44 protein-coding genes (2 of these 44 cut by a window edge) are annotated in these 57,671 nt (G+C 40.9%); 23 read left to right on the forward strand and 21 right to left on the reverse strand.

What is annotated here, in order from left to right:
* Positions 1-63, reverse strand: partial view of a carbonic anhydrase family protein gene (locus M2273_RS12635; protein ID WP_429397280.1) — the 5' end (the start) only. 675 nt of this gene lie to the left of the window's left edge; the window shows 63 of its 738 coding nt (coding positions 1-63); its start codon is at positions 61-63; its stop codon lies off the left edge, out of view.
* Between the two features lie 366 nt (positions 64-429).
* Between M2273_RS12635 and M2273_RS12640 the strand changes: the two genes are divergently transcribed.
* Both M2273_RS12640 and M2273_RS12645 read left to right on the forward strand, forming a co-directional pair.
* Positions 430-903 (forward strand): Dps family protein, encoded by a 474-nt coding sequence (locus tag M2273_RS12640; protein ID WP_429397282.1) that lies wholly within the window; start codon positions 430-432, stop codon positions 901-903.
* 152 nt (positions 904-1,055) lie between these two features.
* Positions 1,056-2,663, forward strand: a complete 1,608-nt coding sequence (locus tag M2273_RS12645; RefSeq protein WP_429397284.1) for a Na+/H+ antiporter — start codon at positions 1,056-1,058, stop codon at positions 2,661-2,663.
* 21 nt (positions 2,664-2,684) lie between these two features.
* On the opposite strand, the gene M2273_RS12650 is transcribed toward M2273_RS12645, so the two are convergent.
* A complete protein-coding gene (locus tag M2273_RS12650) occupies positions 2,685-3,536 on the reverse strand; it encodes a 3-keto-disaccharide hydrolase (RefSeq protein WP_429397286.1) in 852 nt (283 codons plus the stop codon).
* Between the two features lie 165 nt (positions 3,537-3,701).
* Between M2273_RS12650 and M2273_RS12655 the strand changes: the two genes are divergently transcribed.
* The 8 genes from M2273_RS12655 to M2273_RS12690 all read left to right on the forward strand — a co-directional run bounded on the left by M2273_RS12655 (position 3,702) and on the right by M2273_RS12690 (position 15,068).
* Positions 3,702-4,937 carry an acyltransferase family protein gene (locus M2273_RS12655; protein WP_429397288.1) on the forward strand — a complete coding sequence of 412 codons (1,236 nt, stop codon included), beginning with the start codon at positions 3,702-3,704 and terminating at the stop codon, positions 4,935-4,937.
* Positions 4,938-5,280: 343 nt separating this feature from the next.
* Positions 5,281-5,868 (forward strand): RNA polymerase sigma-70 factor, encoded by a 588-nt coding sequence (locus M2273_RS12660; protein WP_429397290.1) that lies wholly within the window; start codon positions 5,281-5,283, stop codon positions 5,866-5,868.
* 60 nt (positions 5,869-5,928) lie between these two features.
* Positions 5,929-7,002 carry a FecR family protein gene (locus M2273_RS12665; RefSeq protein WP_429397292.1) on the forward strand — a complete coding sequence of 358 codons (1,074 nt, stop codon included), beginning with the start codon at positions 5,929-5,931 and terminating at the stop codon, positions 7,000-7,002.
* Positions 7,003-7,223: 221 nt separating this feature from the next.
* Positions 7,224-10,562 (forward strand): SusC/RagA family TonB-linked outer membrane protein, encoded by a 3,339-nt coding sequence (locus tag M2273_RS12670; protein WP_429397294.1) that lies wholly within the window; start codon positions 7,224-7,226, stop codon positions 10,560-10,562.
* Between the two features lie 11 nt (positions 10,563-10,573).
* On the forward strand, positions 10,574-12,022 hold the full coding sequence (locus tag M2273_RS12675; protein ID WP_429397296.1) for a RagB/SusD family nutrient uptake outer membrane protein: 1,449 nt from the start codon (positions 10,574-10,576) through the stop codon (positions 12,020-12,022).
* Between the two features lie 27 nt (positions 12,023-12,049).
* Entirely contained in the window at positions 12,050-12,742 is a 693-nt protein-coding gene (locus M2273_RS12680; protein WP_429397298.1) for a fasciclin domain-containing protein, read from the forward strand.
* Between the two features lie 79 nt (positions 12,743-12,821).
* Positions 12,822-14,513, forward strand: a complete 1,692-nt coding sequence (locus M2273_RS12685; RefSeq protein ID WP_429397300.1) for a glycoside hydrolase family 28 protein — start codon at positions 12,822-12,824, stop codon at positions 14,511-14,513.
* A gap of 24 nt (positions 14,514-14,537) precedes the next feature.
* Complete coding sequence (locus M2273_RS12690) at positions 14,538-15,068, forward strand: hypothetical protein (RefSeq protein ID WP_429397302.1); 531 nt, start codon at positions 14,538-14,540, stop codon at positions 15,066-15,068.
* Between the two features lie 283 nt (positions 15,069-15,351).
* On the opposite strand, the gene M2273_RS12695 is transcribed toward M2273_RS12690, so the two are convergent.
* The 5 genes from M2273_RS12695 to M2273_RS12715 all read right to left on the reverse strand — a co-directional run bounded on the left by M2273_RS12695 (position 15,352) and on the right by M2273_RS12715 (position 20,566).
* The gene (locus M2273_RS12695; RefSeq protein WP_429397304.1) at positions 15,352-15,996 is read right to left on the reverse strand and encodes a bifunctional 4-hydroxy-2-oxoglutarate aldolase/2-dehydro-3-deoxy-phosphogluconate aldolase; all 645 of its coding nucleotides are present in this window, start codon (positions 15,994-15,996) and stop codon (positions 15,352-15,354) included.
* 1 nt (position 15,997) lies between these two features.
* On the reverse strand, positions 15,998-16,984 hold the full coding sequence (locus M2273_RS12700) for a 2-dehydro-3-deoxygalactonokinase (protein WP_429397306.1): 987 nt from the start codon (positions 16,982-16,984) through the stop codon (positions 15,998-16,000).
* The gene (locus M2273_RS12705; RefSeq protein WP_429397308.1) at positions 16,981-18,279 is read right to left on the reverse strand and encodes an MFS transporter; all 1,299 of its coding nucleotides are present in this window, start codon (positions 18,277-18,279) and stop codon (positions 16,981-16,983) included. Before M2273_RS12705 ends, M2273_RS12700 begins: the two co-directional genes overlap by 4 nt.
* 36 nt (positions 18,280-18,315) lie before the next feature.
* Positions 18,316-19,464 carry a galactonate dehydratase gene (dgoD, locus tag M2273_RS12710; RefSeq protein ID WP_429397310.1) on the reverse strand — a complete coding sequence of 383 codons (1,149 nt, stop codon included), beginning with the start codon at positions 19,462-19,464 and terminating at the stop codon, positions 18,316-18,318.
* Positions 19,465-19,555: 91 nt separating this feature from the next.
* Positions 19,556-20,566, reverse strand: a complete 1,011-nt coding sequence (locus M2273_RS12715) for an SMP-30/gluconolactonase/LRE family protein (RefSeq protein ID WP_429397312.1) — start codon at positions 20,564-20,566, stop codon at positions 19,556-19,558.
* 1,093 nt (positions 20,567-21,659) lie between these two features.
* On the opposite strand from M2273_RS12715, the gene M2273_RS12720 reads away from it, so the two are divergent.
* From M2273_RS12720 to M2273_RS12740, 5 genes are all read left to right on the forward strand, one after another.
* Positions 21,660-24,755: a carboxypeptidase regulatory-like domain-containing protein gene (locus tag M2273_RS12720; RefSeq protein ID WP_429397314.1), complete on the forward strand. Its 3,096-nt coding sequence runs from the start codon at positions 21,660-21,662 to the stop codon at positions 24,753-24,755.
* A 440-nt stretch (positions 24,756-25,195) separates the two neighbouring features.
* Positions 25,196-25,744 (forward strand): hypothetical protein, encoded by a 549-nt coding sequence (locus M2273_RS12725; protein ID WP_429397316.1) that lies wholly within the window; start codon positions 25,196-25,198, stop codon positions 25,742-25,744.
* A 7-nt stretch (positions 25,745-25,751) separates the two neighbouring features.
* Positions 25,752-26,420, forward strand: coding sequence for a hypothetical protein (locus M2273_RS12730; RefSeq protein WP_429397318.1), 669 nt, complete (start codon positions 25,752-25,754; stop codon positions 26,418-26,420).
* Positions 26,378-27,160 (forward strand): sensor histidine kinase, encoded by a 783-nt coding sequence (locus tag M2273_RS12735; RefSeq protein WP_429397320.1) that lies wholly within the window; start codon positions 26,378-26,380, stop codon positions 27,158-27,160. The genes M2273_RS12730 and M2273_RS12735 overlap by 43 nt, the downstream gene beginning before the upstream one ends.
* Before the next feature lie 3 nt (positions 27,161-27,163).
* A complete protein-coding gene (locus M2273_RS12740) occupies positions 27,164-27,817 on the forward strand; it encodes a response regulator transcription factor (protein WP_429397322.1) in 654 nt (217 codons plus the stop codon).
* A 111-nt stretch (positions 27,818-27,928) separates the two neighbouring features.
* Here M2273_RS12740 and M2273_RS12745 read toward each other — a convergent pair whose 3' ends face one another.
* Entirely contained in the window at positions 27,929-28,465 is a 537-nt protein-coding gene (locus M2273_RS12745; protein WP_429397324.1) for a hypothetical protein, read from the reverse strand.
* A 341-nt stretch (positions 28,466-28,806) separates the two neighbouring features.
* Between M2273_RS12745 and M2273_RS12750 the strand changes: the two genes are divergently transcribed.
* Positions 28,807-29,556 (forward strand): SDR family NAD(P)-dependent oxidoreductase, encoded by a 750-nt coding sequence (locus tag M2273_RS12750; RefSeq protein ID WP_429397326.1) that lies wholly within the window; start codon positions 28,807-28,809, stop codon positions 29,554-29,556.
* A 70-nt stretch (positions 29,557-29,626) separates the two neighbouring features.
* The gene (locus M2273_RS12755) at positions 29,627-30,211 is read left to right on the forward strand and encodes a TetR/AcrR family transcriptional regulator (protein WP_429397328.1); all 585 of its coding nucleotides are present in this window, start codon (positions 29,627-29,629) and stop codon (positions 30,209-30,211) included.
* A 71-nt stretch (positions 30,212-30,282) separates the two neighbouring features.
* Here the strand turns inward: M2273_RS12755 and M2273_RS12760 are convergent, their stop codons facing one another.
* Both M2273_RS12760 and M2273_RS12765 read right to left on the reverse strand, forming a co-directional pair.
* Positions 30,283-33,198, reverse strand: a complete 2,916-nt coding sequence (locus M2273_RS12760) for a leucine-rich repeat domain-containing protein (RefSeq protein WP_429397330.1) — start codon at positions 33,196-33,198, stop codon at positions 30,283-30,285.
* Positions 33,199-33,232: 34 nt separating this feature from the next.
* Positions 33,233-34,960: a hypothetical protein gene (locus M2273_RS12765; protein WP_429397332.1), complete on the reverse strand. Its 1,728-nt coding sequence runs from the start codon at positions 34,958-34,960 to the stop codon at positions 33,233-33,235.
* A 149-nt stretch (positions 34,961-35,109) separates the two neighbouring features.
* Between M2273_RS12765 and M2273_RS12770 the strand changes: the two genes are divergently transcribed.
* The 3 genes from M2273_RS12770 to M2273_RS12780 all read left to right on the forward strand — a co-directional run bounded on the left by M2273_RS12770 (position 35,110) and on the right by M2273_RS12780 (position 37,111).
* Complete coding sequence (locus M2273_RS12770; RefSeq protein WP_429397334.1) at positions 35,110-35,610, forward strand: DUF4231 domain-containing protein; 501 nt, start codon at positions 35,110-35,112, stop codon at positions 35,608-35,610.
* 223 nt (positions 35,611-35,833) lie between these two features.
* Positions 35,834-36,193: a response regulator gene (locus M2273_RS12775; RefSeq protein ID WP_429397336.1), complete on the forward strand. Its 360-nt coding sequence runs from the start codon at positions 35,834-35,836 to the stop codon at positions 36,191-36,193.
* 171 nt (positions 36,194-36,364) lie between these two features.
* Positions 36,365-37,111, forward strand: coding sequence for an EcsC family protein (locus M2273_RS12780; protein ID WP_429397338.1), 747 nt, complete (start codon positions 36,365-36,367; stop codon positions 37,109-37,111).
* A gap of 57 nt (positions 37,112-37,168) precedes the next feature.
* Here the strand turns inward: M2273_RS12780 and M2273_RS12785 are convergent, their stop codons facing one another.
* Positions 37,169-38,056, reverse strand: coding sequence for a dienelactone hydrolase family protein (locus tag M2273_RS12785; protein ID WP_429397340.1), 888 nt, complete (start codon positions 38,054-38,056; stop codon positions 37,169-37,171).
* A gap of 127 nt (positions 38,057-38,183) precedes the next feature.
* Entirely contained in the window at positions 38,184-39,785 is a 1,602-nt protein-coding gene (locus tag M2273_RS12790) for a serine hydrolase domain-containing protein (protein WP_429397342.1), read from the reverse strand.
* Between the two features lie 329 nt (positions 39,786-40,114).
* Between M2273_RS12790 and M2273_RS12795 the strand changes: the two genes are divergently transcribed.
* Positions 40,115-40,498 carry a TraR/DksA family transcriptional regulator gene (locus tag M2273_RS12795; RefSeq protein ID WP_429397344.1) on the forward strand — a complete coding sequence of 128 codons (384 nt, stop codon included), beginning with the start codon at positions 40,115-40,117 and terminating at the stop codon, positions 40,496-40,498.
* Positions 40,499-40,958: 460 nt separating this feature from the next.
* Positions 40,959-41,306, forward strand: a complete 348-nt coding sequence (locus M2273_RS12800; RefSeq protein WP_429397346.1) for a helix-turn-helix domain-containing protein — start codon at positions 40,959-40,961, stop codon at positions 41,304-41,306.
* Between the two features lie 36 nt (positions 41,307-41,342).
* Here M2273_RS12800 and M2273_RS12805 read toward each other — a convergent pair whose 3' ends face one another.
* The 9 genes from M2273_RS12805 to M2273_RS12845 all read right to left on the reverse strand — a co-directional run bounded on the left by M2273_RS12805 (position 41,343) and on the right by M2273_RS12845 (position 56,696).
* Positions 41,343-44,210, reverse strand: a complete 2,868-nt coding sequence (locus M2273_RS12805; protein WP_429397348.1) for a TonB-dependent receptor domain-containing protein — start codon at positions 44,208-44,210, stop codon at positions 41,343-41,345.
* Complete coding sequence (locus M2273_RS12810; protein ID WP_429397349.1) at positions 44,188-45,609, reverse strand: hypothetical protein; 1,422 nt, start codon at positions 45,607-45,609, stop codon at positions 44,188-44,190. The genes M2273_RS12805 and M2273_RS12810 overlap by 23 nt, the downstream gene beginning before the upstream one ends.
* Before the next feature lie 116 nt (positions 45,610-45,725).
* Positions 45,726-48,182 (reverse strand): alkaline phosphatase family protein, encoded by a 2,457-nt coding sequence (locus M2273_RS12815; RefSeq protein WP_429397351.1) that lies wholly within the window; start codon positions 48,180-48,182, stop codon positions 45,726-45,728.
* A 317-nt stretch (positions 48,183-48,499) separates the two neighbouring features.
* Positions 48,500-52,843: a two-component regulator propeller domain-containing protein gene (locus tag M2273_RS12820; RefSeq protein WP_429397353.1), complete on the reverse strand. Its 4,344-nt coding sequence runs from the start codon at positions 52,841-52,843 to the stop codon at positions 48,500-48,502.
* Positions 52,844-53,036: 193 nt separating this feature from the next.
* On the reverse strand, positions 53,037-54,323 hold the full coding sequence (locus tag M2273_RS12825; RefSeq protein WP_429397355.1) for an esterase-like activity of phytase family protein: 1,287 nt from the start codon (positions 54,321-54,323) through the stop codon (positions 53,037-53,039).
* A 303-nt stretch (positions 54,324-54,626) separates the two neighbouring features.
* Positions 54,627-54,881 (reverse strand): hypothetical protein, encoded by a 255-nt coding sequence (locus tag M2273_RS12830; protein WP_429397357.1) that lies wholly within the window; start codon positions 54,879-54,881, stop codon positions 54,627-54,629.
* Between the two features lies 1 nt (position 54,882).
* Entirely contained in the window at positions 54,883-55,443 is a 561-nt protein-coding gene (efp, locus tag M2273_RS12835; protein WP_429397358.1) for an elongation factor P, read from the reverse strand.
* Positions 55,444-55,627: 184 nt separating this feature from the next.
* Positions 55,628-55,966: a hypothetical protein gene (locus tag M2273_RS12840; protein WP_429397360.1), complete on the reverse strand. Its 339-nt coding sequence runs from the start codon at positions 55,964-55,966 to the stop codon at positions 55,628-55,630.
* A gap of 235 nt (positions 55,967-56,201) precedes the next feature.
* Complete coding sequence (locus tag M2273_RS12845; protein WP_429397362.1) at positions 56,202-56,696, reverse strand: DinB family protein; 495 nt, start codon at positions 56,694-56,696, stop codon at positions 56,202-56,204.
* A gap of 263 nt (positions 56,697-56,959) precedes the next feature.
* Between M2273_RS12845 and M2273_RS12850 the strand changes: the two genes are divergently transcribed.
* Positions 56,960-57,671 carry the 5' portion of a hypothetical protein gene (locus M2273_RS12850; protein WP_429397364.1) on the forward strand. Its footprint extends 35 nt past the window's final position, so the window shows 712 of its 747 coding nt (coding positions 1-712); the start codon lies at positions 56,960-56,962; its stop codon lies off the right edge, out of view.

The following is a 57,671-nucleotide window of genomic DNA, read 5'->3' on the forward strand; positions in this document are numbered from 1 at the left end:
ATTGCATGAAAACAAAACAAAAAATGAAATTGTATAAAAGGAAAGGTGGTTAATTTTTGACATAAACAAGGTGTTAATAATGCTTACCCAAAGAAAATGCATTGGATAATAATATTATCTCACCAAAAGCGGTGAAAAATTATACAGTTTAGGGGAGAACAGCGATTGATATTTATTGTATCAGCAGAATGAAATGATAGGTAAATTAAGCTTTAATTTAGTACGTTTAAGGCAATTTATGACGGGGAGGGTGCTTACAGTCTCGCAACTACTTTTCATTTAACAGCTCTTATAAAGAGTTAAAGGGATTTAGTGGCCGGTTAAAAGGTTTTATTAGACGACTTTACAATCGAATTAGTAGAAAAATTACCAATGAAGTAATAACACTTTTAATCAACTATAAATTTAAAACTTATTAATTTTAATACAATGGAACCAAGAATTGGAATTACACCAGAAAATCTTTCAAAAGTTGCACATGCTTTAAACGTAGTTTTAGCAGATGAGTTTTTACTTTATACCAAAACCAGGAATGCGCATTGGAATGTAGAAGGGGCAGATTTTCACAGTAAACATTTATTTTTTGAATCACAGTATGAACAACTGGATGAGATTATGGATAGTGTGGCCGAACGCATCCGTTCGTTGGGGCACTATTCTCCGGCTACGCTTAAAGCTTTTCTGGAGTTAACCCATATCTCGGAGCGCTTGCATGAGCATAATGATGGAACAGGTTTTATAGCTGAGCTATTAAGTGATCATGAGAGCCTGATCATTCATTTGAGAGAGAACATCAGCTATTTTGCAGACGAATTGAAAGATCTTGGTACCAGCGATTATGTTACAGGATTAATGGAAACGCACGAAAAAATGGCATGGATGCTCAGGTCACATTTAAAATAACCAGGCTTCTTAAAACAACAAAAAAGGCCACGAATTTCGCGGCCTTTTTTGTTGTTTTAAGATCAGCGGCTACCTTAATTTTTTCTTTCGCAAACGAAAAGGCGGTTAAATGTTTAAAAATCTTATCTTGGATACTATAAATAATGGCGTTTATGCAAGAAAACCTGCTGCTTTGTTTAGGCCTTATCATGAGTGCATCGTTTCTGGTACTTATTGCCAGGAAGCTGTCGATCGCTTATCCTATATTCCTTGTAATAGCCGGGCTGGCCTTGGGTTTTATCCCGGGGATTCCTGGTATTCACATTGATCCGAACCTGGTGTTCCTTATCATTCTTCCGCCTGTTTTATTTGATGCAGCACAAAACACATCATGGAAAGCTTTATGGAAATGGCGGCGTATGGTAAGCGTAATGGCTTTGGGTTATGTGCTGCTTACTTCAACCGTTGTTGCCTTTGCTTCCAGCTGGCTTATACCTGGCTTTACACTATCACAAGGTTTTTTGTTGGGCGCTATTATCTCTCCTCCTGATGCTGCAGCGGCTACGGCAGTACTGCAATACGTCCGGTTACCCAAAGCGCTCGTATCTATTCTTGAAGGCGAAAGCCTCCTTAATGATGCAACAAGCTTAACAGTTTTCCGTTTTGCACTTGCCGCAATCATTACCAATAATTTTGTGTGGTATAACGCTGTAGGTAATTTTGTTCTCGTTTCCCTTTCCGGAATCGCGATTGGGCTATTTTTTGGCCTGGTGTTTTATGCCTTATATAAGTGGCTGCCAACCACGTCCAATCTTGATATAGCCCTTTCGTTTGTATTGCCCTATCTGATCTACCTAACTGCAGAACGTGTCCACTCCTCTGGTGTGCTGGCAGTAGTTAGTGGTGGCTTATTTATTTCTTATCAAAATCATTTTATTTTCTCCCATCGCAGCCGGCTTAAATTCAATGCCGTATGGTCGCCCATTATTTTTATACTTAACGCGGTCATATTTTTTCTGATTGGATTACAGCTTCCGGATATTATGGGAGGTATAAAAAACATGCCGCTTTCCCGTGCTTTGGAAATCGCTTTAATTGTCTCTTTTCTCATCATCGCGACCAGATTGCTGGCCGGATATTTTTCTTCCATTTTTACTACCTTCATCAGCCGTTATATTACGGTGGCTGTAAGTCGTCCTGGCTGGAGAAACCCAATGATCGTTAGTTGGGCAGGTATGCGTGGGGTAGTATCCCTGGCATCTGCGCTTGCGATTCCGCTTATGCTTCCCGGCGGACAGCCTTTTCCCTTCCGCGACCTTATCTTATTTATTACTTTTATAGTTATCATTGTAACCCTTGTAGGACAAGGCCTTGCCCTGCCGTGGATAATCAGAATTTTAAAACCTGAACGCCTTCCCGGTGGGAAGCAGGATGATCAGCAGTTATTAGAGATAGAACAGCACTTATCCGCTGCTGCACTTACCGAACTTAATTCAAAGTATTCAAAGGAGCTGAAGGAAAACGACATGCTCAAAAATAGAATGGAACTGCTGGCCTATAAGGTTGACATTTACAAGAGCCTTGGTGATGATCAGGAAAAAAAGACTAAAGCTTTGTCCATGATCAAACATTTCAAAAAGATCATGATGCAGGTAACTGAACATGAAAGGAAACAACTTCGTGTTTTCCGTCACAGGGAGGAATTCGATGATGACATTATCCGTCTTGTTGAAAAACGGCTGGATCTGGAGGAGGAAAGGCTGGAGGACGATATTGAATAACCTTTATATACGATTCGCAGGCTATCGGCTTACCAGGTCCGCAGGTAAACGTTCAATTGGCTGAATCTGAATATGCTTAAAATATACCTCTGAGCCTTCAGATTGTATTTGAATTTTTCCCCTTGTTAACGGGATGATCTTACCATTTTCCAGTTGCCTGTTATGGTACAGTATCATTACTACTTTGCCATTAACAACATGTATACTGGTATCACCATGCGTATATAGGTCTAAGGTGTTCCATTGGCCGGTTTGATTTTCGCCATCGCCCTGTTTAATGCAATGCCTGCCTTGTTTACTTTGCTGACTAAATTCAGTAAGTGTTCCCTGTGCACTGTAAACATAGGCTGTTGTATCAGATTTTTTAATTGCAGGAATATCTGCCATTCCTCCCGCGCAACCCCAATAGTCACCACAGTTACCTTCTTCAATCTGAAACTCCTGCGAACGCATCCATGCACCATAATCAGCACCATACTTGCCTACAGAATTGTACAAAAGGCCGCTATCTTTATGTTTGCCCTTTTTTTGTCCCCACGAAAGAGCACCCCACTTAAACTGTAATTGGAGATGATAGTTCTCGTATTCATTTTTGGTAATTATGGCACCCCAGTTTTCGCCCGAAATACGAATAACATGCTCCCCATCTTCTTTCGATACCGTAAAAACGTGTCTTGGATCGTTGTTTAAGCCTATAGGTTTATCGGTAATGGGTTTGCCACTGTTATCAAGATCGGGCCCGATATAGGTATCCCAGCCTGTTAGGTCCCTGCCGTTAAACAGCTGTTTCCATTGACCCTTTTTTGTGCTTGTAGTAAAGCCCAAAATTACCGCGCAAAGAAGGAGTGGCAGAATAAATTTAGCAGATTTCATATCGGGAAGGTTGATTAATGATAAATAGGTTATAACAAGGACAATGTAAATAATTATTTTTAATGATTAAATACCATTACCCACTATCTAATTAGATAGTACAATTTATATAACAAAATTCATTACCGGAAACGCGGGAACGCATATATGATTTGATCTTTAAATATGGAAAACTCATCAGTATCTACTAAACATGCGGTTTCAGGCGAAATTATAAATCCAGCGATGCCTGTTCGCAGAATAGCTTCGGTTGATGTATATCGTGGTTTTGTAATGTTACTAATGATGGCCGAAGTACTTGCCTTCCCAAGAGTAGCAAGAGCGTTTCCTGAGAGTACTTTTTGGCAAATTTTATCATTTAATCAAAGCCATGTGCCATGGACATGGTTTGGGTTGCATGACTTAATTCAGCCGTCTTTTACATTTTTAGTTGGAGTTGTATTACCATTTTCTATTGAAAGTAGAAAAAACAAAGGGGCAACACATGTAAGTTTATTACAACATACAATTAAGCGGGCGCTCATTTTAATCTTTCTTGGTATATTTTTACGCTCTATACACGCTAAGCAAACATATTTTACTTTTGAAGATACCCTTACCCAAATCGGTTTAGGTTATACCTTTCTGGTAATTTTAGGATTTTATTCGCAAAGAGTTCAGATTATTGCCTTAATTGTGATTTCGGTAGGTTATTGGTTAGCTTTTGCACTTTATCCACTTCCCGGGGCAACATTTGATTATGCGTCGGCAGGAGTTACGGCTAACTGGGAGCATAATCTTCAAGGCTTTGCTGCGCATTGGAATAAAAATAAAAATCTTGCCTGGGCTTTTGACCGTTGGTTTTTGAATCTATTTCCCCGCGAAAGTACTTTTCTTAACAATGAGGGCGGATATTGTACGCTAAGCTTTATTCCAACCTTAGGTACAATGATTTTGGGTCTGTTTGCTGGTAACAAATTAAATTCTTCGTCGGTTCCTGCCGAAAAAATCAAATTTTTCATAATTACGGGAGTTGGTTTAATTCTGTTTGGGGTTTTATTGCATATAACTGGCATAAACCCTATAATAAAACGTATCTGGACACCTGCATGGATGGTTTTTAGCGGAGGAACTTGCTTTTTGCTGCTTACTTTCTTTTATTGGGTTGTTGATGTGGCAGGCAAAAAAAGTTGGTCGTTTTTTTTAATGATTATAGGTGCAAATTCAATTGTAGCTTATTGTATGTCTGATGGAGGAGTTAGGGAATTTATTAGCGAATCACTTTTAATTCATTTAGGGCATAATTATGGTCAAATATTCGGACTTGAATATACTACGCTGGTTACCGGCGGGTTGGTATTGTTTTTTGAATGGCTGATTTTATATTGGATGTACAAGAAAAAGATATTTATAAAAATCTAAAATCAATGTTAACAATAGTGACCAAATAAAATTATTTCTTTCGCGAATTTGCAACAAGCCTACAGTCCCATATCTCTCAGATAGCGGCGACAACCCACAGAAAAAGCATTAAAACAGTACAGAGATATCGCGGTCTCTTGATTCGCAGATCCAAAACATAAGCAATGTGGATTGGCCCAAAATGATTATTTTTTCCGACAAGGGCAATTGCACAAATTGTAAAAACAAGTTAGTAATAAGACATTATAGGTTAATTCTGCCTTGTTTTTCTCACCTAAATTTATGGTAACTAATTATAAGCATTTCTCCACTATAAATGCGCGTACCATAACCTAATTACAAGATGTTAAATATTGACATTAAAGACCTGTTGCTAAAAATTGCACATGATAATGATCTGGTATCCTTTAAAAAGATTTATTTTTTATACTATGAAAGGTTGTTAAAATTAGCCTGCTCTTTTGTGAAATCAACAGAGGTGAGCGAAGAGATAGTGGACGATGTATTTGTGAAAATATGGTCGAACCGGGCCAAATTAACGGGGGTGAACAATTTAACGGTTTATTTATATGTAGCTGTTAAAAATAAAGCCGTCAATTATAATTTGGCCAGTCGTATAACTTGTGTTGATATAGAATCAGTTAGTTTTGAACTTAAGGATGTTAATGGTTCTGTTGAGGACATATTGATCACAGATGAGCTTGCAAAAATTATTAATTACACTATACAACGATTGCCTGAAGAATGCAAAATAGTGTTTAAGCTTGTTAAAGAAGATGGCCTGAAATACAGAAAGGTAGCAGAAATATTAAATATCTCTGTTAAAACCGTTGAATACCATATGAACAACGCGCTCAAAACAATTGCTGCGGCAATTTCTGCCTCACCAGACCGCCATAAAAAAACAATAAAAAAAGCGTCCTCAAATTAATTTCATTTTTTCACTGGGGTGTTTTCATTTTTTCCTGTCCTTGTTACTGAAGCAAACAAAATGGATCAGGACACTATTTGGACACTTGTTGGAAAAAAACTTAATAATGAGGCTACTCCCGAAGAGCTTCGTCAGTTACATCAGTTGCTCAAGCAGCCCTGGGCCGATGTTTATTCCATACAAATATTAGAAGCCATGTGGCGGCAAAACCCCAATCAGCCACCCCGTTTTATTCCATATAAACTTCAGCAAAAATGGGACAAACTCGAAAGCAAGCTCGAAACTGATGACACCCGGACCGATACTTTTCAAGACCCGGCGAACGAGGCGGACCCACCTGTTAAAAGTATGAGGCAAAGATTCATCCCCGCACTCACAGCAGCGGCGTGTTTGGTCTTGGGCTTGTTGTCTATTATCTATTGGAAAAATCACGCTGGTAATTATAATGTTAAAACCTACCAAATTACAGCCGCACGAGGAAATATCAGCAAGATCATATTGCCTGATGGTACTAAGGTTTGGCTTAATGCCGGCAGCGAAATTTTTTATAAAACAAATTATGGCAATAAATGCAGGGAGATACGCTTAACCGGCGAAGCATTTTTTGATGTTGTGAAAGATGCTGAACATCCATTTATTGTAAATACCGCTACCATGCGTATAAAAGTGTTGGGTACGGCTTTTAATGTCCGCTCTTATGCAAACGATAACGTTTCTGAAACATCGTTGATCAGGGGAAGGATAGAATTAACTACAGCTTCGAACCCCCATCACCGGATCATATTAAAGCCGTCTGAAAAATTAACCATCCCCAACAAAAAAGGATCACATCACAATAAAAATGAGGCGTTCATGACCTTAAGTGCCCTGCATACAACAAAAAACGACTCTTTGCCATCAGAAGCGCAATGGCTTGAAAATAAACTGGTATTTGATAATGAATATTTTGATGAAGTCGCAAAAAAAATGGAAAGGTGGTATGCTGTTTCCATATCATTTAAAAATGCACAGTTAAAAGAGAAAAGATTTAGCGGAAAATTTGAAAAAGAGTCATTAAACACTGCCCTTGAAGCACTTAAGGCAACCAGCAGTTTTAACTTTTTTATGGATAACGGAAAGGTAATTATTTACTAACCAATAATGTTTAACCTAAAAATATGCGTATGATAAAATTTGACCCATAAAGCCCTTAAACCAAAAAGCGGAGAATGTTGTCGCATTCCCCGCAGTAATTGGTACCACAACTACGAGTCTTCTTAAACCAATAATTAAAGTAACCTAAATACTAAATTATGAAAAAAAATGCTTGCCGCATAAGTAATATGCGGTTGCGATCCCTATTAAAAATATTACTCATGACAAAGTGTACCTTAATCCTGATAATTATATCTTCATTTCAGGTATTTTCAAAAGGCTATGCACAGGATAAAATTAATATTAATCTCCATGGTGTTTCTATAAAAAAGGCGCTTACAGAAATTGAAAAAACAAGCAATTTCAGGTTTGTTTATAACGATGATGCTTTAAATGAAAAGCATGTTGGTAATGTGGCTCTGAATAATGTCTCGATAAACGAGGCTATGGGCATATTGCTGACCAAAACAGGCCTTACCTATAAGCTGAATGGCAACAACCTTGTTCTGATCACTACCGCGATGCCTGTTGTACCCATTACCGGGCGGGTAACGGATGATAAAGGCTTGCCGTTACCCGGCGTAAGTATAAGAGTAAAGGGGGCACAAACAGGCGTTATTACTGATCCAGACGGAAAATTCACCATCAATGTGCCGGATAACTATGCTGTGTTGACATTCTCGTTTATCGGGTATGTTTCAACCGAAGTAACAGTTGGCGACCGCAAAATCATCAACGTAACGCTCAAAGAATCAGCCACCGACCTAAACGAGGTAGTGGTAACCGGCTATGGTCAATCTGTAGTAAAGCGCGATTTAACCGGGGCTATATCAACCGTTACCGCCAAACAGATCGAAGAACGCCATCCCATCAACCTGATTGATGCTTTACAATCGCAGGCATCAGGTGTGCTGGTAGTAAATGATTCTGGCGAACCAGGCGCAACAGGCTCTATCCAAATACGCGGAGGATCTACCTTTTCAAGCGCGGGTAACTCGCCTTTGTTTGTAATTGATGGTATTTTAAGCCAAAGCGCGGATAATGTGAACCCTAATGATATCCAATCTATTGAGGTATTAAAAGATGCCGCGTCGGCAGCTATATATGGCTCACAGGCTGCTAATGGTGTTATATTAATTACCACTAAACGGGGTCAAGCTGGTAAACCACTTGTTAATGCGCAGTATGCCCGCATTTTTGGTGTAATGGCTCATAAATTGGAGCAGCCAAATTCAAAAGATCTGCGTGTTGAAAGAAATTTATACAATGGTAACAGCCCTGATAAGCCAACCACCACAAACGACTCATTAAATGTGGTTTTTAACTCAGATAATGATAACCAGAGTGTAATTACACAATTGGCCAAGAAGGATATTCTTGATTTTGGTGTTAGCGGCGGCGAAAAAAGTGTACAATACTACTCAAGCATAAGGTATATTAATGATGAGGGATTGATAATTAACAGCTATTCAAAAACACTGCAGGCTCGTTTTAACCTGGATTATCAGGTGTCGCCACGGTTTAAATACAGTAACCGTTTATCCTTTGGGTATAATACCAACAATAATATTAACGAGGGTAACACCATTAACCAGGCATTTCAACGGCCGTCAAATTTGGCTTTATATTATCCCGATGGCAGCTTAACGGGCTACATTAGTGGCCGCCGTAACCAGTTATCGGTAGCTTTGCTGGAGGTTAACGTTACCAATACGTATACCGGTGATTTGTTTAACCAGATTGAGTATACCATTAATAAAGACCTGCGTTTAACCAATAACTTTGATTTTGGTTTATCAACACCGCACAATGTTTTCTTTGACCCCAAGTTACTGAGCAGCGCCAACCCTACGGTTAATGCAGGGAGAGAAAGTTTTGCTGTTAACACCAACTGGGCCTACCAGGGATTTTTAAATTATAATAAAACATTAGGCCAAAATCATTCCATATCTGCTGTAGCAGGGGTAAGTGCCGAGAAAACGCAGAACAACAGTTTTAAAATAGCCGGCTCAAACTCTGCCAACGAAACTATATACACTTCAAATGTGTATGGAATTATTGATCAAACCAATACTGGTACCGATGCCGGATCAACCAGCCGCGAATCATTTTATGCCCGTGCAGGTTACAATTATAAAAGCCGGTATATATTCAGCCTGGTTTATCGCAGGGACGGATCATCAAAGTTTGGTTCATCCAACCAGTTCGGTAATTTTTATGGCTCATCCGCCGCATGGCGTTTCTCAGACGAATCATTCATGGGCTGGTCAAAAAGTTTCCTGGGCGATGCCAAGCTGAGGGTAAATTATGGACAGGTGGGTAACGACCGGATCCCGGCCAACTCCAATTTGTTGATCTATACCTTTGGATCGTCCTTTTACAATGCGGTAAATGGGGTAGTTTTAAGCAACCAGTTCGGAAACTCGCAATTAAAGTGGGAAAGCAATATTCAGAAAGGCCTGGGGTTAGATCTGCAATTCTTTAATTCGCGCCTGAATATAACCGCCGATTATTATCAAAAAGTAACTAAAAACCTGCTTTATCAGCGCAATATTCCTGTTGAGTCTGGCTTTACCACGGTATATGTAAATGTGGGCGATGTTACCAATAAGGGATTGGAGTTTTCTGTGAACGCGACACCAGTTGTCAGTAAAAAATTCACCTGGAATATTAATGCCACCTTATCTGTTGAGCGCAACAAAATCAAGAGCCTTTACAATCATCAACCATTTTTGGCCACCTCAGGAGGCGCTACTTATCTGGTTCAAGAAGGCGGAAAGATCGGCGATTTTTATGGATACAAAGGATTGGGTGTTTACCAGTATGATGCCTCAAACGCCTATGATGGTAATTGGAACAGGTTAACACCGGTGGGCGTTTCTGCCGATGGTAAAACCGCATCAGGCTATGTACTTAACGGGAGCACCTATACCGGCACTGTGCACCATATGTATGCAGGTGGCGCTTTACTGTTAGGCGGCGATATGATATTTGACAATGTTAAAAAAGACAGTGTAATAGATGCTAATGACAGGCAGATATTAGGTAATGCCCAGCCATCATTTTATGGCGCTATCATAAACACGTTTACTTATAAACAATTTAGTTTATCGTTTACACTTAATACCCTTTGGGGCGGCGAGGCCTATGATAGTCCAAGGCAAACACTGAATAACCTGGCAACATCGGGCATTGTTGCCGATAATAACACCACTTATAATTCATGGAAAAAACAAGGGGATATTACCAATATACCCTATATGGGCCGCAAAAACTCAACCGCGAATTTTCCGGGCACACAAACCAGGTTCCTGGAAAACACCTCGTTCATCAGGCTTAGTTATGCCAAGTTTACCTATAACCTGCCGCCAAATATAGCCTCGCGCATTAAACTGAAAAATATTGGGGCGTATGTGTATGGAGCAAACCTGCTCACCTGGACAAACTATTCCTGGTATGACCCTGAATTTTCTTCAAGCTCGGCCTTAACGCCGGGTAATGATAATGGCCGTTATCCGCGCAGGCGCGAATGTGGTTTTGGAATAAATGTTAATTTCTAATGAATTTAGTCATGAAAAAAATATTAAACATTGCTTTTTTGATGCTCTCCATTTCATTGTTTAGCTGTAAAAAGCTGCTGAACCAGCCTCCTAAAAGTCAGTTAGCGAGCAGTGAGTTTTGGAAAACATCTGATGATGCCAAGGCAGGTATTGCCGGGATATATGATGGTATTCAGGATATGTTTAGCAGTCAGTATATTTATTGGGGCGATGGCCGGAGCGATAATCTTACGTTTCACCCTACCTATAATGATGCACTGCCCCTGGCACTAAACGTATTAACGCCTACCACTAATGGTGCCGATTGGACGCTGATATATGCTACGATAAGCAGGGCTAATTTTGCCATAAAATATATTCCTACCATTGATGGTATTGATCCTGTTTTGTCAAAGGACCTGCAGGCCCAGGCTTTGGGAATACGGGCATATTGTTATTTCTGGCTGATAAGGCTTTGGGGAAATGTACCTGTATGGACAGAACCTTATGAAAATTTGAGTACTGATCCTTATAAGGGTGTAACACCAGCCACCGATATTGTGAAAAATGTTATTCTGCCTGATCTGCTTAAGGCTTATGACTTGTCTGACCATACGGCGGCGGTTGTATGGAATTTGAACTCAGGCGGCATTGCAGCTATGTTAATGGATGTTTATATGTATAACCATGATTATACCAACGCCCTGGTATGGTGCGATAATCTGTTCAAATTAAACCGTTATAGTTTGGAATCTACCACCAACTGGAAGAACAATTTTATCGCCCCTACAGGTACCAAAGAGAACATCTGGAGTTTAAACTGGGATTTTACGGTTGATGGCGGCAATAAAACCTCACAGGAGATCGGCGCAGGCGATACCAACAGCGATTTTGCCGTTGACCCGCCCTTGTGGACATACTATACCACAACAACCGCCGATATCCGGGGCCCGCAAAGCATTGATTTTAAAGTAAATAATCACGATAAAATATTAAAGTATTACGCGCCTAACCTGGATAAGAACGGAAACCAGGTTTATCCTACCTCGCCGCAGGCAAATCTGTATTTTCCACTCTATCGCCTGGCTGATATTTACCTGTTACGAGCCGAGGCTTTAAACCGAACCGGCGACCTGACCAACGCGTTGCTCTACTTAAATATGGTACATACCCGGGCAGGCTTGCCAGCCTACCAGGCAAGCGATTTTGCCAATGCGGATGCTATGCTTTATGGCAGCCCTGTTAATACCAACGGGATTTTACGCGAAAGGCAACTGGAGTTGTTCTGCGAAGCTAAACGCTGGTTTGATTTGCAGAGAAATAATATCATCATCAGTACAATGGACCCAGCGATTAAGACTAGACAAACGTTAAAAGGGTTTCCGCCTACGGGTTTTGGTGATCCAAGAAAAATATTTTGGCCCATCGATCAGGACGTGTTAAACGCCAACACCAAACTCACTCAAAATCCACCTTATTAATCCAATATCATTTTAAAACAATATCAAATGAAAAAGATAAAACAAGCAGGTTTATGGTTTGCTTTTGCAGGCTTTTTAATAAGCATGGCCGGTTGTAATGTGGCTGGATTAAAATTACAGGAAAACGCTGACTATCATCCCTATGTGCTTGATCCGCATATTAATAAAACCACCTGGCAATATATTAAGGACCGTAGTTACAACTATGCAGGTAAGGATACCATTTTTAAACTGATGCGGCAGGCTATTGAATACTCAGGGATAGATACCAATCTGTATATTAAAACCAATTGCACATTTATACTATTACATAACGATGCCATTTTCAGAACAACCGTGGTGAATAAAGTGCCTACTATTACTGCTGATTGTTACTGGGGGAAATACCTGGTAAATGGGGTGCCGGGTACAAAGTGGAGTGATTACCCTAAAGAGCAGGTAAAAAACTACCTGTTGTATTTAATTGTACAGGGCGCATACTCATTTAATAATTTAACACCCAGCAATGCGGTTGCCACTACGCTTGAGCCATTAAATTATGATCCGTTAAATCCCACCTCGGTGATGACGCTGCGTGTTAATGACGATCAGAATTTTACCATGCGGCTAAATGATTTCTCAAATTCTGTAGGCTACATAAGTGTACGGACAAGTAATATTTTGGCCATAAACGGGGCAATACAGGTAATTGACAGGGTGCTTTTTTATCAAACTAAATAATACTGATCTTAATTAACCCCGGTCGCGATGGGTTTCCCATCGCGGCTGGTTATGTAAACAAATTGAAATTAAAGAACTGATGATAAATCCAGACAATAAAGCAGTATCCCGCCGTAATTGGCTGGGGGCAATGGGTAAAGTTTCCTTGGGTACAGGCTTAATGGCCTTTACATCAAATACATTTGGTTCTGAGCGTTCAACTTTTGCCAAGACAACAGGTAACGATATAGGCGCGCGTATTTATAATATCCGTGATTTTGGAGCAAAAGGCGACGGCAAAACACTGGATACTGTTGCGGTACAATCAGCAATTGATGCCTGTAATAAAGAGCAGGGTGGTACAGTACTGGTACCGGCAGGTGTATTTGTTATTGGAACCGTTGAACTAAAAAGTAATGTTACGTTGCACATAGCCACACAAGGGAAATTGTTAGGCAGCGCAGATGGTAAACAATATCATGCCAGTGATGCCATTCCCCTTGACAGTGGATGGACAATGGGGGATGGGAATGTGGGGTTGATATTTGCTGCCAATGCCGATAATATTACCATTGAAGGTAATGGTATCATTGACGGGCAGGGCGCGCAATTCCGTAGTGAAACTAAGGGTGTATTACCACCGGCTGGTATCACAGGCAATCACCGTCCGTACCATTTACTTTTTTATCAATGTAAAAATATAATAGTACGTGATATTTCGCTCATTAACAGTGCTTATCATTCTGTACGGGTTTGTATGTGCTCTTACGTAAAACTGGAAGGGCTGTATATCCGCGGTAAAGTAATACACAATAACGATGGCTTTCATTTTATTGGCAGTACTTATATGCACGTTAGTAACTGCGATGTACAATGTCAGGATGACGCCTGCGCCTTATTTGGCAGCTGCAAATTTGTTACCGTATCTGATTGTTCATTTAGCACGCGATGGTCAGTGTTCCGTTTTGGAGGGGGCGAGGCCGAAAATATTGCCGTTTCCAATTGTCTTATATATGAAACCTATGGCTGCCCAATAAAAATGCGCTGCTCGCCAGGATCAAGGTTTGAAAATATTTCATTTTCAAACCTGGTGATGAGGGATGTGACTGGCCCCATTTCCATAGGGCTGGGTAATGTACAGTCATCAAGCGAGAACGGAAAAATAGCTACTCCGGGAATTATCCGAAATATTTCCTTTAATAATATTCATGCCACAGTGGTAAAACCGGTTCCGCTTCGCGATTCGGAGTTTTCCAGCAAGTATAACCCGGGCGAGATATTTTCATGTGTTGTACTGAATGGTGTGGATAAGGGTTTTTTAGAGAACATTTCTTTTAATGATGTACATATTACTTTTCCGGGTGGTGGTACAGCAGAGCAGGCGGCGGTGAGAGATGTTCCTAAAATTGCGGGAGAATATTACCAGATCGGTATTCCGCCCGCTTATGGAATATATGCCCGGAATGTGCGTGGATTAACGCTTCACAATGTTCGGTTAACCATGGCCAGTCCGGATATGCGCCCTGCGCTGATCCTTGATAATGTAGAAGACGCTACCGTGAATGGTTTAAGCGCACAGGGACAAAAAAGCGCCGAATCTTTATTACGTTTCATCAACACGCGCGATGTTTTAATAAGCGCCCTGCGTGTACTAACACCAGTGGCAAACGTGCTCCAGGTAGAAGGTAAGGAAAGCCTTAATATTAAAATAGATGGCGGCGATCTTTCAAAAGCCGATAAGCCTTCCGTGTTTGCTGCCGGGGCTGATGCACAGGCAGTACGGTTAAATTAGGTGCACGTTAAATTAAAATCTGTCATGAGCTTTAAAAGATTAACATATTTAATTACAGTATTGCTATTTACGGGTAGCAGGTTACCGGCCCAGATTGTTTTAAAGGCCGAAGGTAAAAGTGATGTGTACAAACATATATCAAGTGTATTAGGTGGTGACGCTTGTGAAGTACCCGACTGTGCGCACCCGGTTAAACACATTACAGAAGCGTTTGATAAGCAATTGAACGAATATGTATTTGTTTTTCATAGTCATGCTAAGGAAGACAACGACCGGTGCAGAAACTATGACAGGGAACGGGTGGAGATCAAAACCTATGGACCGTCAAACGCTAAATTGAAAGGGGAGCAGGGCGAAACTGTTGTATACCAATGGAAGTTTAAAATAGATAGTGGTTTTAAGGCGCAACCAACTTTTACCCACATTCATCAAATAAAAGCGGGTGACGGGGATGCAGGCGCGCCCATTATACTTTTACACCCCGGTTTGGTGAACCTGATAAATTTGAAGTTATCCATACCGGGTCAGCAAAGGAAACTTCGCAGGGAGTTTTAACAAGTGTTGATCTGGCCGGTTTTAAAGGTACATGGGTAGCAGTAACCGAAAAACTACATTATGACAGCAAGGGGACTTATAGCGTTGAAATTAAACGTATAACAGATGGCAAAATATTGCTCACTTATACCAGTAACAACATTGATCTGTGGCGAAAGGGTACCTCATTTTGCAGACCAAAGTGGGGAGTTTACCGGAGTTTAAAAAGCCCGGCATATATCAGGGACGAAGATGTATGCTTTGCTGATATCTCCATTCAGGAGCAATAATGTTATTATGGTAGTTATTTTAAATGATTGACATAAGTTTCTTTAAAAAGCGTAAATACTTTTTTGAGGGCTGTCCAATCATTATTATGAATAATATCTGCCGGAAAAAGATGAATACCCAAGCCAACCCCTTTAGCCCCTGCTGATAAATAAGAGGTGAAATTGTGTAACCCTATTCCGCCGGTTGGCAAAAGTTTAACATAATTTAAGGGAGCCAATACTTCTTTGATATATCCGGGGCCTAATGTAGTAGCGGGAAATACTTTTACCATAGTTGCTCCCAAATGCCAGGCCTTGTATATTTCTGATGGGGTATAGGCCCCGGGGAAAATGGGGATCTTTTCGTTGACACATGTTTTTATTACCTCTTCATTTATGATGGGGGTAACGATAAACCGGGCATTGGCTTTCAGTGCCATTTCCAGATCATGCATGCTGCAAACCGTACCGGCACCAATATTTAGGCGCCCGGCATAGGCTTTTGTAAGCATAGCTATGTTTTCTGTCGCACCTGCGGAGTTCATGGTGATTTCCATGCAGGTTAATCCCGATTGAAAATAGTTTTCTGCAATTATCGCGGTATGCTCAGCGGGTAAACCCCTCATGATGCCTATTATAGGGGCTTCCTCAAAAAGCTCCATGGAAAATGTATTATTCATCTTAGCTGCTAATTTGACTGTAAATTTTATAATGTGCCCTAACTACCGCTTCATCAACCCATTGCGGCGAATAAGTTTTGATCTTTTTTGAAAGCCCTAATTGTTCCAAAGCAATGCGATAGTATTTTTCTAATCCAGAGCCGCACAATAAATGAATTGTTTCCGAATCCAATGCTATCAGGTCTTTCAATTCGCTTCCTATTAATAACCCGCTTAGGTAGGTGAAATTTTGTTTTTTAGTATAAACGTTAAACAGGTTATTTGTTCGCACTTTAAATACAGCATGAAGCGGGTTTGAATTAACCGCATCAGAAACGCCCTGTTTAAAGCTTTCCAAATATTCCGGATCCTGTATATCATCCTCCTTTTCTACAGAATTAGTAAGGATGCTTTTTTGCGATAAAAGCTCAAAAAAATCGCCGGTCATATAGGTTTTAAAACTGGTGACCTTATTGCCGTTAACATGGATATGCTTGGAATGCGTACCGGGGAATATAAATACCTCGTCATTAATTATACCTCCGGTAACATCAATACAGCCTATTAACTGAGTTTCTTCCCCGCGCATAACATCATCAGTGCTTTTTACACCCGAAATTATACTTATATCATGATCAAAACCCTCCTGAGTTGGTAAATGCTTTATGTTAAGATCCGGGCCTGTTAAGGCGAAAGGTAATTCGCTGTAGGGTAACTCCATAAAACCTATGGATGAGGAAGCCATGCCCGAAATGAATAACCTTACGCCACTTAGCGATATGTTTAACCTTGCCTCGATGTTATTAATATGCAGCTGCAAAATATTAAGATAAAACGCCATGCGTAAGTTGTTTTCATCCGCCGAACTTGTTGTATTCCATAGCGTAAAAGTTTTTGCTATTCCCTGAGCTGAGCTTTCTCCAGCTATTACATGGCCATTTTTGCCATCAACAAGATTTAATCTTAAAGCGCTTGTTCCCCAGTCGCAGCTTAAAAACATGTCCGTCATGATGAAATTACTAAAGTGTTAACCTGCTTAACGCTACCTACTAAAAATATATAAGACAGTGCCCCTAAAAATGCCAGTGAACCAATAAATAACAATGCCGATTGAAAATTGCCGTCGCCAGCCAGCAAACCGATAAGCAACGGAATAACAATGGATGATAAACCACCTATGAAATTAAAAACCCCGCCGGTAACACCAATTAAATTTGGTGGCGCCAATGCCGAAACGAACACCCAGGTAATGGAAGCCAGTCCGTTACCAAAAAAAGCAACCGACATACAAAGTATGATCAATGGGGTACTATGAACATAATTTGCACCGATGATAACTGTAGATAAGAGCAGACCAGCAATAATCGGCGTTTTGCGGGATATACCAAATGAATATCCTTTTTTTATAAGGTGATCAGAAAAAAAACCAGCCAGCAACACACCCGCAAATGCAGCCAGAAAGGGTATGGATGTTAAGAACCCTGTTTTTAAAAAATTCAGCCCCCGGTATTTAATGAGATAAGTAGGGAACCAGGTTAAAAAGAACCACAGGGTGGAGGTTACCGCAAACTGACCTAAATAAATCCCCCATAATTTACGGTACATAAATACCTGTTTAAATGAAGCCCAATTTAAATCAGGCTTAATTACCGATGCTTTTATGTCGGCAATACCATCGCTTATATAATCAAGCTCGGCCTGGTTAACCTTAGGATGTTCTGTAGGTTCACGATAAAAATAATACCAGATTATACCCCAAATGACTCCAACGGAACCGGTAATGATAAAAAGCCCGCGCCAGCCAAAATACTGCTGAACAATGGCCAGTAATGGTGTTAAAAAAGCAAGACCAATAAACTGTCCGCTGGTATAAAAAGCGATGGCAGATGCTTTTTCATGATTGGGGAACCAGCTGGTAACAATACGGTTATTGATAGGATAGGAGGGCGCTTCAAATACCCCAATCGCCAACCGCAGACCAAGCAAGGCTGTAAATCCTTTTATAAAGCCCTGGCAGAGCGTAACTACCGACCATGATATCAATGCAATGGTGTATAATAGGCGCGGGCCAAACTTATCTATCAGTATGCCACCAGGAATTTGTGAGGCAACATACGTCCAACCGAAAGCGGAAAAAACAAGACCCAACTGAAATGTGCTTAGGCTTAATTCCTTACTTATCGCTGCCGCCGCCACCGCAATATTGGTCCTATCCATATAGTTGATCACCACATTGATGAACAGGAAAGCTAAAATTTGAAATCTTACGCGGGTTGGTTTATTCAGGTAGTTGGCCTTATACATTTTGCTTTATACTTTTATTAATATGTATTAAACGCATTACCATTCTGCTACACTGCCGTCTTCATGACGCCAAACAGGGTTAGTCCAGTTATGTCCGATGGCTGCCATTTTACGTACATGATCTTCGTTTATTTCAATGCCTAAGCCCGGTCCGTCAGGTATTTTTACAAAGCCGTTCTCGTATTTAAATACATTCCGGTCAACTATATAATCTAATATATCGCTGCCCTGATTGTAGTGTATCCCCAAACTTTGTTCCTGTATAAAGGCATTATGACAGGTGGCATCAACCTGCAGGCAGGCTGCGAGCGCGATAGGGCCCAAAGGACAATGTGGCGCAGCGGCTACGTCAAATGCCTCGGCCATAGAAATGATTTTTTTACATTCTGTAATACCCCCGGCATGTGACAGATCGGGCTGAATGATATCCACATAACCGTCCTTCAGTAAACTTTTGAATTGCCATTTTGAAAACATTCTTTCGCCGCAGGCAATAGGGATGGATGTATGCTGAGCGATTTCGCGCAGTACTTCATTGTTTTCGGGCAGGCAAGGCTCTTCAATAAACATAGGGCGATAAGCTTCCAGTTCTTTTGCCAGAAATTTAGCCATTGGTTTATGTACGCGTCCATGAAAGTCTATCCCGATGCCAACATTATTACCAACGGCTTCACGTACCGCAGCTATTCGGGCCACCGACTGATCAATTTTATCATAAGAGTCGATATATTGCAATTCCTCGGTCGCGTTCATTTTAACGGCGGTAAAACCAGCTTCAACCATTTCTTTTGCAGCACGGCCAACATCAGCCGGACGATCACCGCCAATCCAGGAGTAAACTTTAATCTTTTCGCGTGCCTTGCCACCAAGCAGCTGGTGCACCGGGGCATTATAGTATTTTCCTTTAATATCCCACAGGGCCTGGTCAATACCGGCAATGGCGCTCATTAATATGGGTCCGCCCCGGTAAAACCCACCCCGATACATCACGTTCCAATGATCTTCTATATTCATGGGGTCTTTGCCCATAATATAGTTCATCAGTTCTTTAACGGCAGTTTTAACAGTTGCCGCTTTACCTTCAATTACAGGCTCGCCCCAGCCCGTTATACCTTCATCAGTTTCAATTTTTAAGAATAACCAACGGGGAGGAACCTCAAACAGTTCAAAGCTTTTTATTTTCAATTGGTAGTGTTTTATTAGTGTACGGTTACTTATTTATCGCAATTTAAGCTGTTATTGTTGCCAAATGTTATATCTGGTAAGTTCTTTTATATTATCGCAAATGGATCATCAAAACCCGGTGATTGGATGTTACATACATGGTTTTCTCATCGGCGGATAAGCTGCAATTTGAAGCCAGATCATTAACCCTGATTTTTCCAAGTAATTTGGCCTTCCGGTTAAATACCCATATGCCGCCCGGGCCAGTGGCAAATACATTGCCTTGTTTGTCGATCTTTAAACCATCCGGCATACCATCAGCTGTTTTAGTAGCTGCTTTTGCATTGTAGAATATACGTCCATGCGTAAACAGACCATTTTTGTCCAGGTCATAGGCATACCAATAAGGTTTTTCCGGGTCAGAATTGGCAATCAATATGGTTTTGCCTCCCGGAAAAAACGCGATGCCATTTGGCCGTGTAATTGTATCAGTAAGCAATACTATTTTGCCGTCTTTTGAAATTTTATAAACTCCCTGGTAAGGTGCTTCTTTTAAAGGATCGTTCACGTTTTTTTCAAGCCCATAAGGTGGATCTGTAAAGTAAATGTCGCCATTACTTAAAAAGGCGAGATCGTTGGGGCTGTCAAATTTTTTGCCTTTATAATTAGATGCTATTTTAATGAATTTAGCTTTAGGCTTGTCAAGAGGGGCGTTCATTACAGATACTGCTCTAGCTCCATCCTGACATATAACCAATTGCCCCTTCATATTTAAACCCAAACCATTTGAGCCCAGTTCACCACCCCGGGGTACAGACCCGGTATAACCTGAAGGCTTAAGATAAACCTCTTTACCTTTTTCTTTGGTCCATTTATAAATGATGTTTTTTTTAACGTCAGAAAAAAGGAACATTTTATGGCGCTCTACCCATAACGGTCCTTCGCTCCACTCAAATCCGTCGGCTATAATAACAGCGTTGGCGGTTTTACTTACAATATTGCTAAACTGAGGGTCAATTTGTTCTAATGTTATTATTGGTTTTGAAGCTTGCGCGTAACTTGCAGAAATACTCCCCGTTAAAAGAACCAGTATTGGTGATAACCAGTTAAGCCATGTTATCATAATTTATGTACATTATTGGTTTTTAATTTGTTCTTTAAAAATAGGGTAATAATTTATAAAGCCTGATATTTTTAAACTTTTTCTATTAAAGAAACTTCTGAATAAGGCTGATAATTACTTATCAATCAGTCGCTTTAATCGCCAAAAAAAACTGTTTTGGATGCTCTCTTCGGGGCGCTTGCAGTAGCTATTGCCATACTTACAATCAGTTATCAATCATTGAAGGCAGCAATGGTCAATCCGGTTAACAGCCTTAGAAGTGAATAAGAGCCCGAAGGATAATAAAAATCCGGCACGGAAGCCAGTGTAAGATAAAACGGAGAAATTAGTCGTTTTGCAATCCCGCAGTATTTGATGTAATTATCCTAACCTGATTAATGCATCTTAGTAGCTTTTTGCAGAATATTAATTTATTCAAATTATATATCTTTTTACTCATTATAATTTCAAATTCTAATCTATCCCTGATATCAGTCAATAGCATTGAATAAAGGAAGAAGTCCTTGTGGGTATTGAACTTCAAGATAAATTTATCTGTTTTCTCAGTATGTTTTGGTAAGGGCAGGTTATAGGTTACAATATCATCCTGAAATTGATAACCAAGTGGAACTATAATCATAAAATCCCAAGTTTAAGGTGGTGTATCTTACTATACTACAGGTCTTAATGATAATAGTTTTATATATTATAATAAATATCATGAAAAGTTCCATTCCCTCAAGTCACTGTTAAGTTCTTTAATCCTAATTTCAGTACTGGCTTATATAATTTAATAATTCAAGATAACTCTAAGGTAACTCAACAGTTGTTTTTGGCTTGTCTGTTTGAGTGATGGTTGCCCCGTAAGCAATCAATCGGCCATAAATGTCTTTGTGATATTATTATTTTGTGAATTTTAATACTGTTTTTGTGTCAATTTTTTAATTATGTAACAAATTTATTATCAAATATTAATATTTTTCAAACGCTCTGTTAACATAATAGGTACATTTTTGCCTTAACTAAAACCTATAAAATGTTAACTGTAAGAAAAAAAAATCTTTTAAAAATGTGCCTTTTGGGCGTGCTTAGTTTGTTATTTGTCACGGCAAGCATGGCACAAACTAATTTGGCCGGTATCTCCGGTAAAGTATCCGGTTCCGGTGGTGCACTTTTACCCAGTGCAACCGTAACCGTAAAAAATGAATCTACTGGTTTTACAATTAGAACCATGTCAAATTCAAAAGGGACATTTCTTTTAAAAGAACTTCCACTGGGTTCACCCTATAGCATCACCGTTGCGGTTGTAGGTATGGCAACACAAAAACAAACCGGCTTTGCACTTAACCAGGGTGATTTGCTTCAGGTTTCGTTTGTTATGGAAGACAAAGTTCAGGAGTTGAATGTGGTCGAAATTAAATCGGCAACGTCACGCAACAAGATTGAAAATATAGGTTCTTCTACAGCTGTTACCGCTAAAGATATCGCGAAGTTACCTGTAAACGGGCGTAATTTTACAACACTGGCAGATTTGTCGCCGCTTAGCTCTGGCAGCAGTCTAAACGGCCAATTGGCATCGGCAACCAATTACACCATTGATGGCATGGCAGCGCGGGGAACCATTTCAGGTGGGCTGCCAACCGGTGCCTACTCCATATCATTGGAAGCAGTTAGGGAGTTCCAGGTGGTTACCAACCAGTACGATGTAACCTACGGTAATGCCGGCGGGGGAACAATAAGTACAGTAACCAAATCAGGAACCAACGTCCTCTCCGGAAGTGCTTTCACTTATGCACGTGCAAACTGGCTTTCCAGCCCTTATGGTTTAAACGCCCAGAAACGGAACCAGTCCTTTTCTACCTATCAATATGGGTTTTCTTTAGGCGGTCCTATCGTTAAAGACAAGGCACAGTTTTTTATAGCCTGGGATCACCAGGCGGACTCACGGCCATTGTACATCGCCAACCTACAATCTGCAGACGATGAAAAACGAAACAATGTAACCCAGGCTACATTGAATAACTTTTTATCGATAGCAAGGACTAAATATGGGGTTGCCAATTCACCCCAGTTTGGTCAGTTTGATAAATTTAAAAATACCCATGCGGGTTTCGCCCGGATCGACTGGCAGATCAACGCTAAAAACCTTTTCACAATCCGCGACAATTTTATTTATGATCTGGATAACCAATCGGATGGGGATAATACGGCTATTAATATTTACGAAGTTTACAGCACCAGGAAAAGTATCAATAACAGTGTCATGGCATCGTTACGGAGCATATTAAGCCCTACGTTAACCAACGAACTTAAAATACAGCATTATTGGGAATACAACAAAATGTTTGCTAACAGCCAGCTGCCTGCAGACAATATTCCACGTGCCATTGTACAGAACATTTCTTCAACAGCGGCTGACGGATCTACTTACTCAACAGCTATACAATTGGGCGGGCAGCGTTATGGCGGCGATTATTTCAATAATAATGTGGCGCAGCTTACCGATAACGTATACTGGACAAAAGGGAAGTATAACTTCACTTTCGGGGGCGGCTTATCCTTTACCAACCAGAATTCCATCTATGGTAGCGAGACAAACGGGCGTTTTTACTTTACAGGATTAAGCAATTTTGACAATCTTACACCTTACCGTTTTGCAAGGGATATTTATGTTTCATCAGATCATAATATCAAATTCAACATCCTTGCACCAAATTTGTATGCACAAGTTCAAACCATGTTGTTTCCCGGATTTGACTTGACGGCCGGTATACGTATAGATTATACGGATTATCTTGACAAGGCAAATTTCAACCAAGTAGTTTATAACACCTTAGGATTAAATACTTCGAATAAGCTTGCTACCCTGCAAATACAGCCCCGGGTACAGGCTACCTGGGATTTAGGTCAAAATGGGAAAGATATCATCAGGCTTGGCGGCGGTATCTTAGGTTCGGCGCTTAACCCTTACTCTATGATCAATAACATGTTGTTTGATGGTTCGCATATCTTAAGTGTTGATGTTACAGGCAACCTGGTGCCCACGCCCAACTTTCCATCTTACAGGAAAGATCCCAATACCGCACCTGGGCAGGACTTGTTGAACAACCCCGCAATACCTAAGCTGGCGACCATTAATATGAACGGCAAGGACGCTAAGGTACCCACTGTTTATAAAGCTAATGCATCGTATTCCCACTTCTTCGCACAGAACTTTCGCGTTACCGCGAGTGCGTATTTAAGCCTGGGACGCAATAATTACACCTATGTGGATAAGAACATGGTTGATCAGCCCTATTTTAGAATCGCGGCCGAAGATAATCGCGGTGTATATGTTCCGGCGGGTACCATTAATGCTGCTAACGGTTCGGCAGATTGGACGCTGGGGAGAAAAACGACAGAAGTGGGCCGGGTATTAGAGCTCGAAAGCCTGGGTAAAGTAAACCAAATGGCATTTGTGATAGATGCAGATTACAGATACTATAAACAGGGCGAAATATCTTTCTCTTATACCTGGAACCAAACCAAAGACAATACGTCCTACAACGGAAACGTAGCGAACACGGCTACGCTGGTACAGTATGTGAAGGATGATCCACGTAATTTGAGCAGTATGAACTATTCGGATAATCAGTTTCGGAATAAGGTTGTGTTTTATGGTAGCTCCCCAACATTCCATGGTTTTAGCGCTGGCTTAAGATTCTCGGGCATCAGCGGCACCAGGTATTCATTAACTGTAAACGGTAACGTCAATGGCGACTTTGTAGCCAGTAATGATTTAGCCTACATCTATGACCCAAATGCTGCATCTACCCCGCAATATTTAAAAGATGGCATCAATGCAATATTGAACAATCCTAAGGTTGAACAGGGTATGAAAGATTATATTGTAAAAAGCTTTGGCAAAATGGCTGAACGCAACGGTGGTGTTAATCCATTTTATGGGGTTGTGGATCTGCGGCTTATTAAAAAAGTACCCATATTAAAGAGTCAGTATTTAGAAATATCGGTCGATCTGTTTAACGTTAGCAATTTGTTAAACAAGAAGTGGGGGGTAAACCATGGTCTTACTACAACTTCAGTCTATACCATTAAAAGCTTCGATGCTGTAAATAAACAGTACGCTTATGCTGTGAACACCAATGCCGGTGTATCTGGTTTAAGCGGCAATCCTTACCAGTTCCAGGTAGGTTTGAGATACGGATTTTAACGCGTAATATCAATGACGGGTAATTAAGTTTTAATAAAGGCAACTACCCGTAAATACACTTAAAAGCCCCGGATCGGAAGATTTGGGGCTTTTACTTAAAAAGCGTTTGAATTTAATTTACAGATAGAATAGGCCGCCCTGCATTAAACAATCCCTCGTTTAATGATTTCATCTGCTAAACTATATGATTTTGAAAGTCACATGATCGTCGCTCTGTATACCATCTTGCAGCTACAAGGTCTATATGGGTAAATCCCATCACAATATCGGCTGCGCTAATGGCTTGGAACCGGGTTGCAAAAAGCGGATTTAAGGCAGGCTTAAAGCGGATTTCATTCTTGCCGGGTTAATCATTAATTAATTGCTTTGTGGGCAGATATTTATTTTATATTTAAAAATTAAATCACAATTAATTATTCCCCTGATTACTAAACCTTTTAATGATGAAAACACTCAATCTATTCCTAATTACCCTCTTTATCGCTCTGGCGATAGGTGCATGTAAACCGCAAAACAATGGTAACGTGCAGGCCTCTGCCGACGCCCAGCTGCTGAAGGGAACCATTCCCGAAACTACCGCGCGCAGGCTGGTGGAAAATTTCAAAGGGCGCGCCCATATTTTTAAACATGGCAAGATGATACTTCCTGACACACGCACTGTATGGTTCAGCAAGGAACAGTTAAAAGACCTGGTAAAACGCGTGTATGACGAAAATGGCGACGGCATCCGTTTTTACCTGGCCACTTACGACTCCACTAAACATGAGGATACCAAAATGATCAAAGATATGTACATGAATTATACCACGCTGATAATGGTTTCAACCCGCTTCGACCCGTTGAAGAAGATACATTTAGATTATTATAATGATGTTAAGAATCCGAGCGGAAAAAAAGGCGGCATCATTATGTCTGCACCCGAAAACCAGGGAGAACTATGCCCGCCGCCGGCCACTTGCGCTGGTCTCGGCGCTACTTTACTGCAATAAATAAGCCATGTCAGCCTATATAACGGTAAATACGGCGGCCGAAGCCTTTTGCTTCGTGGTAAGCTTAATTTGTTTATACAGGGATAAAGAGCCGGCCTGGCGGCTCTTTATCTGCTTTCTGCTGGCAACCGTAGTGGTTGAAGTTTGCGGCATTTATGTGCGCACTGAACTGCACCTGCCCAACTTTATGATATACAATGTATTTCTGCTGGTGGAATGCCTGGTGCAGAGTTATTTTTTTTATTATCTGTACAAAACATACCGTAGTACCCGAAGACTGTTCACAGGCTGGTTAATTATTTTTGCTTTTTTTTATTTTACAGAGCTTGTTAAAAGCCACTTTGGCGCCTATGTTTCAGCATCATCCACAACCATGTCGGTAGGGTTGATTTTGGCGTCGGTTTATTTTTATTATTTGCTACTTAAAGAAGAAAAATCAAGACAGTTGGTTACCTATGCGCCGTTTTGGTGGGTTAATGGTACCATCTGTTTTTATTTTGCCGGTATTGCATGCAATCTTTTTTTTAGTTACCTGGTTCAGGACAGAACGCCGGGCATCGGTCACTCGGCAAGGTACATTGTGTTTAGCATATTAAACATCATTTTGTATTTAAGCTGGTCATACGCTTTTATATGCAGATATCGTCAAAGGATCTCGTCCTCCTCATCGGATTAGCATCCGTAATCTTCCTGATTGCGCCGGTATCGCTCATTAGCTTTGTGATGCTGTACAATAACAGGAAAAAACGGCATGAACAGGAAAAAGCGTGGCTAAAAACCAGCTTTGAAAACGAATTACTAAAAAGCCAGATGGAGGTGCAGGAACAAACTATGCAAACACTGGCCGGCCACCTGCATGACAATATTGGCCAGTTACTGAGCCTGACGTCGGTTACACTCAGCACCATCAACCCCGACGATCCGTTGCGCGTGCGCCAAAAAGTAGATTCGGCCTCCCAGCTGGCAAAACGCGCCATTAAGGAGCTCCGGCAACTTTCCAGGTTGATTTACGGGCAGGAGCTGATTCGCATGGGGCTTGCCAAAGCCATCGCCTTCGAGCTGGACTATTTAAAAACGGCCGATCTGCACATTATCACGTTTAATAGCAATTATAAGCCTAAAGAAGGACAGAATGACAAAGAGATCATCCTATTCCGTATTTTTCAGGAGATACTGAATAACGCTGTGCGCCATGCCGAAGCTACGGCCATTGATGTGGTGGTTCAACAGGATGAGCAAAACCTGGAGGTGAAGATAAAAGATAATGGAAAGGGCTTTGTTGAAGAAGAAGTAATGAAGGAGAAGAGGGGGATGGGCTTGTTCAACATCCGTAAGCGGGTAGCCCTCATCGGCGGCGATGTAAGCATCGTTACCCAAAATGGCACTGAAATTAAAATTGTAGTACCTTATCCCTAAAATATGGAAAACGAAGAAATCCGGATCGCTGTGGTGGATGATCATACCCTGTTCCGCCAGGGAATTAGCAGCTTGCTTTCGGAAAACGAAGAAATTAAAATCGTGTTCGACGCGGCAAATGGCGCCGTGATGAAGGAGAAAATAACGAAACATCCTTTGCCACATGTGGTGCTGATGGATATCACTATGCCCCTGGTTAACGGCTATGAGGCTACCCGCTGGCTAAAACAAAATTACCCATCGGTAAAGGTGCTTGCCCTAAGCATGTTTGAGGATGATGAACCGATCATCAAAATGCTAAAATGCGGGGCAGGTGGGTATATCTTAAAAGAATCCAACGCTTCGGACCTGATGTACGCTATTAAAACCATAGCCAGACACGATTATTTTTTAAACGAACTGGTATCGGGCAAGCTGCTGCGCTCTATCCAGGACGAGGTAAAAACCCCGGACCCGGTTGCCGAATTAACGGCAAACGAGATCCGGTTTTTAGAGCTGTGCTGCTCCGAGCTCACCTATAAAGACATTGCCGGCAAAATGTGCCTGAGCCCGCACACCATTGACAATTACCGCGACTCGTTATTTCAAAAGCTCGACCTGAAGTCGAGGACCGGGCTGGTAATATTTGCGCTAAAAAACAATATTGCCAGTTATTAAGGTCTCAGGCATGCTTAAATGTCAACGCTAATGATTGCAAACTAACTATTGCACTTAGTATCGCTAAATTGCATACAAGTCTAAGCGCTCAAACTCAGATTGAAGGGCCAGTTAATTAAAAACAAAATTAGGGCTGAAGTATTGCTTAAAAAAAATAGTGTCCCTGACTGATGGAGCCGCCGTGGCCTGTAATATTACTTTACCCTCAAGCAGCCATCGTGTTTGGTCAGCCGGCTTTTCTGGTGTAGTGTTTATCCCTTTTACATAACCATCCACTGGCTTTAAAAGAAGCAGGTAACAAGCCGGACATGACTGGCTGAACTGTACCCGGTCGGTCGATAGCTCTGCTTTGGTCAGTTCAAAGCTGTTTCCCTTCATCGGAGCCTTTATATAGACAGAAGTTGTAAGACCGGGAGATTGCTCTTTAAACCAGAATAAACGATAGGTACCCGTCTTAAAACTGTAGTCGGCATTTAAGTCCGCTTGTTCCGTAAACAGGTACTCGCAATCGGCACCGGACCGGCAGGGAGTTAAATTTTTATCATCAATTTTTAGCTCTTTCTGTACGTCATTTTTTTTAGTACAGGATAAAAATAGTGTCATACCGGTTAGCAGGCCAATTAATAGCGAATAAGGTTTTCTTTTCATTATTGTGTGATTTATATGATTATTACGAAAGCATAAATAGTTGTGCTACAGGTTCCTGTATTATTTTTTTGTTAACAAATAGCGCATAAGTGCTATTTGTTAACAAATTCAGCGGATTAAACCAGTCCGAAAGCGCCTGTCTGATAAGCGGTGGCTATGAATTATCGTGGATTACGGATATGACACGTTGCAGGTGGGCCGCATTTTTAGTTTAGTTTTTGATGCTTTCAATGCATTTGTCATCTCTGGATAATAATTTATTATTTCGGAACGATTGGTCCGAAATGAATTTATATTTGCGGAACAATCGTTCCGAATATAAAAAACGATCACTCATCATCATGAAAAAGTTAGAAAACAAAGTGGCAGTAATAACAGGTGCATCAAAAGGTATTGGTGCAGGTATAGCAAAAAGTTTGGCGGCCGAAGGAGCCCTGGTTGTAGTAAATTACGCTTCGGCCAAAGCCGGTGCCGATAAGGTAGTTGCAGACATCATCAGTAATGGCGGCAAAGCTATTGCAGTACAGGGCGACGTATCAAAAAGCGAGGACATTAACCGCTTGTTCGATGAAACAACAAAAGCTTTTGGCGCGGTTGATATATTGGTCAACAATGCAGGAGTTTATAAATTTAGTCCGATAGAACAACTTACAGAAGAGGAGTTTCACAACCAGTTCAATACCAATGTGCTTGGTTTGTTGCTTACAACCCAACATGCATTAAAAAACTTTAATGAGAATGGGGGAAGCATTATTAATATTGGTTCGGTAGTAAGCAGCATAGCACCGGTTGGCAGTTCTATTTATACAGCAACCAAAGGCGCGGTTGATGCCATAACCCATGTTTTATCAAAAGAACTCGGCCCCAAAAAGATCAGGGTGAACTCTATCAATCCGGGTATGGTTGAAACCGAAGGAACACATACCGCAGGGTTTATTGGCAGTGATTTCCAGACCGAAACTGAACGTACAGCACCTTTAGGCCGTATAGGGCAGCCGGAAGATATTGCGTTGGTTGCGGTGTTCCTGGCTTCTGAAGAATCGCGTTGGTTAACCGGCGAAACCCTTCTGGCCGGCGGTGGCGTAAGATAATAAGCGATATTTACTGATAAAATATTAAAATTGGATAGCTTTGCTTAATTTAAGCAAAGCTATCTCTGTTATGGCAAGAACAAAGGATTTTGATGAAAATGAAGTGCTGGCCAGGGCGGTAGATCTTTTTTGGCTCAAGGGATACAACTGCACCTCCATGCAGGATCTTGTTGATGGTTTGGGTATCAGCAGGTCGAGCCTTTATGATACCTATGGCGATAAGCATTCGTTGTTCATTAAAGCGCTGGAAAGCTATCAAAATACGGCTTCGGGTAAAGTTTGTCAGATCGTTAACAAGGCGCTGCCGGCTAAGGAGGTCATCAAACAATTGTTGGAGTTGATTGTCGGCGAACTAATGGAAGACCGGAAGCATAAAGGTTGTTTTATGGTGAATGCCGAAGTGGAGGTTGCCCCGCATGACGAGGAAGTGAGCAGGATGATCTGTAAAAATGACCAGCAAATAGAGGAGGCATTTTACGTGGTCATTAAAAAAGGTCAGGACAGTGGCGAGATCACTAATAAACAGGATGCCAGGGCGCTGGCACGGTTTATAATTAATACCGTAAAAGGTATCCGGGTAACCGCTAAGTCAACGAATGATAAAACCATTTTTGATGACATTATTAAGCTTGCCGTATCAGTATTGGATCAATAAAAGGCTAAATTCTGCTGTAGCCTTCAAAGCCCCGTTTTTTTTGAATATGCGATTTTATAGAAATTTTCTTTCTAAAACGAAGATGTAAACTTACACTGTGGTAATCGTTCTTTGATCTTTTTAAATGCAGATTTTGAAATAGGATTGCCGATTAAGATCAGCTCTCGTAAGTTTTTTAACTGTCCTATTTCCGCAGGTAAATCCACTATATTATTATAGCCTAAATCCAATCTTTGCAGGTTTTTTAATTTTCCTACTTCGGCTGGCAAATAAGTCAAACCTCCAAAATTCAAATTCAAATTTTGCAGGTTTGTTAACTTTCCAATTCCAGCTGACAAATTTTTCAATGTAGTGTGATGCAAATCCAAATTTTGCAGGTTTGTTAATTGCCATATTTCAGAAGGTAGTTCTCCTAATAAATTATCACTCAAATCCAGGTTTTGCAAGTTTTTTAACTGGCCTATTTCTGGAGGTAACCCACTATTTATCCCAGCCTTTGATAATACCAATATTCGCAGGCTTTTTAACTTTCCAATTTCAGCGGGCAAATGATGCAAATTATTGGAATGCAGATACAAGTTTTGGAGGTTTGTTAGCTGACCCATTTCAGAAGGTAAATCAGTCAATGCATTATAACTCAAATCTAAAGTTTTCAGATTTCTTAATTTTCCAATTTCAGCAGGCAAATGTTCCAATTCATCATTTTGCAAAATCAATGTTGTCAGGTTTGTTAACTGACCTATTTCGGGAGGCAATTCTTTAATATGATTTTCAATTGAACGTTGATTATAAGTAATGATTTGTAATTGTGGATATCTGAACATTTCTTCCGGAAACGTCTTGAAATTTTGATCAGGCAAATCTAATGCTGTAATATTTTCGTTTAAATCCGATAATTTATATGCCACAAGGTATTGATTATCGGCAGTATCAATTAAGCAATCAACAATTCTTCCGCCACGACCTCTGCCTACTCTTTTTTTTACTTTTACTTTGGCAAACCCTCTGTAATCAAACTGTTCCGCTTTCTCATATTTGTAACTAATTACTATATCTCCTTTACGGTCAATAAAACCATATCTTTCATTTGGACCTTGTGCTAAAGCAAATTTTCCATTATAAAAATAAAACGCATTAATTAACTTATCAGCTTTAGCCAGTGCTGCTTTGGCTGTAGCAGCTTCATTTGTTGCCCTCTTTTCTGCCTGGTCTGCTTTTTCTCTTTGAGTAAGCGCTTTTTTTTCAGATTTATTGGCACTTGCAAGGGCTATTTTGGTTGAATTGCGGGCCTTAACTGCAGCTATTGTAGCATTATTAGCGTTTTTAAGAGCTATTTTGGTAGCATCCTGAGCTTTTACAGCAGCTTTTTCTGATGCATTAGCTTTTGCAAGGGCTTTTTTAGTTGAATGCTCGGCAATTATAGCAGCAGTTTTAGAATTATCTGCATGTTGCTTTTCACTGTATGCCCATACGGCTATTCCAATCATTATAATGAGCGCAGCTATTATCCATCGTATAAAACGCTTTTGCGAATTTTGGTTTTTTTCTAATAACTGCTGCCTTTCCAGTAAGTCACGCTTCTCTTTTTCCAGTTGTTGTTTCTCTTTCTCCTTGTGGCTTGCAACTGCTTCGCGGCTTTCATCAATTAATGCCATTTCTTCGGTAGTCAGTTGCAGTTTTCCTAAAAAAGGCTCAATAAAATTCAATTGCTTTTCTGAAAATAATTCCCGTGCATTTGCTTTTAAGGAGCTATGGGCTTTTATCAGGCGTTTTATTTCGAGGAATGCAATTTCTTCGTCGCTTCTTTTTTCGGCAATTCGCTGTGCAAGCGAGTCGTGAGCTAATTCGTACAGGTCAACATCTTCTGTATAGCGTAATATCCGGCCGTTAATAAATGCTTCTACTATAGCATCAATCAGTGTAGGGTTTGTACCAGGCAGCCGTTCATATAATCCCTTTTTTCGGATAGGTTCTTTGGTACCTTCCAGCGTGGCAAATGGTGATAGTATACTCCAGACGGTTGCGGGCGAAATGATTGAATCACCCTCACTTAGTTTTCTGCTGATCCCAGCTACCTGCTCTTCCAGGAAATTCTGTAGTATGTCGCCAATATCTCCAATCGCGTTCAGGGCCTGGGCTGTAAATACCGCTTCACGCTGCCGTGTTTCGTCGCAGGTGATTTCCAGATAAAGCTTATCTAAAAAAACCTGCAGGTAAGGCAATTGTATGGTCAGTGATTTTTCTTTATCTTTTATTTTCTCAAATATGCCTTCGGCAATTAGTTTGGCCTCATCTGTTTTTAGCCGCACAATAGAATTTTTATAACTTGTGGCACCCTCAATTACCTGCAGCACTTTGTTGAGGTTCATAGGCTCAACCCGCAATTTTTTGCGTAATAGCTGTGGTACCGCCTTTTCAAAATCGTATAAATACCCCAGATATTCTTCCCTTATCGAAAAAATCATTTTTACAGGCTGCTCTATCTGCAATATCTCCTGCACCGTTTCAATGAATTGTTGCTCCTCTTCTTTTGACCCCAGGATAAAAAGTTCTTCAAACTGATCAAAAATGAGATAAACCGGCTTAAAAGAGTTTAAGTAGATGGCTTTAAAAGCCTGCGCCAACGGGGTTAACAGCGGGGGAGTTGATACCACTTCTGTTTCTTCCATTACCTCAGTAAGCCAATCCATATTATCCTGTGCTGCCGAAAGTGTACCTCTTGCATCTGCCAGCGCCTTTTCAAAATTCGTGTTAATATTATTACCCCTGCGTATCGTTAATGCCAGCCAGTCATGCGATGGGAATTTACTGGCAAGCCCGCATTGGATCAGGCTTGTTTTTCCGGTGCCGGATGCTCCATAGATCAGCAAAATGGACGATTGAAATACCATTTCATAAAGGGTATTAATCTCTTCGTCACGACCGAAAAATATACCAGTATCTTCTTTGCCGTATGCATCTAAAAATTTAAAGGGATATTTTTTCATTTGACGGCCTCCTGTTTGAAATTAAGCGATTAGGTCATTTTAGAAAAGATGGCTCAAAATCATCATCTATATCTTCTTCATCTTCTTCCATTCCTGTAATTGCTTTTTCTGCTTCATTAAAAAGATTAAATACGTTGTCGAAACGCATGTCCTTGAATTTTTGAGGGTCGAGCAACAGTTCGTTGAAATCAATACCCGGTTTTACCGTTCCGGTATTAACAATATTGACTACACTATTATCTTCCAAAAAAACATAGTTCAAGCTTTTATCCGTGTTATCATGTGAGGCATAAAAGCAAATTTTTGCGCCGCCTTCAAATGCCAGGGCGTTTACATCAATAATAAATGGAAAAAGATTAAGGTTCTGTTGGTAACTGCCTTTATAAAGCAAAACCGCGTCGGTATTTATGGGCGTTTCCGCATAATTTATCCTTTCCTGGTTTACATTTGATTTGTTGTCGATACCTAACACCGTATAATTATACAGGTAATGAGGTTTAGTGTTACGCATTTCGAAGTAGCCTATGGATTTAATAGACACCATCCTGTAATTAACGAGGAATTTTAAATGTTCGAGAACAACCGTTAAATGTAATTCTGCATCACTGCAGTTGGATTCCGTAAAAGGAGGGTTGCCCGACAAAACATTGATTGCCTGCAACCCTGAACAAGCCTTTAAGAAGTCGCTTTCTGTTTGCAGGTTTGATGAAAAATCATTCAACTCTGTTATAGGGAAATCCAATTCATTATCTATGAAAATTGAAATCAGGGTTTTTAATAAACTGGTGAGACCATTGATGTCCAGCTCAAATTCATCTTCAAAAAAATTTTTGCAGATAACAGTTTGGGCTGGAGAAAGGGTGTAATTTTTGTCCTTCCTGTAATCCCATAATTTTGAAATAAGTGAAAAGCACAGGAGTTGTAAAATTCTTTTTGCAGTGAGCTGACAGTTCTCCAGGTATTTTCTAAGTTTATTAACCGACATCTCCTCTTTACCAATTGCCATGAGCTTACGAAGCTGGATACCTAACACGCCTACAAAACTAAAGGCAATAATCTCTTTGGCGGGGTCACTGAAGAGGCTTTGCGTTTCCCAGTCGGCTGCCATTCTTGATGCATTTTCTAAAAATTTAGCTGCCCTCGGGCTATGAACCCGAATGGCTTCCATCAAACGGCGTGTGAGTATTTCATTAAAGGAATTTCGTTTAGGCTCATTTCTGTTTGCTGAAGTTTCAGTTTTATCCACGGTTTGCTGTAAGGATTTACCAGGCATGCCTATCTCCGGCAAAATGTCATCCAACTGGTTTTTAAACTGATACTTCAAATTATCAATGCTGGTATATACTGTTTTGAAGTGACCCAGTTCACTGATTTTTTTCCTAAAAGCCAATAATGAATTAAACTCCTCTGTAATTGACCCCGAATTAAGAGGCGCGTCTTTAAAATATGTCCATATTCTGGGTCTGCCCGTATCCTTAAAAATCTGGTAAGCTGTGTCAAATTCTTCGGCAGTGTATTTTCCTACTTTTGTAAAAAAGAGACAAAGCACAATGTCACATTCCCTGATGGCTTTATTATACTCGTTTTGTAGCCTGGTATCAGAAATAGCATCAAGGAAGTATTCCCACTGCAGTATTTCAAGGTAAATACCCTGTTTGTGAAGCCTGTCATTTTCTCTGCTTATAAAAATACGAAACTCATCTCTGTCAGCCTTCAATTCTGACGAAGAAGCAAGAAAGATCTTTATAGTTTTAAGAGACATTATAGCTTTTTAATAATAGATTAATTTAACTTTTAATATTCATTAAAACCAAAAAAATATCAGGCCTGCTCTTTTAACCTATGCTTCTTTTAATTCTTTATTATAACGAAGCCTTTTCATTATCTTTAAATAACCAAATCTCCACTCAAATGGACAAAACCACATTTGATAAATACCTTGATGATCGTTATAATAAACAATTGGATTATTATAGGCAGGCTTCGGCAAAAAATCAAAAAAGGTATAAGCTGTTTCAATGGATATTAATTGTTCTATCTGCGTTAACTCCGGTAGTGGCAGCTTTGAATGGAATAAAATCAGGTGCTATTAATATTTCTCCATTGATTAACGTAAACCTCCTGGTTGTAATAATTTCCAGCATCGTAGCAATTTTAACAACCGGCTTAAAAACCTTTAACTATCAGGAATTATGGGTCAAATATCGTTCAACATATGAAAAGCTAAAGCCCGAAATTCATTACTACAACTTCAATATTGGACCTTATGCTGCAACCGGTGTGGACAAAGAATCAGTTTTTGTTACAAGGGTAGAAGCAATTCTGGATACTGAACATTCGCAATGGCCTCCTGTAAAAAGCTTACAAAATACTCAGGATCAATCAGGCGATCCTGACAGTTCAAAAAAATAGGCTGAGAAGAATTTGGGATGGTATTTTTATCTTTGAAACAGCTAACGTAATTGCTTGAATATTAAGCACTCGGTTCATCATATCTACGCAATTTATATCAATAAATACATCATTATACAACGTTCGGTTGTAAGCGTTTATGATTAACTTTATCTAATCAACCAAAACGAACATAATTCTCTAAGTTTCATCCTTTTTGGGAGCTTATTTAAATTTTAGGGAGATGGAAACAATTATAATCCAGGACACCGACGCGGCTGTTCTTGAAATCTTAGCTACAGCCTTAGAGCTTGAAAACTTCCGGGTATTTTCCGTATTGACCTGTGATAGCAATTTCCTGGAATTGATTGATGAATTACGGCCGCATGTAGTCATGTTGGATTCCCGGTTGGATGGTACGGTCTGTATCGACATTTGCCGGAAGATCAAAGCGAGGTACCCGCATCTTCCTGTCATTGCGCTGAGCTGCAACAGCAACATTCATGATGTTTATGATCGGTATGGCTTTGACGACTATATCCCCAAGCCATTTGACCTGGATAATCTTTATGCCATCTTGCGCAAGCATATTCCAAGCCAATAGGGAAGGTACTATTTCCAATGTAATTTAAACTATGGGTGAGTGGTAAAAATGTCCTGGATTCTGCGTCCACTTAAAAGTATCTAAACAACCATCTAACAAGGAGGCTGTTTTGTTGTTGGTAGTAACATTACCACTTAATAACAATCTACCATTTAAAGTAATGCTAACTGTATGACCGCCTACGAAAAAAAAGCTTATTTACTGTTAAATGACTGGAAGCAAAAGATGCAAAAGAAACCGTCTCTTACTAACCGGATAGCGAAGGGTATACAGAACAAGATCAATAATATTATACCAGAAAAGGTTCACAAAGTAATAACAGTAACTATCGAAAAAATGGTTAAGGCAGTACTTTTCGGAGCTAAATACACAACCACCGACAGGCTTGCTACCAATGCTTCCTTTCAATTAAGAGAGAGTTATATAAAACGGCAAATAAATTTTTATCAAAAAACTGCTACGATAGAAGGGGCCATTACAGGCACAGGAGGTATATTAATGGGATTTGCTGAGTTCCCTGTACTTATTGGTATTAAAATGAAACTGCTTTTTAATATTGCAGCTTTATACGGTTTCAATGTAAAGGATTATAAAGAAAGGCTATATATACTTTACATTTTCCAGCTTACTTACTCCAGTCAGCAACGGCGAAACGAGATCTACGGTTTATTGCAAAACTGGGAAAGCTATAGCATTCTTTTACCTGCTGATGCTGATGAGTTTGACTGGCGCACTTTTCAGCAGGAATATCGTGACTATATAGACCTCGCAAAAATGGCCCAGTTAATACCTTTGATTGGAGCTGCTGTGGGTGCTATTGCAAACTACCACCTCATAGCACAATTAGGCGAAACCGCTATGAACTGCTATAGAATGCGCATGCTGGACCCTGGAAAAATAGAAAATAAGGGTTTCTAAAGCCGAAAGATTCAAGCTTTTTTCATATTTATACTTTGCGTGTGCAATGTGGGCGCACTATGTCAAATGCTCAGTGAAAAAATCAATAGTGCGTTTCCATGCAAGTTCTGCCGCGGTTTTGTCATAACGGGGTGTTGTATCGTTATGGAAGCCGTGGTTTACGTTTTCGTAAATAAACGCCTGGTATTTTTTACCATTCGCTTTTAAAGCGGCTTCGTAGGGCGGCCAGCCTTCCGTAATCCGTGTATCCAGCGATGCATAGTGCAACATCAGGGGTGCTTTAATTTTAGGCACGTCGCTGGTAGCAGGCTGGCTTCCATAAAAGGGTACAGCTGCGGCCAGTTCAGGTATACGAACGGCCATCATATTGGCTATACCACCGCCAAAACAAAAACCCACAACACCTACCTTACCGTTACAGTCTTTGTGATTTTTAAGGTAATCATATGCCGCTATAAAATCCTCTTCCATTTCGCCTTTGTCCCTTTTACTTTGCAAGGTGCGCCCCGCATCATCATTACCCGGGTAGCCGCCCAGGGGCGTTAAGGCATCGGGCGCAAGCGAAATAAATCCTGCCAGTGCGGCTCTTCGTGCCACATCTTCAATGTAGGGGTTTAACCCCCTGTTTTCATGAACCACTATGATGCCCCCAAGTTTCTTTTGAGCATCAATAGGTTTTGATAGTAATCCTTTGATAGTTCCGCCACCTTTTGGTGAGGGATAATTGATATATTCTGATTTTAAGCGGGGATCATCAGCCTTGATCTGCACGTTCCCTTTATAATCGGGCATCAGGAAACTCATTAGTGCAGGTACAGTTAAACCGCCAACTGCATAAAGAGATAGCTTTTCTACAAATAAACGGCGGCTAAGCCGGTCGTGTGCGTAGTCATCATACAGGTCAAACACTTCCTGCTTAATGTCTTCTTTGTTGATTTGGTTCATAGTTAAAGGCTTTATTCAAATGTAATGATTCCCGGCAACGGCTTCCTATCCAAACTGTAACAGTCTATATATGTGTAAAGTTTTTGTTTTTTACCCTGAGTGATCTGTTATATTAGTAGTGTATCTTTTATTTAATTAATTCCCCGTGTAACGCTACCTTATTTCTTCCATAATTGAAACTATACTCCACATCCGCGTTTAATTGCTGATTGTTAAAGTGGCAGGTGATGGTTTCTGTATGCGGGCTTTCTATATAACGTAGTTTTAATTGCAATGTATGGCCGTCATTCCATCCATAACTGCCCTCAACTTTATAAGGTAGCAACAGAGAAAAGTCTTCCCGGGCTCCGGAAACTAAACCAGGGCCCTGCATATTCGTTTTACCTGGTAGCCATTTGCCTGTTTCAAAATTAAGCGTATAGCTTGCCGAATCTTTTTTTATGGTGACATGGCAAACATTATTGGTCATGTTAAAGCTTATCGAGTTAATATGTAAATCATTTGGTTGAATGGAAAAGGTCTTGTTGAATGTATTATTTGTGTGGTTGCCCGTATTGGCTGCCGGGGGTAAACTTAAAGCGGCTAAATGTTTTTTAAGCTGATCATCTTTAGCTTTATCAATCGGCAAGGCCTGCGGGCGCATGGATGGCAGCAAATACTTCCATACCAGGTTAAGCACTCCCTGCATATCACTTGTTTCCGAAGTGATCGCAATTACAGCATCCTGATCAGGCATCACAACAATATACTGGCCGAAAGCACCATCGGCCCGGAATGCGTTATTACGACAGCGCCAGAATTGATAGCAATAACCCTGCATCCAGTCACTCGAATCTCTTTTACTTTGGGCTACGCCGGGCGCCTGGTCAATTTTAAAAGTGGTAGCTTCTTCAATCCACTCTTTTGGTAATACCTGTTTTCCGTTCCATACGCCTTTTTGCAGGTAAAGTTGCCCCAGTTTAGCCATATCCTCCGTTTTTACACGCAGTCCCCAGCCACCTGTATTGATACCCTGCTTATTAATTTCCCAGTCGATACCCTTTATTCCCAATGGATCAAAGAGGCGCGGTTTAAGATAATCAACTTCTTTTTGCCCGGTTACTTTTTGTACGATGGCCGATAGCATAAACGTAGCCAGGGAATTGTACAAAAATTGACTACCTGGTTTGTATGCTATAGGTAATGCCAGGAAGGATTTAACCCAATCGTCTTCTCTTGATGCAATTGCAAAAGTAGGGTCGGTGGCTTGTCCAACAGTCATGGTTAAAAGATCCTTTATAGTAAGCGCGGCAAGGTAGGGCTTTATGGTATCCGGCAAACTACCATGAAAAAAGGAGATCACCTTATCATTTACTGACAGCCGCTTTTCGCTAACTGCAAAGCCAATGGCTGTGGAGGTAAAGCTTTTGCTGCAACTATACAAACTATGCCTTAGCGTTGGCTGATAGGGGTTCCACCAGCCCTGGGCAATCACTTTGCCATGGCGCAAAAACATAAAACTATGAAACTCGTGTTTGCTTTGTGCAGCCGCATGCAGAAAACTATCGATCCCGGCAGATGAAACGCCTTCCGCTTCAGGTATACCGATAGGGAAGGAGCTTGTTTTTTGGGCATAAAGTGTATGATTAAAAAACAAAAAGCATAAACTTGCTGCAAACAGTTGTTTTTTAAAGAATTTAGACCATGACCTTTGGGTAATTTGTACGGGCGATAAGTGATTGGCAGGCATATACCTATAATTTTAAGGATTTATAATTAAAGTGAAAATAAGCTTTTTTATCATAACCTGTTCATGATCATAACTGCAGACCACGGATAATTTATTGTTTGTTTTTCCGATGGTCTTAGTCCTTCGCTATCCTCATTTAAACTTTCATACAGCATTCGCTGGCGCAAAATGTGTAAATAAGAGATATAAGGTGTATAAACTTTTTATGCTGGTACAAATAATGCAGAAGATCAAAACTATTATATTATATTGACGTTCTACGTCAGCCAGCACTAAGCATATCTGGAAAATAGATAGCCAGCGGCTGGTGATAGATAACTTAAAGTATTATGAATCAGGAAACGGAAAAAACAAGATATAATGAAATTGAGCTGCAGGAGTTCAAAGCGTTGATCATGGAAAAAATTAAAGCAGCAAGGGAAGAGTTAATGGACTTGTCGTCATCGATCAGTTCCTCTAATTCCAACGGCACAGATGATACGGCAGGTTCGTCAAAGACACTGGAAGACGGATCAGCAACGCTCGAAAAAGAATCTCTTAATCAACTCGCATCCCGTCAGAAAAAATTTATTGACCAGTTGGAAGCGGCGCTCATTCGAATTGAAAATAAAACTTATGGCATTTGCCGCGAAACCGGTAAATTAATACCGAAAGAACGCTTACGGGCCGTGCCGCATACCACCTTGAGCATGGCTGCAAAAATGAGGCAATAGAACATGCCTAACTGCAATATCGCTAAATCATAACCATAGGACATGGAATGGAATAGGAATGAAAATTCAAGGTTATTGTAATTCGGATATTATGCTTGTTACCTACTTTCCAGTTTGTAACGGGTAGCTATGTATTATTTATCTGGCGCCGTTTTAATGTGAGTTAATAAAGTGTCGGTATAAATAATTTAACAAGATTGAAAATTCAAAATGTGAAACTAATTGCCCAAATTGTGTTTTAAATTTCTCATTAGTCGAGGTGTTTTGATAATTTAATCTATGCGTACTTGTCTGTACGATTTAAATAATTAGTTTTTTTGAGTACTATCTGGAATTTTTTGGGTTGATAAAATGCATATTATCAATTGTTTAAACATAAGATGGCGCTTCAAATTCTTTCGCCTTATAATTGGCGGGAAATTTGCAAAATAATTATCTCACTGTTTATCAATTACCTGCTATGGAAACGCATTACGGTCAAATCGTCGAATTTCGTGTAAGAAGAAATGGGCACAATATTAGCGAATTAGCAAGGTTGTTAAATATCAACCGCAGATCGCTTTATAACTGGTTTAGCCAGCAATATTTGAAAAAGGAATATATCGCCCGGATAGGAGAGGCCATTAATCACAATTTTTCAGAAGATTTCCCTGAATATTTTAGGAAAGAAGATTTTGAGAAATCACAAAATTTATCCGCTTTTAATAATAACGTTTTTGATAAAGACTGGAAAGACAGGTATATCAATCTATTAGAGGTTTATAATGGAATTTTATCTATGCAATTAACTAAAGACAGATCTAACTAAAGAGAACTTTTTAAATTATTATCTAAAGAAGCGCTCTTACAGCTGGTAACTTAAGCCTAACTGGTAATATGCCGAAAAATTCTGTTTTAAAATAGTGATCTTGCTGGTTTGCAGCTGGCCGGGCAATAAGTTTCCTGAACCATTGGGGTTAGGAACTAAAATATCATCAATAATACCATTATTAAAAAGATTAGCGGCACTTAACCTGAGTTTGAATTTATTGCTTAGTTTTTTTTCTGCCGATAAATTAACCGTTATATTCTGTCGTTGCCAATAATCAAGGTTATACCATGGCGAAACAAGGTCGATACGTTTACCAGTATAAATAACAGACAAGTTTGCAAGCCAGTTACCCGGTACGTTTTTATAAAGCAAATTAATATTAGCCAAATGTTTTGACTGCCCTTCCAAAGGCCCCTGTTCGGCTTTGGTAACGGTAACCAGGTTGCTGGCAGGATTATCCGGATTGGCCCTGGTTAACAGTTTTTTCATACGGGTGATGTTAGATGAGGTATAGGTATAGCTACCTGTAATAACAAAGTTTAACCAGCTATAGCTGTAAGAAAGCTCTGCACCATAATTGACAGCAGTACCGGTGTTTTTTAACTGCTCGGTTAATTGCCCGGCGGGTGTGTAGTTTAATCCGTTTTGAGGTATGGGGTAAAGCTCGTCATCCCCGTTAAGTAGTGTTTTCTCGTAAGCATCAACAATGTGTTTATAAAATACCGAAGCTTTTAATTGCATGCTTTTTGTTTGATACCCGGTATAATTTAAATCAAAATTGTCTGCCTGGGTTCGTTTTAAAAAAGGATTTCCGGCAACAAGATAGTCCTCATAAGCTATGGTGGCAAAAGTAATATCATACAAAGCCGGGCGCGAAATACCTTTAAAGTAACTGGCTTTAAGCTGTTGTTTATCATTAAGCGCGTACTTCCAATGTAAATCGGGCAACCAGTCTTTATAGCTAATATTTACAATTTTGCCATAGCTTACATTGGGATCAAGTGTAGAAATAAAGTTTTGATCGGTTTGCTCCAACCTGAGCCCCCCTGAAAACTCCGACCGGCCGCTTTGCAGATCTGCCATGATGTAAAAGGCATTGATATCTTCTTTCGCTGTATAATTATTAGGATTATTTACATTGCCAAGCGGATTTTGAGGCCCGTTATCATTTATCCAAACCGCGTTATTAATATCGGTAAAAGGTTCGTTAATGGTTGGTGTAAATGTATAGGAGTTATAAAAATTATCTCTGTTTTTGCGCCGGATGAGGCCACCACCGCTCAGTGTAAGCTTTTGGTTAAAAAATTCAGGTTTATAGTGCAGGTCAAGATAAATGTCCAGGTCTTTTTCTTTATTGCTCAACCAGATCCGGTTAAGTGGCGCTAATAATAAAGGCGACTGTACTATTGTATTATCAGGAGCTAATAACCTGCCTGTGTTGGCAGTTAATTCCGACCAATCCGGGTACCGGCCGTTGGCTATCGAAAACTGACCTGCCCAATCAACACTTAAATCATGATAACTATGATTACCCTTAAGGTTAATATTATTGATCTGTTGTTCATGAACGCGTGAGCGGTCGCTAACATAAATTCGTCCGGTACCAACCCCCGATCTTCCTAATATCAGGCTGGTATCAACTGTACTGCGGGTTTCTATATCTTTTTGGTCAAGATAAAAATGGCTTAACGTAAATTTGTTTACGCTATCGGGCCTAAAAACAAACTGTTCGCTGGTGCTTACAGCAATTTTGTTATTATAGTAACTATGCTTATAAAAATCAGAAAAGGCAGGAACGTTATTTAAATTAGGCTGCGTGTTCAAAGGGATAAAAAAACCATCAGACCCGGTCTTAATATTCTTATAATCAGCGGCAGCAATAAAACCTAATTTGTTGTTAAAAAACTTACGGCCAATCAATAAGTTAAAATTAACATCGGGCAATGGCCGGCTATTTTGAAAGGAAAGATTATCCTTTGAAAAATCGGCCCCGGTTGCGTAATGGGATAGCCCAAAACGTTCATAAGGTGAATGATTTTGAACAACATCACTATTAAATGTACGGTACTGCTTATCAAAATAATGCCCGCTATAGCCGGTATTCAAATTTACCTGCAGCAACGGATCATCAGGTGGCTGGCGCATCACCATATTTACCACACCGCCAATGGCATCGCCTTCCATATCGGCCGTTAATGATTTATAAACCTGTACACTTTGCAATAGCCCGGCCGGAAACAGGTCAAGTGATATATACCGGCTTTTATCATCAGGGCTCGGTATTTTGAACCCGTTTATAAGCGTATAGCTATATTTAGCTTCCATACCCCTGATAATGGCCTTATCAGTGTTACCAGTGCTGGTACGGGTTATAGAAAGCCCCTGAATGTGCTGAACAACATCGCCTGCACTAATACTGCCTGTATGCTCAATCAAATCCCCCGAGGCTATGTCTACCGCGGCTATAGTATTTCTTTCGGTAAGCCTTGATTGCTGATCCGATCTCGGATTTACCCTGGCTGTAATAACAACCTCGTTTAAAGCAATCTGCAGTTTTTCGAGGGAAACATTTAACTCCGTTGTTTTATCTCCGGATATGGTCAGGTTTATGGTTTGCTGCTTATAATTCACCGCCGAAAACATTACACTAATATTTCCGGCGGGAATTTTATCTAAATAGCAAACACCGGCAGCATCAGTAAACCCCGTAACTACGGCACTGCTTATTTTAACAAGTACATTTGCAATGGGCTTTTGAGTTGCCTGATCTGTTACCCTAACTTTAATAGATGATGCGAAAGCGCAATAACTAAAGCACAGCAATACAAATAACAAAAATGAAAGCCTTATTATTTGTATTGCCGGATGACTGTTTTTTTTAGTGCTGATTACCCGTTCCATCAACTTGATAAGCACCAATATCTTTACCTGGAGGTGTAATTTCTGTAGCTCCAAATATCTTGTCCACTTTTACTATAGCCAGCGGACTAAAACCAGTATAGCCTTTACCTATAGCCGGCGAACCGGATTGTAGCCTGAAGTTATAACCACCTACATAATCGGCGTTAATGAATTGAGTATTAGCAGCAGCAGGAAGCGGGTAATTTATAAACAGTGGGTTGTTTGCTCCCGGAGTGGTTTTATTACCACCGTTAATATCGCCGGTTTGTACCCGGGTTATAAAGCCTGCAGGCAAAAACTGTGTTGTAATAGCGGTATTGTCGCCATAATTATAAGTATAACCATATTTGATGTTAACCGTATCTGCAGCGGGTACGGTACCAGAACCACCTAAAACACTTAAACCATAAGCACAGTTAACTATAAAGTTATTATAGGCCAAACCCCTGCCACCGTTTTCAAAATCAAGTGAACCACCTTCTCCGGCTTTTTGCTGGCGATATCCGCCGCTTATCATGGTATTATTATAACAAGCCATATTAGCCTGGGGCGATAAGCCACCCGCGTTAGCTGATTTAAAGCAGTTTCCCGTACCCCCAACAGCTAAATTGTATGCAATATCTCCCACACTACCACTCTTAACGTTAACACATTCACCTGCTATAAAACCCACCTTTTCAAAGGTGTTACGCATTATTTCAAACTTACCGCCGGCAACTCTGATCATGTCGTTATGTGAACCATACAACCAGCAATCTTCCAAAACAAAATTGGCATTAGGGTTTTGGAAAAAGATACCATAGCTGTCCAATGTTGCGCGGATTGGGGAGTTTGCAGGGGTTAAACCTCCCAAATATTCAAAACGGGTCCATTTTAGAATAATATCCCCGGAGGTTGTGCTACCCTCTATCCCGCCCCAATAACCTTTAAAAGCCGGGTCGGTGTTAGGACTCTGCGGGTCTTTAGCTGGGTCTGATTTTAAAGCGGTATTTTGAACAGTGAACAGATTAGGACTTTCTTTGGTTCCTAATGACAGCAATGTACCGTTCACTAATATACCGGGCGCGTGTTCTTGTGTGCCGATAGCGGTAGCCCCGGTTACCGGGCCTATGATATATACCTTAACACCACTTTGTATAACCAATGTATCACCTTTATTAATAGTAGCAGCTGCATAATCACTGCTTAAATAATAAGTTTGTCCTGCTTTAAGCGTTCCTTTAATCGCCCTCCCGTTTGATTTGTTTTTGGAATTTAGGGTATCGCCGTTTTGGATATATGAACCCGCATGGAATTCCTGCCCTGATACTTGTATTTGCTGATCATTAGATGATTTACTGCACGAGAACAGGCAAAATACAGGTAACAAAAGAGGCAAGAATGATTTAAATAACTTCATAAGTAACTTTCTGTAGAATAAATTGTTCAATTATTCGCTTTTGTTTATGTAGATATTACTGCCCTGACAGGACAGCAGTGATTCTCTTTCTGGTTGTTTTATTAGGTATGCCGGATTTAATCGTCGTCATCCTTCTTTTTCTTTTCCAGGATAACAAAAGCGCTTCTTTTAGGCGCGGGCATTATTGAGTTTTCGCCCTTTATCGATTTCCAGATCACCTCGTTCAGGTCCAGATCAGGCGCGGCATCTTCCCTGGCAAAATTGAACAATTCTGACCGTTTACTGCTTTCATTAACCGCAATATTACGTTGCTCTATATCAACCTGTGCAGGCTTAACTTTATAAGGTGTAAGGTCAGGCTTATTAGTAAAACATTCATAAAATGGCAAAGCGGCAGCATCGTACTGGCTCATAGGCGGCAGGCCAAGTATCAGCTCTATGGTACGCAACATACCTGTTGTAGAATACATGCTATGGATCACCGCGTTTCGCTTTACAAACGGACCGGCAACAAATGCCGGAGAGCGGTGGGCGTCGATATGGTCGGGGCCGGCTTGTGCATCATCTTCCAGAATAAACACAACTGATTCCTTCCAGATGGAGCTTTGCGCCAGGTGCTCTATAATACGGCCTACAGCCAGATCATTATCTGCAACCGCTGCTATAGGCGAATATTTACCTTTTTGCTGTCCGCTGGTATGGTCATCAGAGATACGCAACGTATTAAATTGCGGAACGGCGTTAATGGTCATCAACGAATCAAAATCATGCTGCCAGGCATCGGCACGTACCTGATCTTTAATATTCATGTCAAACCCTGGCGAATGAGGCCCCATGTGTCCCTGCAAAGCTTTGATGCTGGCCTTGCCATAAGCTCCAAACTCACCATAACTTCTGTACGTAACACCTGCACGCTTGCAGTAATCCCATATATAACCATCATTTGGCGACGAACCCACACCTGAGTAACTTGGTCCGCGGCTACTATAATTGGTAGGCCATGTTTTTTCAATCACATCAGTGGCATAGGCACCCATGCTCCAGTTGTGCCCATCTTCGCTAACTTCTGCATCTACATAAAAATTATCAAGCAAAACAAACTCATTAGCTATAGCATGTTGGTTTGGCGTAATGTTTTTACCAAAAATGCATAGTGAACTATCGCCATTTCCCTGCGGCATATCGCCTAAAACCTGGTCATAAGTGCGGTTTTCTTTGATGATATAAAAAACATACTTTATAGGTGATTTCTCTCCCGCTTTACGTGGGATAGGGTTACCAGCTTCTCCATCGGCCTGTCTGGTTCTTTTATCGGTAAATGGCGTATTGGCGTATACCTGTTTAGTATAAATTTTTTGCTGCTCGGGTTTGGGCGGGTTAATAAATGATAAAGAACCGACAAATAACCCGCCTATATATTGGATCTTGCTTTTTGTGGTGATCCCGGTATGGATACCAAGATTATTATCTTTTGCAAAAGGCTGCGGTCCCTGAGGATTGGCCATTGACGTTAAACCCTTTCCATTGGCTACAATTATTTTGTTACCCAACGTTTTCACATTGGTAGGATACCAGCCGACCGGTATAAATCCCTGGCTTTTGCTATTGCCTGGCTTGGTAACATCAAATACCGCTAAACAATTATTATCGGCATTGGCTATATATAATGTGCTTTCATTGGCCGATAGCGCCAAACCGTTTGTAGTAGAGCCAGCCAAACGCGTAGGATAAAGCACTGTTGAGATAGTTTCAATAACCTTATTTGATTTGGTATTGATAACTGAAACCGTATTGTCATTGGCATTGGCTACAAAAAGATAAGTTCCTTTTTTATTTAACAACAGTTCATTGGGGTGGTTACCGGTATTAATAGTGGTTTCAATATTTTCAGAAACGGTATTGTAAGCAGCAACCTTAGCTCCTCCCCATAAAGAAATATATAGGGTTTTTTCATCGGGCATCAGGGTACAACTGTAAGCCATGCCGGGTAACTGTACTTTTTTTACGATAGTACGCGTAGCCGGCTCAATAACATACAGCGAACTATCTTCTTTAGTTACGGCGTAAAGACGGGTATTATTTTTATTGGCAACCATGCCGGTAGGGCATATTTTATCTTTTGGCCATTGTTTGCCTAACCTTATGGTATCGGGGTTACCAAGTTTGTTATCCTGTAAATGAAAGTCAAGTATCCAGTTATCATAACCTCCGGATACATAAAGTTCCTTCTCGTCATGACTGAAAGCCAAACCGTACCATGATTTGCCCAATACTTTTTCATCAAGTTTCTTTTCATTTTTAGGGTCTATTAGCTGAACCGATTGCGTGCTTTGCCCGTTATTGGTTACCGCCAATAAATGCCCCGATGTGCTCAATTGCAGATTCAATGGCAGATCGCCCAAAGGCAATGACCGCCCGGCCGGACTTAATTTCCATCCATTTGGTAATAAAACCTGATTGGTTTGCCCAATTTTGCCCGGTACCTGTGCCTGGGCATAAAAACAAACGTTAATCAATAACGTTGCAAACAGTAATTTTTTTGCAAAACTGAATTTGTAAATCGATATCATCATGAGTAGATTATTTGTAAATCAATTGAAGATCCATCTGCAGATCACCAGGTAAATCGTTTACCCACATTACACCTATGGATACGCAAAAGTAACAGCCGGGTTAAGCAAGCATGTTATGAACCCGTTAAGCCATTATTATCAAAACATAACAATCTTGTTGCATTATGAAACAGCTCTATTTGTTAAGCGAAAACATGTATTTGTTAATACATTTATGCGCGGCAGGTGGTTAAAGGCAGCAGGCGGTTAAAGATTGTACTGTTCATGTTTTTCCCGTCCAATATTTGCGGCATTCAATCATCCGGTAAAAGGCTGGACTATTTTTGCTTCAATTCTGATCTGCTCCCGTTCTTGTCAGGCTGGGATAGTTTACCTGACAGGGAAATTAACTTGTTAATCAGCAGGTTAAGGTTGATGGGCTTGGAAAGATAATCGTCCATGCCCACGTTCATGCAATTCTCCACCTCCTCGGTCATGGCATTGGCGGTCATGGCAGCGATAAGTGGTCTGTTTCCGTACTGGTTGCGTATCAATCGTGTGGCCTCCAACCCGTCGATATTTGGCATTTGGATATCCATCAAAACCAGATCATAGTCCGTTTTACTTAGCCTGTCCAGCACCTCAAGCCCATCATTGGCCAGATCGGGGAAATACCCCAGCTTATTTAATACCCGAATGATCAGTTTTTGATTTATGAGATTGTCTTCGGCAACCAATATTCTGAAGGGATATTCAAGAGCGAACTGTTCAGAAAGCACCGCTTGTTTAGCTTCCGGTATCGTTAGGAGCTCTTTTTTCAGATCCGTGGCGATCACCTGGAACAGTTGCTGCTGCTTGACCGGCTTGGTGAGTACGGAAGTAAAAAGGTGGGGGTACAATTTTTTACTTTCGTTTCCCATAGAACTTAGTAAAATGATAGGTACGTCTTTCCGGATCGTTTTGATACGGGTGCTTAGTTCTACGCCATCCATATCCGGCATCTGCATGTCGGTAATGACCAGGTCGATTTCTTCCTGCCCGGAAAGTATGTCCAGGGCCTCCAATCCGGAGGACACCGCGACAGCCGTCATATTCCACTTATTTAGCTGGATCTGCATGATCCTCAAATTCGTGTTATTATCATCGATCACCAGCACCCGCTTATCTTTACAGGCGTCATTTTTATAAATAAACTGTGGCAACAGCTCAGGGCTCTTCCGGCATCTGATACTGAAGGAAAACGTACTGCCCGAACCGGGAACGCTGTTCACTTTGATCTTGCCCCCCATGAGTGCCACCAGGCGCTCGCAAATAACCAGCCCAAGCCCTGTACCGCCATATTTACGCGTAACAGAAGAATCGATCTGGTTAAATGCCTTGAATAAATTTTCAAGCTGGTCTTCACGGATCCCTATCCCCGTATCCCTGATTTCAAAATAAAGATCAAACTCTTCTCCGTCTGATTGCCCGGAAGTAACCATAATAAATACTTCACCTTTAGGGGTAAATTTAATGGCATTTCCCACCAGGTTAGTTAATATCTGCCGCAGGCGTAAATTATCAGCCATGACATTGGTTGGGGTCATGTCGTCAATTTGATAAACCAAATCAATTCCCGTATCTGCTGCCTTGCCTCCAAAGATCTCTAAAACATCTTCAATACATTTTCGAAGCTCAAAGTCCTGAGGGTCCAGTTCAAACTTTCCGGATTCTATCTTGGAAAAGTCAAGAATGTCATTGATCACCGTGAGCAGGGATTCACCACTCGTCAGAATGGCATCGGTATACTCCCGCTGTTCCATATCCAACCTGGTTTCAGAAAGGAGGGAGGCCATACCCAGAACGCCGTTCATGGGCGTTCGGATCTCGTGGCTCATGGTCGCCAGGAAAATACTCTTTGCCATATTAGCCTTATCCGCTTCCACCCTGGCGGTTTCCGCCAGCACACGGGCGTGGTGTTCCTGTGATTTCTGATCGGCCAATTGCTGATTAAGTACTTCCAGCGTGTCAGTTTTTTCTCTGAGCTCCTGAGATTGTGCCATTAGCTCCTCAGATTGCACCATTAGTTCTTCTGATTGATCCTGCAACGTTTCTTTTTGCTCCCGCAGTTGCCCGTTCAGTTTCCGCAGATTGTTGGCTTGCTGACCGATCTCCCGGGTCCTGGCTTCCACCTGGCTTTCCAGCTCGGCTTTTTGCCTTTTTACAAAATTTATTCGGTAAAAGTAAAATGCGAATGCCCCGCCGCCAATCAGCAATACCCCTATGGTTCGGAACCACCAGGTCATCCAGTAAGGCGGAATAATAGTGATTTTTAGTGTAGTGACATTTTCATTCCAAACATCATCGTTATTGGCCGCTTTTATTTTAAAAAAATAGGTCCCGGGATTTAAGTTCGTGTAGGTGGCATTACGATGGTTGCCCACGAAGCGCCATTCATTGTCGAAGCCTTCCAGTTTATACGCGTATTGGTTCTCTTCGGGGATAGAATAATCGAGAGCCGCATATGTGATAGTAAAAACAGATTGCAAATAGGTTAAGGCGAGCTCCTTTGTCGTTTCTATATTCTGTTTTAACGGCGAATTGGGGCCACCAGCGACAATCGTCTTATTGAAAAGCGCAAACCCGGTAATCACGACCGATGGTTTGTTACGGTTATGATAAAGCCTTTCCGGATCAATGATGTTGAACCCGTTGATACTGCCGGCAGCAATTTCGCCGCTCTTTAATCGCACCCCGCAGCCAAGATTGAACTCAAGGCTTTTTATTCCATTGTTATGACTGTAGTTTTTGAATTGCTTTCCTGCTGCGTCTAAGCGGGTAATACCTTTCAATGTGGTCACCCAGATATATCCGCCCGCATCTTGTGTGATATAATTAACCGTATTATTGATCAATCCATTTTGTTCTGTGAAGGCGGAGATCTTATGGGTCAGGCTGTTAAAAATGTTTAATCCGCCTTCCCCGGTACCTATCCATATATTATTCTTTTTATCTTCATAAAATGCACTGATCACGTTACTGTTGAGGTTGCTGTTGCCGATGTTCAGCTGCGAAAAACTTTTAGTAACCGGATTGAAAATGCTAATGCCATTGGAATAGCCACCTATCCAGATATTATCGTTTTTATCCTGCAGAAGCGCATGAATAGAGTTATCACAGATGCCATTTGGTTTTTTGGGGTCTTGCAAATACTTTGTAAAGGTCCCGGTAACGGGATCAAATCTATCCAATCCTCCCTGGTCGGTACCTATCCATATATCGCCAGCCCGGTCCTCGAGCAGCGCGTATATCATATTGCTGCTAAGATCGCCGGGGTCATTTCCTTTTTTGTAATGCCTGAAATTTCCGGTCTTCGGGTCAAAGCGGTCCAGGCCGTTTAAATAGGTGCCGATCCAAACGGTTCCATCTTTCTTGCTGACCAGGACTGCAGATGTATAATTACTGATAAGGCTGTTCTTGTTTTTTGCGTCATGCCGGTAGGAGACATAAGTATTGCTGGAGCGTATGAAATATTCAAGTCCTACATCGGTAGCCAGGTAAAGGTTCCCGGTTTTATCCTCCGCCATTCCCCTCACGATGTTCTTTGCTGCCGGCGTGTTTGTTAATGAAGCCTTATAAGCCGGAAAGATCGCGACATTTTTATCGAATTTAGAGACGCCCTCACTCGAGGTACCGATCCATAAAATGCCGGATTTGTCTTCCAATAAAGAATAGATTCCATCATTGGGAAGCCGGCTTTCACTATCCGTCTTATCGGTAATCGGGATGACTTTTCTCTGTGCGGCGTCAAATAGCTGCAGCGTTGTATTAGAGCCTATCCAAAACCGGTTTCCCTGCGTTTTCGCCAGGCTGTAAACCGGGTTAAAGCCACCATCAGAATTTCGATCACGGTCTATCTGATAGGGCCGCAAACTATTCTTCCCTTTATCCACCAGTTTTAGTCCTTTATTTGTGCCGATCCAAATACCCTGCTGCTCATCCTCGGTTATTGCAAAAACCATTTCGGATTTATATTCAGGGTTATTCCGGTCATCAATCCGCGAGCATTTCCCGGTTGCCCTGTCAAACAGGTTCAAACCGCCGGCTGTACCTATCCACAGCCGATGACGCGTATCTTCGTAAATCGTAATGATGTTGGAATTACCCAAACTTCCCGGGGCTTTGGGGTCATGAAAATAATGGCTGAACCTGCCAGTCTTTTTATCATAACAGTTTAGCCCGTTTTCTGTCCCTATCCACAGATTTGAGCTTTTATCGCTATAAATTACATTAATATTGTCGTTGCTGATGGAATAGGGGTTCTTCGGATCATTTTTGAAGTTGGTAAAAGCGTCTTTTGACCGGTTGTAGCGGCTGAGACCTCCAACCCGGGTGCCGACCCACATATTTCCGTTCCCGTCATCGCTAATGGCATTGACGGTGTTGGCCGGCAGGCTACTTGGTTTTGAGCTTAAATGTTTATAAACTGTAAAGGTAAACCCATCGAATTTGTTGAGGCCGTCCTGCGTTCCGAACCACATAAAGCCATACTGGTCCTTAAAAATGCTTAAAATTGTATTTTGCGAAAGGCCATTTGAACTGGAGAGCGAAGTTATGTTAAGCCTGAATGGCTGAGAAAGTGCCGGTATAGACCAACCAATGATCATGAACGTAAAAAGTAGCCCCAGTCTATAAAATTTCATTATAACACATTCTCCTTCAGAATTATGTTATACGTGAATTTGTTTTAAAAGTTTAAATAGGTATCGGCTTTCTTTGGAGTTTTAACCCTTGGTTTATTAGCTACAATCACCGTTTGCGCTTTCAGATGCATTTATTCGCTAAAAAGGAAAGGCCTGCTCATTGAGCGGCCTTTTCTTTTGTTCTATAGTTTTGTTATTTCAATTTTACAAAATACAGGCGGTTACGGTCCACCTGATTTGTTAATGGCAAAGTCTTTACTGCGAAACCACTGTTCCCGTTATCTATCACCCCGAAATCATCGTCATTAGAAATCACCAGTATATTACCAGGTAATAAAGCCAAACCTTCTGCTTTATCATGCGGGTAAACAGCAGGCAGGTCCTTCAATAAATCCAACACCGGCGTCTTGGTTACCGGGGTGATACCCGCAGCCTGCAGGCCGGCGGCGTTATTCAGTTCTTCAACAGTTTTGCCGCCGAATAATTTACCGGTTGTGCCATTAGCAGCATCCGAAATATCAGTAGCCGCGCTCAGGTCGATTTTAAATACTTTTTTAAAGGTAGCGGGATTAGTTGCCGCGCCGCCGAAAAGGGCATCCCTTTCAATGGTTAAGAAAGTTGTCGCGTTTACCGCTACAATATCACTTACGCCGGTAAGCGTAACATTGTCCATCAGGTAAGCGTATTGCTTGGTTGCGCCGCTGGCAATATCAAATGTCAGGATGCGTAATACCAGGGAGTTGACTACGGCAGCTTTCGTTGGGTTATACATCGGCGATTGCATCATGCCCACGAGTGTTTTTCCATCGGGAGTGATAGCCAAACCTTCCATACCACGGTTTGCTCTGCGATTAGCGAATACTGCAGGTATCTTACGGCCGCCGGTACCGGTGCCGAATGGGTTAATTCGTTCAATGGTTTTACCTGTCGCGTCGAAGTGGACGATGTGCGGCCCATACTCGTCACTTATCCAAAAGGTGCCATCAGCAGCCAATACCAGGCCCTCGGAATCGATACCGTCAGCGCTGGGGGCAATTACAGCGCCATTCAGGTCGTAGGCAGTCTCGCCGGAAGCGCCCATACCCGCCGGGTTAGGTAAGCCATTCAGTTTATCACCGGATGCATTTTTTAGATAAATCACCTGTTCCTGTATCAGTTTACCATCTTTTAACCTGAATTTTCCGATCTGCGGATCGAAATCGGGCTTGCCGATAATGATGGAATTAACAGCCTGACCGGCAACGTTTGAACCGCGGTCGGTTAGCATGTAAAATACCGACGGATCCCTTAGATCAGCTGCCACGGCCGAACCAAAGCCGCCGTTGTACACTTTTACACCGGTAGCAGTGGTGAACAAAACCGGCGGATCGGCAACTTCTGCCATATCCGGATAAGTAACTTTGGTGATTTGGTGATCTTTTTTGCAGCCTGTTGCAGCCGCTATGGTAAATGCAAGAACGGGGAGTAAGATTTTTTTCATGGTCGAGATAGGTTAGCTTTTGGCAAAGGAATCCTTTGCGTGTGAACCCATTGTTAACTTAAAAACAAGTAATTAGCTGCCATATTTCCCATGGGTGCCCGGAATTGCCGTAATGGTATATTTTCCGGGACAAATGATCTGGTTGAAACCATATCCGGCTCACAACCATTGCATATTGTAGATTATGCTCGTAAAAATATTACGCTGTTTGAGTAAACAGACACTATTTTCATTGATAAGCAGGTAGGCTGATGGTCTATTATTTCAGTACAGATTCTATACATAGAGCCTGTACTGAAACAATTAGTTATTTATCCTAAATCCAATTGATTTTGATTCCGGATGTTTTACAGCCAAGCCTTGAAGATAAAGCTGACCGTCTTCAATTTTGTATTCTATTGACCGTTCATCAAGCGTAAAATTATCTTCTTTTAAAATTTCCTTCACCTTTTCTACCAGTTCCTTCCTGTCAAAAACGGGGCTGACTTTCAGACTGTCATTTATAGGCTCGAGCACAATGCCATCAACCTTATAAGAAAATAACTTTGATTCCATCATATTATTTCACACGTTCAAGATATTCGCCGGTGCGTGTATCTACTTTTACCTTATCGCCCTGGTTCACAAAAAGTGGTACTTTTATTTCTATACCATTCTCTGTTGTAGCATATTTTAGTGCGCCCGAAGAAGTATCACCCTTAACGGCCGGCTCTGCATAAGTAATTTCTAATTCTACGCTGTTAGGTGCCTGCGCCATAATGGGTTCTTCGCTTTCAAAGGAAACTATGACGTTCATTCCTTCTTTTAGAAATTTTGCAGACGGGCCGAATAACGATTTTGGAATATTAAACTGATCAAAAGTGACGTTATCCATGATTACCATGAAATCACCTTCTTCGTACAGATATTGGAAATCATTAGTTTCTACCCGGCAAATTTCAACCTGTTCGTCAGTGGCCAAACGTGCCTCCACAATTTTTCCGGTTTTAATATTACGAAACTTATCTAAATAGAAAGCCCCTCCTTTACCTGGTGTACGATGTAGAACTTCTGTAACGGTTACCAGTTCGCCGTTATAACGTAATATATTTCCTACTTTAATTTCAGATGCCTTTGCCATGAAGATATGTTTGTAAATTTTGAGTCCAAAGATATGTGAAGTTATGGTAAACCTTCTTAAATCAATACCGAATTTTCTATTTGTTGTTATAATTGCAGCAAGATTTAATGCTGAATTGATTGTTTAATCTTTTCAAAACGTAAATTCGGGCTTGTAACTCACACATTTTGAACGGTTATACCGATCAATTCCACAACGTGCCGTCCAATCCCAAAACAGTACCAAGCCATAGCGCAACGATGTATCCAATCAAACTCAATATATAAGCCAATGCCTTTTTCCAGCCGCCCTGATAGCGCAGATGATCCATGAGGTAATAAAGTATACCACCCATTGCACCGGCTAAAGGGACTACAATTAAAGGTCTAATCATCCATAGCTTTCCCCATGCCGGGTTAGGCTCTCCGACTCCAAGCAGAAAAATTGTGATCAGGATTAAAGCAATCCCAGCGCCAAGCAACATGAGTTTACCCAATGAAGACGAATGAATTAGCTGTGTTGTTAAATTCTTTGTCGGTGTCATGATAAATGATTTTTAAGAAGATCCATTAAATACTTTGAACATAAAGGTAAATAAAAGTACTTTGTATTTCAAAGTATTTAATGAAATTTCTTTTAAATCATTATCACCAAAGCAATGACCAGTATATTAAAGCCGTAACAGGTGTAAATCTGGCGTGCTGGCCATTAGCTTTAGCTTTTGCAACAGGTCCGGTGCCATTTACCTGATGCCAACCCGAAATGATCAGCTTATCATCCTAATCATATTTCAGGGCAGGATAATTCAGCAACCTGCGCCATAAGGCAAGCTGGCCTATTATACTTGCTTCCCGATAGATCATAAATGATAGCAGCTCATAATAGGTCATTTTCATAAAACCCATATCAATTACACTATCCAGCTTTTCGTCGTCTGCGCTTACCAGTACCTCTTTGGCTATGGGACTTATCTTTTCCCAATCCTTTAGATATTCGGTGGTAGCAGGATACTTTGCATCGTCCTGGATCCCTTTGTTGTCTTTAAACAGCTCGTCTCCGGTCTGTTTTAATTCAGGGTGAGTCTCCCTTGTCATATAGAATCGCTGCTGCACCAATGACCCGGCGAGCCATGCAATGTGATTTGCCTTGGTATTTAAACGGTTATAGGTATCTTCCTCAGAGATACCTTCAATTGCACGGGCAAAAAAAGTGGTCTGCATATCAAACAAGGTGAGTAACCCCTCCGTTCTTCTGCTTGCTGTTTTTGTTTCCATAGCTGTATGTTAAGTTTATCGGTTTATTCTGTAAAGCTATAACAAGGAGTGATTAAAACACCTGTGTTATTATGACAAATTAGTGGGGCGTTTGCGACAATATTGCTGCTGCCGATAGCATAGCTCTTCATTACCATTTTCACAGGAGTGGAACCATTTTTTTACTATTTTGAAAAATTAAAATATTAAATTTATAATTAATCTTCCTCACCACAAAGATCAAGAGTAAAAGAGCGCCGAACACAAGTTTAAACTACATGGATATGAAAATAAAACTTAAATTCCTGACTATCGCATTACTGGCGGTATCAGTAGCTGCTGTTTTTACATCCTTAAGGATTACACGCATAGATGCCAACGATCTAACAGGTGCCTGGGAATATGGGCCGGCTGAAAAGCAAACGGTAATGATTAATACGGCAAAGGTTTTCTCTGTTGCCACCTACGACGTTCCGGGAAAGAAATTTATAAGCTCCTATGGCGGCACCTGGCGCATTCAGGACAATAACCTGATCCAACATATAGAATGGAATACTATAGATCCTGAGCAAGTGGGCAAAGAACTGAGTACTGAAATTACTTTAGCGGGAAGCAAACTTACTTTAACCCGATCAAATGAAACATGGAACCGGGTAGATGACGGAAAGTCGGGCGAACTGACGGGCGCATGGATAATTACCGGGAATTATACAAATGATAAGGTAAGTAAGCGGCCCAGTCCTTTTTTTCCAAGAAGAACTATGAAGGTACTTTCCGGTATACGCTTTCATTGGATTGCCTACAATGTAACAACTAAACAATTCATGAATGCCGGAGGAGGAAGCTATTCTGCCCGTGATGGCAAGTACACAGAGCATATAGCATTCTTTACCAAAACACCTGAGAGCGTGGGCAAAACCCTCTCTTTTCAATATTCATTTGTAAACGGCGATTGGCGCCATAGGGGCGAAAAATCGACAGGTGGGTCAATGGATG

The sequence above is a fragment of the Mucilaginibacter lappiensis genome, assembly GCF_050433765.1.
Lineage (GTDB): Bacteria > Bacteroidota > Bacteroidia > Sphingobacteriales > Sphingobacteriaceae > Mucilaginibacter > Mucilaginibacter lappiensis_A.

Bases quoted from the DNA above. Each gene is read 5' to 3' on its own strand.
- M2273_RS12660 (WP_429397290.1), top strand. From the start codon at position 5,281: ATGTTAAATATTGACATTAAAGACCTGTTGCTAAAAATTGCACATGAT.
- M2273_RS12775 (WP_429397336.1), top strand. From the start codon at position 35,834: ATGGAAACAATTATAATCCAGGACACCGACGCGGCTGTTCTTGAAATC.
- M2273_RS12800 (WP_429397346.1), top strand. From the start codon at position 40,959: ATGGAAACGCATTACGGTCAAATCGTCGAATTTCGTGTAAGAAGAAAT.
- M2273_RS12760 (WP_429397330.1), bottom strand. From the start codon at position 33,198: ATGAAAAAATATCCCTTTAAATTTTTAGATGCATACGGCAAAGAAGAT.
- M2273_RS12815 (WP_429397351.1), bottom strand. From the start codon at position 48,182: ATGATGATATCGATTTACAAATTCAGTTTTGCAAAAAAATTACTGTTT.
- M2273_RS12640 (WP_429397282.1), top strand. From the start codon at position 430: ATGGAACCAAGAATTGGAATTACACCAGAAAATCTTTCAAAAGTTGCA.
- M2273_RS12685 (WP_429397300.1), top strand. From the start codon at position 12,822: ATGATAAATCCAGACAATAAAGCAGTATCCCGCCGTAATTGGCTGGGG.
- M2273_RS12675 (WP_429397296.1), top strand. From the start codon at position 10,574: ATGAAAAAAATATTAAACATTGCTTTTTTGATGCTCTCCATTTCATTG.
- M2273_RS12655 (WP_429397288.1), top strand. From the start codon at position 3,702: ATGGAAAACTCATCAGTATCTACTAAACATGCGGTTTCAGGCGAAATT.
- M2273_RS12665 (WP_429397292.1), top strand. From the start codon at position 5,929: ATGGATCAGGACACTATTTGGACACTTGTTGGAAAAAAACTTAATAAT.
- M2273_RS12735 (WP_429397320.1), top strand. From the start codon at position 26,378: ATGCAGATATCGTCAAAGGATCTCGTCCTCCTCATCGGATTAGCATCC.
- M2273_RS12705 (WP_429397308.1), bottom strand. From the start codon at position 18,279: ATGTATAAGGCCAACTACCTGAATAAACCAACCCGCGTAAGATTTCAA.
- M2273_RS12840 (WP_429397360.1), bottom strand. From the start codon at position 55,966: ATGACACCGACAAAGAATTTAACAACACAGCTAATTCATTCGTCTTCA.
- M2273_RS12670 (WP_429397294.1), top strand. From the start codon at position 7,224: ATGACAAAGTGTACCTTAATCCTGATAATTATATCTTCATTTCAGGTA.
- M2273_RS12820 (WP_429397353.1), bottom strand. From the start codon at position 52,843: ATGAAATTTTATAGACTGGGGCTACTTTTTACGTTCATGATCATTGGT.
- M2273_RS12740 (WP_429397322.1), top strand. From the start codon at position 27,164: ATGGAAAACGAAGAAATCCGGATCGCTGTGGTGGATGATCATACCCTG.
- M2273_RS12780 (WP_429397338.1), top strand. From the start codon at position 36,365: ATGACCGCCTACGAAAAAAAAGCTTATTTACTGTTAAATGACTGGAAG.
- M2273_RS12715 (WP_429397312.1), bottom strand. From the start codon at position 20,566: ATGATAACATGGCTTAACTGGTTATCACCAATACTGGTTCTTTTAACG.
- M2273_RS12720 (WP_429397314.1), top strand. From the start codon at position 21,660: ATGGCACAAACTAATTTGGCCGGTATCTCCGGTAAAGTATCCGGTTCC.
- M2273_RS12790 (WP_429397342.1), bottom strand. From the start codon at position 39,785: ATGCCTGCCAATCACTTATCGCCCGTACAAATTACCCAAAGGTCATGG.
- M2273_RS12830 (WP_429397357.1), bottom strand. From the start codon at position 54,881: ATGATGGAATCAAAGTTATTTTCTTATAAGGTTGATGGCATTGTGCTC.
- M2273_RS12795 (WP_429397344.1), top strand. From the start codon at position 40,115: ATGAATCAGGAAACGGAAAAAACAAGATATAATGAAATTGAGCTGCAG.
- M2273_RS12805 (WP_429397348.1), bottom strand. From the start codon at position 44,210: ATGGAACGGGTAATCAGCACTAAAAAAAACAGTCATCCGGCAATACAA.
- M2273_RS12745 (WP_429397324.1), bottom strand. From the start codon at position 28,465: ATGAAAAGAAAACCTTATTCGCTATTAATTGGCCTGCTAACCGGTATG.
- M2273_RS12730 (WP_429397318.1), top strand. From the start codon at position 25,752: ATGTCAGCCTATATAACGGTAAATACGGCGGCCGAAGCCTTTTGCTTC.
- M2273_RS12845 (WP_429397362.1), bottom strand. From the start codon at position 56,696: ATGGAAACAAAAACAGCAAGCAGAAGAACGGAGGGGTTACTCACCTTG.
- M2273_RS12770 (WP_429397334.1), top strand. From the start codon at position 35,110: ATGGACAAAACCACATTTGATAAATACCTTGATGATCGTTATAATAAA.
- efp (WP_429397358.1), bottom strand. From the start codon at position 55,443: ATGGCAAAGGCATCTGAAATTAAAGTAGGAAATATATTACGTTATAAC.
- M2273_RS12695 (WP_429397304.1), bottom strand. From the start codon at position 15,996: ATGAATAATACATTTTCCATGGAGCTTTTTGAGGAAGCCCCTATAATA.
- M2273_RS12725 (WP_429397316.1), top strand. From the start codon at position 25,196: ATGATGAAAACACTCAATCTATTCCTAATTACCCTCTTTATCGCTCTG.
- M2273_RS12680 (WP_429397298.1), top strand. From the start codon at position 12,050: ATGAAAAAGATAAAACAAGCAGGTTTATGGTTTGCTTTTGCAGGCTTT.
- M2273_RS12825 (WP_429397355.1), bottom strand. From the start codon at position 54,323: ATGAAAAAAATCTTACTCCCCGTTCTTGCATTTACCATAGCGGCTGCA.
- M2273_RS12765 (WP_429397332.1), bottom strand. From the start codon at position 34,960: ATGTCTCTTAAAACTATAAAGATCTTTCTTGCTTCTTCGTCAGAATTG.
- M2273_RS12645 (WP_429397284.1), top strand. From the start codon at position 1,056: ATGCAAGAAAACCTGCTGCTTTGTTTAGGCCTTATCATGAGTGCATCG.
- M2273_RS12700 (WP_429397306.1), bottom strand. From the start codon at position 16,984: ATGACGGACATGTTTTTAAGCTGCGACTGGGGAACAAGCGCTTTAAGA.
- M2273_RS12755 (WP_429397328.1), top strand. From the start codon at position 29,627: ATGGCAAGAACAAAGGATTTTGATGAAAATGAAGTGCTGGCCAGGGCG.
- M2273_RS12750 (WP_429397326.1), top strand. From the start codon at position 28,807: ATGAAAAAGTTAGAAAACAAAGTGGCAGTAATAACAGGTGCATCAAAA.
- M2273_RS12650 (WP_429397286.1), bottom strand. From the start codon at position 3,536: ATGAAATCTGCTAAATTTATTCTGCCACTCCTTCTTTGCGCGGTAATT.
- M2273_RS12810 (WP_429397349.1), bottom strand. From the start codon at position 45,609: ATGAAGTTATTTAAATCATTCTTGCCTCTTTTGTTACCTGTATTTTGC.
- M2273_RS12690 (WP_429397302.1), top strand. From the start codon at position 14,538: ATGAGCTTTAAAAGATTAACATATTTAATTACAGTATTGCTATTTACG.
- M2273_RS12785 (WP_429397340.1), bottom strand. From the start codon at position 38,056: ATGAACCAAATCAACAAAGAAGACATTAAGCAGGAAGTGTTTGACCTG.